Origin of the sequence: Candidatus Accumulibacter cognatus, from assembly GCF_000584975.1 — a bacterium.
GTDB lineage: Bacteria > Pseudomonadota > Gammaproteobacteria > Burkholderiales > Rhodocyclaceae > Accumulibacter > Accumulibacter cognatus.
Genome location: NZ_JDST02000047.1, coordinates 1 through 56,823, shown reverse-complemented (window position 1 = coordinate 56,823; position 56,823 = coordinate 1). Strand labels below are relative to the sequence as shown.

Genomic DNA, 56,823 nt, shown 5'->3' with positions numbered 1-56,823 from the left:
ACCTGATGAATCTGGTTCGTCACGGCCTCGGCTACTCGGCCAAGGGCAAACGCTTTCCGTTGAAGGGAACCTGCCTGGCCATCTATTCGGCGGTGATCAACACGCAGGCGACGCTCGGCGAAGTGCTGCAATCCTCCTTTCCCTGGTGCAGCGAATGGACGTCCGATCTGCAACGGCTGTTCCTCGCCTACGTCGAGAGCAAGCAGGCACAGCAAGTGCTCGACTACGACGATCTGCTGCTCTACTGGGCGCAGATGGTCGGCGAGCCCGAAATCGGCCGGGAAATCGGCGAACGCTTCCGGTACGTGCTGGTCGACGAGTACCAGGATACCAACCGCCTGCAGGCTGCGATCCTGCTGGCCATGAAACCTGCTGGCCACGGTCTCACCGTGGTCGGCGACGACGCGCAGTCGATCTATGCCTTCCGCGGGGCATGCGTGCGCAACATCCTCGACTTCCCCGATCATTTCGATCCCCCGGCAAAGCGGGTGACCTTGCAGCGCAATTACCGTTCGACACAACCGATTCTGGCCGCTGCCAACCAGGTGATCGCCGCTGCCACCGAGCGCTTCACCAAGGAACTGTGGAGCGATCGCGCGTCCTCCGAGAAACCGAAGCTGGTCACGGTGCACGACGACATCGGGCAAGCGCTTTACGTCGTCGAACAGACGCTTGCCCGCCGTGAGGCCGGCATCAAGCTGAAGGCGCAGGCGGTGCTGTTCAGGACCGCGCAGCACAGCGTGCGGCTGGAGCTTGAGCTGACCCGACGCAACATTCCTTTCGTCAAATACGGCGGTCTCAGATTTCTCGAAGCGGCGCATGTCAAGGACGTGCTGGCGATCCTGCGCTGGGGACAGAATCCGCGCGACCGGCTGGCAGGTTTCCGGGCCATGCAACTGGTTCCCGGCATCGGCCCGAAAACCGCCGACCGGGTATTGGCCAGGGTCGGCACGGCGCACCCGGCTGGCGCACTGCTCGGGGAGGCCGCGGTACCGGAAGCGGCCAGAGCCGCCTGGATCGATTTTGCAACGGTCATCGAAGCCAGCGCCAGCAGCCCCTGGCCAGCCGCTTTCGAGCGCATCTGCGGTTGGTACCAGGCGCAGATGGAGCGTCTGCATGAAGACGCGCCGATCCGGCAGGCCGACATCGAACAACTCGCGCGCATTGCCGTCACCTATGCCAACGCCGAACGATTCCTCACCGAACTGACGCTCGACCCGCCCGACGCCAGCAGCGACCAGGCAGGAACGCCACTACTCGACGAGGACTACCTGATCCTGTCGACGATCCACTCGGCGAAGGGACAGGAATGGACCGCCGTCACCGTGCTCAATGCCGTCGACGGCTGCATCCCCTCCGACCTGGCCAGCGGCTCCACAGTCGAAATCGAGGAGGAACGGCGGCTGCTGTATGTGGCCATGACGCGTGCCAGGGAGCACCTCGAACTCATGCTGCCGCAGCGCTTTTATGTTTCCCATCAGCCGGGATTCTGCGACCGTCACGTTTACGCCGGGCGCACGCGTTTCATCGCCAATGCCCTGCTAGCGCATTTCGAACAAATCTCCTGGCCACCACCGCCCGCAGCGCCAACCGCCAATCCGGACGCCAGGCAGCAGGCGATCGACCTTGCGGCGCGCATGCGGGCGATGTGGAAATGAGGCGGGAGTTCCCTCCGTCCGGGCCTGAAGCGGGGTCCGACGATCATCTGCCGCACACCCGGCGAGCCAGGGCGTCGATGCCGGCGGGCGTCAGGTCGTTGGTGTCGAACCTCTGTGGCGAACTGAATCCGGCGTAATTCTGCTTCTGCGAGCGCTGGTAGAGCGGGTCATAGTGCAGTGCCAGCAGTTCGCTGACCAGTGGGCGCCAGCCTCCCTGATGGATGTACGCTCGCCAGCGCAGCAGCGTTTCCGTGCTTTGCAGATGCCGCAAGGCTTGCAGTCGGGCAGTCAGCGAATCAGGAGCGCCCAGGAAATAGTCGTAATCGCGCAACAGGAAATCGACACGCGCGTCGAAAGACGCTTCGATGTGCACACACTCGCCAGCGCGCATGCGCTCGATCAGGGCGGCAGGGAGCTGGAGCAAACCGATCTTGCGGCTCTCCGCCTCGACATACACCGGCCGATCCGGGAACAGGCCTTGCAAGGCGGTGAGCAGGCGGGATTCGAACATCTTTTGCGAGGGCTGCGGGCAGTCCGGCAGGACGCCAAGTACCGAACCCTTGTGACAGGCCAGTTCTTCGAGGTCGAGCACCTGTTCTCCGAGTTGCCCGATGGCCTGCAGGATGCGGCTCTTGCCGCTGCCGGTGGCACCACAGATCACCTTCAGCCGCAATGACCGCGGGGCTTCCGAGAGATTCTCGATGACCAGGCGACGATAGGTCTTGTAGCCGCCTTCGAGTTGCTGCGCATCCCAGCCGACACGCCGCAGGACGTAGGTCATCGAGCCGCTGCGCTGGCCGCCACGCCAGCACAGGACCAAGGGTCGCCAGTGCTTCGGGCGGTCGGAGAAGCGGCTGCGCAGATGCCCGGCAATGTTCTCGGAAACATGCGCGGCGCCCACCTTGCGGGCGGCGAAGGGGGAGACCTGCTTGTAGAGGGTGCCGACTTCGATACGCTGCTGGTCATCGAGAACCGGACAGTTGACCGAGCCGGGAATATGGTCTTCGGCAAACTCGGCAGGCGAACGCACGTCGATGATCTCGTCAAAGGCCGCAAGATCGCCGAGCCGTTGGAGGCTGACCAGGTCAGATTTCATGCAGGGAAGGCCATGGGTTTACGATCGGCTATTTTAACAGTGGGGCGAGGCCTCGCCAGACGTTGTTCAACAGCAGGGGTTGTGCTTCGGCGGTCGGATGCAGGTTGTCGGACTGGAACAGATGGGGTTCGGTTGCCACGCCCTCGAGCAGGAAGTCGACCAGCGCGGTCTTGCGGGTTTTCGCCACCTCGCCGAAAACCAGATGAAATTGCCGGGCGTAGGAACCATAATTGGGCGGGATGCGCTGGCCGACCAGCAGCACCTGCGCGTTCTTCTTCTGGGCGCTGGTGACGATGGCGGTCAGATTGTCGCGCAATTGTTCGACCGGCAGACCACGCAGGCCATCGTTGGCACCCAGGGCAATGATCACCACCTGTGGCGAGTACCTGGCCAGCGCTGCGTCGATGCGGGTACGGCCGCCGCTGGTGGTTTCTCCCGAAATGCTGGCATTGACGACGCTATAATCGAGCCTCTTTTGCTGCAGGCGTTTGGCGAGCAAGACGGGCCAGGCGGCGTCCTGGCGGATGCCGTAGCCCGCCGACAGCGAATCGCCGAAAACGAGAATGGTTTGTACCGCCTGTGCCGCCGGGGCGATCAACAGGAGTCCGGCGAGCAACAGGCTGCGGCAGTTTGGAATACGGGACATGGGTCGAGATGCATCGATGGTCGTTGAGGTGAGAGATCTCGCCAAACGGGTGGATAACGGAGGCGAGCCGTTAACCATTCTGCACGAGATTTCGTTCGCCGTCGCCCCCGGCGAGACGGTGGCGATCGTCGGTGCCTCCGGTTCCGGAAAATCCACCCTGCTGGGCCTGCTGGCCGGCCTCGACCTGCCGAGCAGCGGCTCGGTTGCGCTCGCGGGCGAGGATCTCGGCAGGCTCGACGAAGATGCACGGGCGGTACTGCGCGGTCGCCTGCTGGGCTTCGTCTTTCAGACCTTCCAGTTGCTGCCGTCGCTGAACGCCATCGAAAACGTGATGCTGCCGCTCGAACTCGCCGGCACCGCCAACGCCCGCGCCGAGGCCGAGCACTGGTTGCAGCGGGTCGGGCTGGCGCACCGCCTGCGGCATTATCCGAAACATCTCTCCGGCGGCGAGCAGCAGCGGGTGGCCCTGGCCCGTGCCTTTGCACCGAAGCCCCGGCTGGTGCTCGCCGACGAGCCGACCGGCAATCTCGATGCCGCCACCGGTCATCAGGTCATCGAGTTGATGTTTGCGATCAATGCCGAAAGCGGCACCACGCTGATTCTCGTCACCCATGACGAGGAAATTGCGGCGCGCTGTTGCCGCCGCTTGCGTATGCACGCCGGGCAACTGGAAGAGATTCGCTGAGCAGGATTTCGCGGGCCGCCGCGACACCGCTGCGGACCGCCGCTTCAAGCGTTGCCGGATACTCGGCGCAGACGTAGTCACCCGCCAGCCAGCAGCCGGCGAGATCGGTTCTGGCGCTGAGCCGGCGCAGATTGGGGCGGCAGCGGAAGGTTGCCCGCCGTTCGCGGATCACCTGGAACCAGAGCATTGCCGGCAACCGGCGATCGAGGGTGACGGCGAGTTGGTGATGCAGAAGGGCGGCCAGCGCGGCATTGTCGAGCGCTTCCCAGGCGCCATGGCCGCTGAGAACGAAGGCCATGACGCCGGCGGTGCCGCAAAGCGCACCGCGATCAAAAACCCACTGCCCGACCTGACCGCCAGCACGATCATAGAGCCCGAGCATCGGCAAGGGCAGGCGTACTTGCTGCGGATAGCCCCCATAGACGGTGCCGATCGGCTCGAAGGTATACTCGGCAAGCAGTTGCGCGCTGGCGATCGTTGCCTCGTGCCGGGCAAGCAAGGCCGCCGCGTGCTGCGGGCCGGCTGCTACGATCACGTGGTCGAAGGACTCGCCACGAATGCCGGGCCCGGTGTCAATCGCGTCGACACGGGCCGACAGATGGATTTCACCGCCACGCGCGCGAATGAAGTTCGCCGCGGCGGCCGGGAACAGCCGATCGAGGTCGGCTGCCGGCAGCAAGAGATCGGTTGCGGCACGCCCACTGCCGAGACTGTCGCGCAAGGTATTGACGAAAATCTGCGCCGAGGCCTGTGCCGGCGGGGTATTGAGCGCTGCCAGACAGAGTGGCTCCCAGAGGTGGCGGCGCAGGCTGCCGTGCTGGTGATGGCGATCGAGCAAGGTCGTCACCGTGCAGTCTTCGCCGATCCGGTAGGCCGCGACCTTGAGCCAGCGCATGAAGCGAACGGCGCTGATCTTTTCGCTCAGACGGACACCGCGCGCCGCCAGCAATCCGCACGCCAGATGCCATGGTGCGGGCAGGCGCGGCAGCCGCAGGTGAAAGGGAAGCGGCTGGCTGGCCGGGAAGCTCAGTTCAAGGGGCAGGCGCCTGAGCAGCCGCTCCGGATCGGCGCCGACTTCCTGCATCAGGCGCAGCGTTTCGCGATAGGCGCCGACCAGGATGTGCTGTCCGTTGTCGAGCTGCTGCCCTTGCACCTCGACGCTGCGGGCACGGCCCCCGAGTTGCTTCGCCGCTTCGAAGACCGTCACCCGGACACCGGCTTTTGCCAGTTCGACAGCGGCGGACAGGCCCGCCCAGCCGCCGCCGATGATCGCGGCTCTCATCCACGCACCCAGGTCCGCCAGGCGATCCAGAGCTTGCGCAGCGGCGTCAGCGAAGTGCGCTGCGTCAGGACCTGACAGCCATCCCGTTTGATTTCGTCCAGAAGGGTGCGATAGATCGCCGCCATCACCAGACCCGGACGCTGTGCCCGGCGGTCAGCCGTCGGCAGTTCGTCGATCGCCTGGACGTAATAACGCTCGGCGCGCTCGATCTGGAAGTCCATCAGGCGGCGGAAATTCTCTGAATGGCGAGACTTGAGGATATCGGCGGCGGTCACCCCGAAACGCTGCAGATCCTCGATCGGCAGGTAGATTCGGCCCATGCGCGCATCCTCGCCGACGTCGCGGATGATATTGGTGAGCTGAAAAGCGATGCCGAGATCGTGCGCATACTTCTGTGTCTTGCGATCCTGGTAGCCGAAGATTTCCGCGGCGAGCAGACCGACGACGCCAGCAACGCGATAACAATAGAGCGACAGCGCCTTGAAATCGAGGTAGCGCGACTGTTGCAGGTCCATCTCCATGCCATCGATGATTTCCTGCAATTGTTCCTCGGGCAGATGGAATTCGGCGCTCGCCGCCTGCAGTGCCTGGGTTACCGGATGCTGCGCCTGGCCGGCGCTGAAGCGAGCCAGCTCCTGTCGCCACCAGGCCAGCTTGGTCGCTGCAAGCTGCGGCTCCTGGCATTCATCGACGACATCGTCGACTTCCCGGCAGAAGGCATAGAGCGCCGTGATTGCACGCCGCCGGTTTGGCGGCAGGAAGAGAAAGCTGTAATAGAAGCTTGAGCCACTGCGGGCGGCTTTCTGTTGGCAATATTCGTCGGGGGTCATTCGCAATCTCGGGATCGGCACAGGGCCGCCATTCTCCCATGACTTACATGGCCAACGCGCGTCCGCCGATGCACAGCCAGTCACCGGCGCCGAGCACAGGGCGATGCCGGAAGACGTTGCCGCGGACGCGCTGAATCTTCTCCAGGATGCGTAGCCCCCCCTGTACCGTCACCCGTATCTCCCAGCCCATGCGGCCCGGCAGTTGCTGGACCAGCGATGCGCCCTCGCCCATCAGGCGACGCGTCCGTTCGACCTGGAAATCGAGCAGCGCTGCCCATGCCTCGCTCCAGCGCCCGCCAGCGATGTCTGATTCGGCAATGCCAAAGCGTTCAAGGTCGCCAAGCGGCAGATAGATGCGCTGCTTTTGCCAGTCGATCGCGATGTCCTGCCAGAAATTGACCAGTTGCAGAGCGGAGCAGATGCAGTCCGAACGGTGCAGGTTCGCCTCGTTGTCTTGCCCGACCAGGTGCAGCAGCAGCCGGCCCACCGGATTGGCGGAACGTCGGCAGTAGTCGAGGAGCTCCGGGTAATCCGCATAGCGCTTCTTGACGACATCCTGCGCAAACGCGTCGAGCAGGTCGCGCAGCAACTGCACGGGCAGATGCCACTCCCGGATGATCGTCGCCAACTCCGCGAAATCCTGCCCGGCCGGAGGTTCACCGCGCTCGATGGCGTCGAGTTCCTCCCGATACCCGGCGAGTCCCCGCAGGCGTACCTCGTCGCTGGCATCGCCCTCGTCGGCGAGGTCGTCGGCAGCGCGCGCGAAACGATAGATTGCCTCGACCGGCCGACGCAGGCGTCGCGGCAGCAGCAGCGAGGCAACCGGGAAGTTTTCGTAGTGGTCGACGGGCATCGGGGAGGGAATTGGCCTGGTCCGGCTTGACCGGAATCGCGGAGAGCTGACAGTATAGGATTGTCGCGGTTAGAATATCGACCTCATGCGATAAACAGCCGAGCGGCGGTCGCCGGCGAACGAGTGACCGACTGTGCAGCGCATGTACCCCTTGTCAGGGTTGGCCGTGCCCAGGTGGCGAAATTGGTAGACGCAGCAGGTTTAGGTCCTGCCGCCGCAAGGTGTGGGGGTTCGACTCCCTTCCTGGGCACCAAGAACAAGTACAAGTCCAAGGTAGTCCCAAAAGGCCAGAACTCCAAGCAACAGCAAGGATTCTGGCCTTTTCTTTGTCCACGTAAGCCCCAAGTCATCTATTGCAATCCCACGCTATACAGCACATCGTGTGCGCAGCGAAATCAGCCGAGCCTTCCGCTATGCGATCGCCACAGGCCGAGCCGAACTCGACCCCTGCCCGGACCTAAATGGCGCGATACCGGTTCCCAAGGCTGAGCTGGTGAGCAAGACCAAGAGCGAGCACCTTGTTCCGTTCACGTCTCAGGCTGTGTTGATCCTCCGCGAATTGCACGAACTGAGCGGGAATCGGCGACACGTTTTTCCCGGCCTCGATCCGCAAAATGCCATGAGCGAGGCGGCGATCAACGCGGCCTTGCGCTGGATGGGCTACGACACCAAGACCGAAATCACCGGGCACGGATTTCGCGCGATGGCGCGAACGATCCTGCACGAGGAGTTGCACATCAAGCCCGATGTCATCGGGCATCAGCTTGCACATCAGGCCCCTGATGCCCTGGGCACGGCCTACAACCGGACCAGGTTCCTGAAAGAGCGCCAGACCATGATGCAGCAGTGGGCCGACTACCTGGAGCGGCTGAAGGTGAGCGGTGCAGCCATACCGATCATCAGGGCCGCGTAGGGGGAGACAGCGGGCTATCTGCTATCGCACCTGAAGAAATCGGTAGCCTCATGCGTAGGTCTTGTAGAACGCCTCGGCGGTGAACTTCACGAACTCCTCGGTCTTCTCCTGACTGCGCGCGATGACCTGCCATGGTTCCAAACGAGCGATCTCCGTCTGCAAGTCCCTCGCCGTTTTGGCACTGCAACCAAGAATGTCCTGGACCGATCCCGCCGCTACGCCATCGCACTGGAAAATGTAAGCGAAACTGAGCAACTGCTGGAAGTTGAAGAATTTCTGCTGGTAGTCGTTGGGCGATTGGCTGGCGAAAAACACGACCACCCCTTTTGAACGCCCTTCGCGGATGATGCGCTGAAGGAACATGTTCTTCTGGCTGAGATAGTTGTGCGCTTCGTCGATGACCAGAATGGTCCGAATGGTGCGCCGACCTTCGGTGACCGGGCTGTCGGGCAGCGTTGCCATTTCCTTGTAGAGCCGCTCGATCACCAGATAGGCGACCAATTCCTTGAGCACCGGCATCGCATGCACGTCAATCAACATCGTGCGGTTCGCTACCCGGTCCATGGGCGCGGCCTCGTTGCCATGGCGCCAGAAGAGGTCGAAGTCGGAGAGGTCGCGCAGCACTTCGATCAGGCTGTCGTCTCTCTTGCCGTCTTCTTCATACGCCGCCGCGGCGACTTCAAGGACATCGGGAAAGTCCGGGTAGGGTGAAGCCGATCCAGTACGTTTGGCATAGGCGGCGCGTATCGCTTCGGTCAATGCCCCTTTTTGTACGGGGCCGAGCTTACTGTTGATCGACGCAAAACTCTCGGCCTTCTCGCGCGCCGAGACATTGATGGTCTGCTCGTCGTAGGCCGGCAAGATGAAAGGATTGATGGGCAGGTTCTGCCCGCCTTGTAGCAACCGGAAGGGCTGCACTCGCGCCACTTCGAGAAAGCGGGCGTTGTCCACCACGTCGCCCTTGTAGTCGAAGTAGATGAAGTGGGTCTGGTAATTCGACTGGATGCGGATGTCGGCGAGTATCTTGAGCAGAAATTGCGTCTTGCCGACTCCGGGCATGCCCATGATGGCCAGGTGCGAGTTGGCATGCCTGGTCGTGTTGTTCAGTTCCATGACCAACTCGGTTCGCTGCAACAGCGTCCGACCGATGAAGATGTCCAGGCCACTACCCAAATGCTCGCGGCGTCCGGCGAATTCCACTTCGTCCAGCAGCCGCCGAATCAGCGCCTCGCCACTGCGGCCGGCTTCCTCAAACAATCTCGCCAACCAGGCCGCGCCGCTGTCAATATGGTTCTTGATGACCGAGCGGTTGGAGAAGAACTCGTCCTCGCTGAAGTCGCGCTTGCCGTAGGTCTGTGCGACCAGGGTACGCAGAAATACCTCGTCCTCGCCGACGAAGGTCGGCCGCTTCATCTCGCCGCCGCTGAAACTCGGACTGGGTGCAACGCCTGCGCCGTCCTTGACCAGCGAAAGTGCGAAGGCGATCCGCGCCAGCGTCGCTTTCTCCAGCTTCGTTTCAAAACGCAGCGCACTCAGGACCTCATCGGCCTCGCTTGAGGTGTAAAGGCGGTCAGCCATGGCGGGTCTCCCAGAAATACCCTTGCCGGAACGTCGTCAGCTCTTGCCTCTGATCAAATTCAAGACACGCCGCGCCGCTGAGGCGAGGCTTGAGGGATCGGTAGTAGCTGGTATCGATCTCCGTGTCGGTCGAAAGGATCACCACCTGCTCGCCGGCATTCGGGAAGTAGTGGTTGACGATGTTGTCGCGATGCGTGCTGTCGAGGCGCGATAGGGGGGTGTCGATGATGATCGGCAGCTTGAGTTCGCTGGTCTGCGCCAGCCCCCACAGCAGCGAAATCGCAAACACTTCCTTTTCGCCAGCCGCCATCGACGACTTGCGAATCTCGTGTCCGTTGCGGTCGGTGATCCGGACCTCGTAGGTCTTGTCGTCGATGGTGATGTCCTTGATCAGGCCGCTGCGGCTGGAAAGAAGCCGGTACATCTCGAAGGTCTTCTCCTGCAGCACATGCACCTTGCTCTTGCGCAGGCGGACAATGAACTGGTTCAGCACGCTGGCGATGGCATCGCACTCCTCGATGAAGTCGACCTTTTCCTTCGAGACGTTGTGCTTCTCGTAGAGCTTCTCGATCTCCACCTCGATGGCGGCAATGCGCTTGTCGAGGGTCAGAACATCTTCCTCGACCAATCGCAGTTGTTCGGTCTTCCGCCCGATCTGCGTCGAACAGCTCTCCATCACCGATTGCAATTCGTCGAACAGGTCACGTTCGGTGGGTGACAACGCACCCACCTGGCCAACGACACCTTCCAGTTGCCGGAGCTGCACCTTGAGACTGTCGGCTTCTTCCAGCAATGGCTTGAGCAGGAAGACATCGCTGTTTTCCAGGGCTTCCATACGGTTCAGGACCCGCGCCGCGTCGCGATCGGATAGGTCGAGAACCTTCGTCACCTCCGCATTGTGGTCGCCTTCCTTGAGCATGCGGAAGATGCGCCGTTCCAGCTCGGCCATGCGCTCGGCCGACAATTTCTCCCGGTAGATGGGTTCTGGTTCCTCGACCACGCGCACGATGCGCTTCGCCAGCAAGGCGGCGTTCTCCTTGATCGCCTCACCGCTGGCCGATTCGCGCTCGGCTTCAATCTGCCGCCGGATGCCGCCAAACAGCTTGCCCGCAATGCTGAATGGCAAGGCTTTTTCGCAGAGGTTGCGAATCTCGCTGTCCACCTGCGCCAGCCGGTTGGCCGCGAGCACGCGCTTCTTCTCCTGCTCGCGCATCGCCTCGCGCGATTCTGGCGCGGCGTGGAAGGACGCCTCGAAGCGCTTCCTGGCATCGCCCAGTTGCGCCTTGAAGCCGTCCAGTTCGGCGCGCAAGCCGTCTCGCTCCTGATGTTTGCGCACCCGCTTGCTCTTCTCGCGCTTCAGTTCGCTCTGCTTGAATTCCAGATCTGCGTCGGAAATCTCGACAAAACCTTGCCGTTCCTGCTGCTTGATATAGACGATGTCGCTGGCCAGCCGGTTGATGTACTGGATGCCCAGCGCGGCCTCCAGCGATGATTTCAGGCGGACCTCCGAATGATCGTCGGCGGCAATCTGCTGAATCTTCTCGCCGTCGAAGAAGAAGAACTGCGTGATGCCCGGCGGGATCGCCGCGCGGATGAAGTCCTGCCAGATTTCCTGGTTTTGCACCGACACGCGCTTGCCGTCGCGCACGACCACCAGCCGTTCAGTCAGATCGCGCGCCCGCGGCTCGCTGACCGCGCCGGCCGTCCAGGAGCGCTTGACCACCAGCTCCGAAGCGTCATCCATCTCGATGACGATCTCGAACGCCACGTTGGCATTGCCCTTGGCTTTCTCGCGCCGGTTGATGTTGCGGTAAATGTCGTCGACCTTGCCACCATACAGGCAGAACGTCACTGCCTCCATGATCGAGGTCTTGCCCGCGCCGTTCATGCCGCCGATCAGGAAGATGCTGCGACCATCGTCGCCGATCGGGAAAACGATCTCCGTCGGGAACTGGAAGGACTTGTAATTTTCGAGGGTGAGCTTGCGGAATTTCATCGGGGGCTCTCCATCAGCACCCAAATCCCGTAAGGTGAATCGGCGCGCAGGGTGCCGTCCTGAGTCATTTGATACCTCACCCACTGGGCCTTTTCCAGTCGCTCGATGGTCTTCGCGATCTCGCGCAGTTGCGCCTCACGTTCGACAACGCCGGAGTCGCAGGCGCCGGAATCGAGTTCGTCGATCACCTTTCGGCACAGTTCGACCAGCAGGCCCGGGTCCTTGACGAAACAATCCCTGTCCACACCGTCGTTCATGCCCGGTGTTCCGTTTTGGTGGCCGGCTTGCTCTTCAGAATCTCGCGCAGCGCGTCATACACCCCGGTTCGCCGGTCCTTGAATTCGTAGTCGCGCACGGCATCGAGCAGCTTTCGCACCTTGTCGGCGCTCACGCCATGCTGCTCGCACAAATCCGCCAGCAGCCGGCCGTCGTCGGGCGTCATGTTCATGGTTTCTTTTTGCCTCGTTCGCTGTTCGTCAATTGCCTGGCCATCCGGTCGAAGTCGCTGACGGCCTGCGATTGCTCGGCGATCCGCCGCCGGTGATATTGCTCGTATTCGGCCTCGGCTCGCTGCTGCGCCATCTCGTGCGAGATTTTTCCGGCGTGGGTCAGGATGTCGCGGTCGTTGATGTTCAGGAAACCGTCGAGCTTCCTGATCCAGTCGCGCATGTGCATGGGGATGCGGCGCATCGCCTGGCCTTCGGCGAAGATCAGATATTGTTCGGCCAGGTTGTTCAGGGCGCGCAGTTCGTCTTCCGCCAGATAGTTCTTGGCGATACCGACATCCTGCTTGCGTACCCTGGCGCCGCGCCAGGTAGTCAGGCCCATGTGAGGCTTGTCGGCATCGGCGCGCGCATGCACGATCTCGGCGGCGGTCTGGCCGGCGATCGCCCAGTGCATCTTGTTCTGCACGGTCTTGAAGAAGGTCAGGCTGATCTCCAGCGTCGGGTCGTAGTCGATGCTGGTCGCGTAGATGTCGGTGATCTTCTGGTAGAAACGCCGCTCCGAGGTGCGGATGTCCTGGATGCGGCGGGTCAGCTCTTCGAAGTAGTCGAAGGGCTGCTGCGGGTTCTTCAGCCGTTCGTCGTCGAGCGTAAAACCCTTGACGATGTATTCCTTGAGGCGTTGCGTCGCCCAGATGCGAAAGCGCGTCGCGACATGGCTCTTCACCCGGTAGCCGACCGAGATGATCATGTCGAGGTTGTAGTGATCGAGTTGGCGGCGCACCGCCCGGCTGCCTTCCTGGCGAACCGTTAAGAATTTCTTAATGGTTGTCTCGGGCTGAAGCTCGCCCTCCTCGTATACATTCCGAATGTGCATGCTGATATTCGGCACCGAGGTCTGAAACAGCTCGGCGATGAGGGCTTGTGACAACCAGACGGTTTCATCGGCCAGCCGAACATCGATCTTGACGCGGCGATCCTCGGCCTCATAGACGAGAAATTGGCCCTTGCCGGGTGCGGACGGTTCGGGAATCAGCTCGCTCATGGCTGGATCGCAGCCTCGATGAGTTGTTCGACGCGGGTCTTGGCTTGTTCGAGCAGCCCGTGCGATTCCTGTTGTTTCGCCAGACTTTCGCGCAGCAAATCGCCTATGGCTTTCTGCTTGTCGGCGTCGAGCAGGGGAACGACAAAGCGGTCAATATCGCTTGGATAGAGTTCGGCCTGGGCGCTGCCACGTGCATGCTGCTGCGTCTGAAACTGCCCTACGATGGACTGGAAAACAAGGGCCATATAGGCCGCGTCGATACCCGGTTGCAGCCGAAGAATATTGACGTGGTTGCTGGCCATGGCCGGCGCGTCGCTCAGATAGACATTGGTCCGCCCGATATACGCGCCAGTTGTGTAAATCAGCAGATCGTCTTTCTTTATGTGTGCTTCAGGAGCCGCAGCAAACGATTTTGCGCTGGTTTTCTCCAACCCATCGTAGTCGATGTGCTTCGGCCCAAGGTGCTGGCTATTGACGACGTCGACATCGCCATTTCGCAAATAGATCGGTTGCAGGCCGCGCCGGTTGAGGCTGCGAATGTCTCGTACCCGCGCTGACGAAAATGCTGAGAGGTGCTCGATCAGTTGTTTGAAGCGCGGCCGATAGTACTGTGCATCTGAGCGATGCGAGGCTTCCAAGTCGCTAAATTGTGCGACGTAACCCACCGGGTTCTGGTACGTCAGCTTGTCTAGCCCAAGCTCAGTTTCGAGAGCAGCCTGCGCGTCTTGAAAAAGACGATGGGCACATTGTGCTCGTCCCGTGCCGCCAAGCACCAGTGCCGATACCTCAGCCATTTCGTGATGTTCCGGGACAAAGAGCTTCAGTCTTCGTATGTCTTCTAAATGGAGATGCGGTTGGGCAACGCCTTTCAACTCGCGTCGGATCTGGGAATGGCCGTATTTTGAGTTCAGAAAGGCAGCAACGTAGTGCGGCTCGACTCCGTCGACCCGAAGTAGTGCAACGCCTTCGTAGATATTCCAGTCCCCCTTCTTGATTGACGCCGGTACTACCGCACACGATCCGATTCGACCGGATTTCGACATAAGAATGTCGCCTGCATCGGGTTGGCAATGGCGCAGGCGTAAATGCTCTGCCTCAGAAATGAATTTCTCGATGTCCGGAGAAACAATGAACGGGTCAATATCACTTGACGAGAGAAATGGGACGCCCTGCGGCACATACTTTGGTGTTACGTGCGTACCATCAGTCAGATACCCAAGATGTCGCGTTAATGGGACCGATTTGACTGCCTCCAGTCGCGCAGAAACTTCGAGATAGTGCGGCCGGTAATAGTCGGCTTCTATACGTTGAGCATGCCCTAGTTCGGAAACATCGACAGTGCTCCAGACCGCCATTACTCGCCCCTCCAGAAGCGAAACTTCTGCGCCTGAGCGAAGCGAACGAATGCCTCCGCCACACACAATTGTTCGTCGGGAATCCTGGCCGCATCGGCCAGGTCTTCAGCGCGCAAGTCGTAATTGACCAGATCCTGATCGACGATCAGTTGCCCTTCCTGCGGATGACCATCGGGGAATTCGACGAGGCTGCCTTGCTCATCCAGCAGGTGTTTGTAGTCCCCGGAATTGTCCTTGCCGCCGCGCTCGCTGACCGCCATGAAGATCGGGTAGTCGAGTTGCTTGGCGACTTCGGCGGCGATCCAGCGTTCCTTGAGCGTGCCGATCAGTTCATCATCGGCCAGCAGCAATTGCAGCCGTCCGCGATTGCTGAGCAGTTGCAGCGCCTTCTCGGCGTGCGGAATCTGTTTCTCCAGCCCCTTGATCTCGACCTTGATGACTCGCTGCTGCGCTTTCTGCACTTCCTTCATCTCCTGGACGCTGATTCGATAGCGCTGGCGGACTTCCTGGATCTGGTGGCGGAGCGCGCTCTTTTCGCCGCTCCATTGCGTCGTGCAGGCGTCGATTTCCTGCGACTGCTTGAGCGCGAGCGCTTCGAGATCGCTGTCGAGGTTGATCAGCCGCTGCCTGGCCTTGACGAGCGCGGCCTTGAGGGCGTGCAGCCTTTCTTCGGCGGCGGCGATGCGGTCCTGGTCGGCAGTGTCCACCTCCTCGTAGCCGCCTTCGCCGTTTTCCTCGTCCCCGTTGCCGTTGGCCGCTTCGTCCGCTTCCGGCTCGCCGAAGGTTTCGGCGATCAGGTCGGCCACCGCTTCGGGGATGGTTTCATCGGGCACGTCGACCGCCGCATCATGGGCCGCCAGCAGCGCCTTGATCTGCGCTTCGTAATCCGGGCAGGCGCCGGCGACCTGATCATGGACCTGCGCAATCCGGGCGAGCTGTTCCGGCGTGTATTTCTGGACGAACAGCACCGAGGTCTTGGTGCCGGTATGCGGCTTGAAGGTGTTCGGGTGCAGGCCGACGACCGCCAGCAGCCGCGCCTTCTTGAGAATCCACTCGCGGATGAAGGCCAGCGAGGAATTGTTGAACTTGCCCTGCGGCAGGACGACGGCGGCACGCCCACCGGGCTTGAGCATTTTCAGGATACGTTCGATGAAGAGCACGTCGCGCTCTTCCTTCGGCGCCTTGTCGTCGCCGGCGCGCTTGAGCGCCGGCTTGGCCAACTCATAGTGCGCGAGCATCTTGCGGTCCTTCATCTCGCCGGCGAACGGTGGATTGGCGAGGATCACGTCGAACTTCAGCTCGTCGAAATATTCCCAGGCCTTGTCGTCGTCCTTGAGGGTTTCGCCTTCGGGAATTTTCGTGGCGGTCAGCCTGGCCTGGCGGAGGCCCTGCATCAGCGCCTGGCCGGAAGCGTTTTCGTACCAGGTGCGCGGGTCGAGGCTGCTGACATCAGGCCCGAAGATGTTGGTGTGTCCGTCGCCGGCAATCAGCATCAGGGCACGCGAAGTCTTGGCGGCGCGCTGTTCAAAGTCGATGCCCCACAGGTACCTGGACGCGTACCTGTGCTTGCGCAGCTCGCGCTGGTCATTGTCCCTGGCGGGGTAGCACCAGTCCATGGCGTGCAGCAGAAAACCGCCTGACCCACACGACGGGTCCATGACATATTCGGTACGCCTCGGGTTGAGCATGCGCACGCACATTTCAACGACATGGCGCGGGGTGAAAAACTGCCCCTTTTTCTTCTTGGCCTCGGTTGGCAGCAGGTATTCGAAGGCATCGTCCATGATGCGCAGGTTCGATCCGAGCAGGCGCACGCCCTCGATGGGGCCAACGCACACCTGCAGGTGGCGGTTCGCCAACTCGATGTCCTCGCCTTCCTTGAAGATGCCGGGCCATTCTTCGCAAGCTTTGTGAAACAGGTTGTTGATGCGATCGTAAGTGATCACGGGGTCGATGGCCTTGCGAAACTCGACGACCTTGTTTGCGCGATGCTCCAGCGCCTCCTTCTCGTCCCAGATTTTGGCGAAGATCAGCTTGAAGATTTCGTTGAACTCGTCCTTGCCGCTGTCGGCCAGGACCAGCTCTTCCAGATCCTGAATGATCTTCTTGAAGTTGAAGTCCTTCTTGAGCTGCAGGAGCGTCTTGCTGGCTTCGAGCACATCCTTTGGCGCTTGGCCGCGCTTCGGGATGTCAAACAGCGTGTCGTCGAACTGCGCCGGATAGGGGCGATACAGAATGATACTGTCGGCCCCGTTGGACCATACTGCGACCGGCGCGCCCTTGGCGTTCATGTAGCTCTTGAGCTGCTCGATGCCGTCCTTGCGCTTGGGTTTCTTGCACTCGACGATGATCTTCGGCGTGAGCTTGGTCGCGTCGATATAGACGATGATATCGGCGGCCTTGGTGCCGATCTCGGTGCCGAATTGAACGCCTTTTTCCAGGTCGATTTCGTCAGCATGGTAGCCGTATTGGTGCATCAGCTTGTACACCCAAAGCTGCCTGACGATCTCCTCGGGTGCCGACTTTCCGCCCTCGGCATGGACCTGCACTTCCTCGTTGCCGGTCGAGAACGGGATCAAGCTCTTGAGGTAGTACCTGGTCTTGCCGGCATCCTTGCCAGTCGTGGCGGCCTTCGGGTAGACGAAGAGGATCTCGTGGATGGGCTTGCCGAGGTTCTCGAACTCCGTCAGTTCAAACTGGACGCCGGGTTCCTTGAAGATCCGGTCGATGACTTCCTTGGTGTTCATGCGTCTTTCTTGGTTCTTGGCGATTTTGTCTCGTCGGCTGCGCGAGACTGCTTGCTGTAGATGGGTGCAGGTTGTTCGGCAAGGGCGACGCTGTTCCGCCCGCAATACTCGCGGATCATCACTTCCACCATGTTGGCGATGCTGCGGTGTTCCTGTTCGGCGGCGGCGCGCAGTGCTTCCTTCAGACCGGGTTCGATGCGAAGACTCAAGATGGCTGTCTTGCCGGGAGCCATGGTTTCTCCTTGTGTGGCGCTTGTACTGCGGAAGTACGGTAATGTACCGGAAAGTCCGGCACAATCCAAATTCATGACATGTTCGGTCCCATGGAAGTGAGACATGACCAGCCACTACTCGACCCGCGATTTCTTCCGACAGATGCCGAATCCACGATTAGAGCGCTGCTTCTCGGCAGGCGAGCTGTTGCAGGAGTTTGATTTCGCGGCGATCGAGGAAACGCAGAGCACATCCTCAAGTGCGGGGATTTGCTGGCTGACCCCGCCGACAAGCGCATGTACGACCTGTGCGCGCTCCGCCGGCACGAATTCGCCTTCACGTTGACGCCGGACAGCGGCATCGAATCGGTGGCGGTCAGCCGTTTGCGGGTGTGAATGAAAGTGTTGGACGAGTCCCTACGCCGATAATGGTCAGCAACTTTGCCAAATTGGCGAGGAGTCTGCGGTAGAGTAGCGTTCCCATCCCCGGAGAGAAGCCATGCCCCTCATTTCCTGCGACGAAGCTTTCGATACGAGAGTCTTGGCGGCCCGCCTGGCTGCCCGGCCGAAGAGGTTGGCCAAGCTGCTGGAGAGGCTGGACTGATGGAGAATGCTCAGGGAACCCTATGGCGTACCGACGAAGCCGGGCGGCGCGTGACAGCAATCCTCCGGGAGACGGGCCAAGAGCTTCTGACGGGATGGGCCAGGCAGGTTGCTGATGCGGTGACGGGTGAGTCGCCAACGCAACTTTCACACCAACGGTCATGACTTTTCCAGGCACCCCCGATCATGAAAGTCATGACCGTATCCCTCTCCCCCAACCCCTCCCCCACGCGGGGGAGGGGAGATTCGTGAGTCGCATACGCGACTTTCACATTAAAAGCAACGCGCAAGGGCATCATGAGAGACTTTGGCCATCGACTCAACAGGACAGCCCTCAGATTGGCTCTGAGGCAGGTGTGGGTATTTGTATTGCTAGGAATTTTCAGCGCGATGGGTATGGCAGCCACCATGGACAGGTACTTTGAGACTTCCGATGGATTGCGGCTCCACTACCTGGAGGCAGGTTCAGGTGAACGCACGCTGCTGTTTGTTCCTGGTTGGCTGATGCCTGCGGCCGTTTTCGAAGCGCAACTGGCTGGTTTGTCCAGGGAGTTCCGCGTGATCGCCTTCGACCCTCGCTCGCAGGGGCTTTCCCAGGTGTACCCAGGATCCCATCGCCCCGAGATTCGCCTCCGGGATATGGATGAGCTGCTAGCGGCAGCGGGTGTGGGGGATTTCATCCTGGCGGGCTGGTCACTGGGTGTCCTGGAAACCCTGGATTTCATCGAGCAGCGCCGACCGGCCCGGTTGCGGGGTCTGATCCTGATTGACAACTCGATAGGCGAGGGCAACCCTCCGCCGCCTCGACCCTCCCGACGCCAGGAGAATCTGGCCGATCCGCAGCGACGCGTCCCCTATCTCACCGGTTTCTGCGACTCCATCTTCCGCCAGCCACTGCCGCCGGCCTTACGCCAGGCGGTACTGGCTTCAGCCCTGGGAGTCCCGCCCAAGGCCGCAATGGAATTGCTCGCCCAACCCTATCCGCGTACCTATTGGCGAGATATCGTCAACCGGCAAGAGGTTCCGGTCCTCTACGCGGTGACGCCCCGTCTGCGTGACCAAGCCGCCGCCCTGAGTCGGAAGCGTGGACCTGATCTGGCAGAAATCAAAATCTACGAGGACGCCGGTCACGCGCTTTTCTACGAGGCCGCGGATGATTTCAACACTCTGGTCCGGAACTTCTCTCTCCGGGTCTTCAGTAAACTTGTGCCGTAGCTCCCACGACCCGCCGCCGAACCACCTGGAGACATCGCTGGTTGCTGCCCTTCTGGTAACTAAAGGCAAACGGGAGTTCGCCGCTGGTCTTGCCGACACGATAGGCGGCTGCCAAGGATTGCTGGGATTTCGGATTGAACAGGGGATGCGGCCGCTCGAAATGGCCATACAACGCCACGTCGCCGATCTTGCCCAACTCGCGATAGTCAACGCCGGTTTCATCCTGCACAAGTAGCGGGGTATTAGTCACCAGCGCATCCCGTATGATCGAAAAACTAGCGTTCTGGGGCAAATGGGAGGCAGCCTTGAGAAGAACCGGATGGCGCGCCATGCGTGTCATCCAGACCCGCGACAATTCGTGGGATTCCAGGTAGGAATTGGAAAGATCCATGCGCACATAATCGACCCGCACGGTTTTCCCAGCCCGGGAGAGGGTGAGCCGGACAGCGTTCCAGGCGTCCGTACGCGCGTTCACGAGAGGCTCGAATTCGCCGGTTTCCGGGCTCAGGGCAATCGGAGATACCTCGACGACTGTATATCCCAAGCGGGCGGCAAAGGCCATCAAGATAGGCGTCAGACCTATTCTGACCTGCTTATCGCGGACATCGGCATCCAGATCGTTGGTGCGAAAGAAACCGAGGCGACCGAACTTCCGCCACTCGCCACTGAATTTCCGATAGAAATTCTGGCGTGCGGCTTCCGACAACTGCAACGGGTCTACCGGCGGCTGGGCAGGCTGCATGGCCACCAGCACATAGCGCTCAGCGGCAGGGAATAACTGGGCAACCGTTACCAGGTCCGGGCCAGCGAAGGGATAAAAAACCGTGCCACCCGCCGGTGCAGCGATGTGTTTGGCTGCCCAGTTTGCCGCTGGTTGGCCAGTACTATTGCGGTAAGCAATCCACGACTGGTCCACCGTCTTGCCATAGGCCGCACCGGCTTCCGGAACGTCGTTCGAAGTGGCTTGCCGGGAATCCGGCAGGCCAGCGTAGGCACGGGCCAGCGAATCGGTGGTACGGGCATTGGCAGATCCGCCGGCGCCCAACAAGGCCAGGAAAAGCCCAATCAGAACCAGATGGCGATGGCAGCGCAGCGAACGAGGCATGGGCAGGGATCTCCAGAAACCAGTGAATCAGGCGAATCGGTACTTGCCGAAGCGCAGGAGAGAAAAAGCGAAGACCAGGAGCAGCGCAATGCTCACTTCCGCGGGACGTTGCACCGCACCCAGGATCAGGATGATGCTCATGACGCCAACAAACAAGGGAGCGAACAGATAGCGGGCGACAGCGGGCGTCTGTTCCTTGATCCGGTACATGCCCAGCACGCAGAGTACCGGGAAGACGCCGAGAAGGAACCCCATGATCGTGAGGATCTGCTCGAAGGTGCCGGTAATCACCATCAGAATGGAGAGCCCTGCCTGTAGCCAAAATAACTGGGGAGAAACCTCGGCCGAGGGCGAAGAGGTGGGTTTCTGGGGGGCCAACCAGGAGAGCACTGTCGCCAGCACCCGCGGCCCGATGAAAGCGGATGCGCCGAGGGAGGAAAGCAGAGCGAAAGCGACGATTCCGGAGAACCAGGCTGAGGCCTGTGTGCCGAAGAGCGATTTCACCAGGATCGCCATCACCGGGATGACGCCATCAATTTCGGTGGTCGGCAGGCTGTTGAGCAGCGCCAGGTTGAGGGTCACATAAAGGAGAAGAGTAATGATCGCCCCAATAACCATCGCATTACGCACGGTACGCCCCGGGTTGGGTGCTTCCTCGGCAACGTAAATGGCGGCATTCCAACCGCTGTAGGCAAACATGACCAGCATCATGGCGACGCCCCAGTCTGGGCCGAAACCCGCCATTCTGGATGCCGACTCGACATCGGCCGGCGTGGGGGGAGAGGCCAACATCAATCCATATAGACCGAGGCCGGCCAGAAGAGAAAATTTGATGATGGCCAGCAAGGTCTGGATACGTATGCCTGACGGCCCCACGATACTGTGCAGTGCGGTCACCAAGACGAGCGTGCCGCAGGCTACCAGCTCATGCGACAGCGCAAGCTGAGGAAGTGCGGCATCCAGATAAGCAGCGAGGGCCAGCGAGGTAGCCGCGTTGGAGGCGGCAAAACCGACGACAAAGGACGTCCAGCCGGCAATCTCCCCAAGGACCGGGGAAAAGAATTCCCGCAGGATGATCGCCTCACCGCCGTTCCTGGGCAAAGCCTTGACGATGACCCCATAGCAGAAGGCGCCGAAACAGGCCAGAATACCCCCCATCACCCAGACAAGGATCACCGCCTCCGGCGCCTTGAGCAGAGAAAGTATGATTCCTGTCGTAGTGAGGATTCCCGTACCCAACATGCTGGCCACGACGAGGAAAGTAGCGGAAAGGGTACTGAGAGGGTGTTTGATCGGAAGCATGCCTTCGAAAAGAATCCTGCGATTGTATCTTGGGATGGAACGGGATGGATAGCGATTTGATGATGTGTCCGTTGCTCCTTCCTGCCGAATCAGCGCACGCGCTGTTTAGGGTCAAAACGGACGATTGCCCGCCCGTCGGCCATCTTTCTCGGCGGGGCCTTCCAGGCGTGTCCATAAACCACTTCGACGGTCGCCGGCAGCCGTCCGGCGTTCGCGAGTTGCTGATAGGCGGCGCGTACCTCGGCCCAGGCTGATCGTCCCATCAGACCATGTCGTCGAGCGCGCATCGCACAGCTTGAACCGCTGCGACGCAGATCGTTGAGCAGGTCGTCGAAGCTCGCGTAGGTCATCGTCAGTACCTCGGCATCCATCACCGGATCTGCAAAACCACACTTGACGAGCATGTCGCCGTAGTCGTGCATGTCGATAAAGCGCTGGGTATGGACGTAACCATCGCAAAAGCTGGCGCGCAATTCCTTCAGAGTGTCCGGCCCGAAAGTCGAAAACATCAGGAGCCCCTCGACTGCAAGCAGTCGATGCACTTCACGAAATACGGCCATGGGATCGTCAAGCCAGGGCAGCATCAGGTTCGACCACATGAAACCGATCGACTGTCCTGGCAAGGGCAGGCTGGCGGCATCTGCGACCAGCAGCGGTGGCGGCCTGCCGCGCAGGAAAGGGAGCAACCAGCGCAACCGCGAGCGCTGCGCCTGTCCGGCCTGCAGCATCGCTTCGCAAAGATCGACGCCCAACAGCAATGCCTTGGGATAACGTTCGCGCAGTGCGCTGAGACTGGCGCCGGTGCCGCAACCAAGATCAAGGACTCGCTGCGGTTCGATGCGCACATAGTCGAGGCGTTCGAGCATGCGCCTGCCGACTTCGCGCTGCAACACCGCCACTTCATCGTAGGTGGACGCAGCCCGCGCAAAATTTCGTTGTACCTGGCGCTGCTCGACGAACTGCGCCTGCGTCTTCATCGACGAGCGGGACGACTAGATCGGCCGTAGCCCAAGCTTCTCGAACAACACTTGATCACGATCGGCTTCGGGGTTGCCGGTGGTCAGCAGCTTATCGCCGTAGAAGATCGAATTGGCACCGGCCAGAAAACATAGGGCCTGCAGTTCTTCGGCCATCGCCTGACGGCCGGCCGACAGGCGAACGAAACTGGACGGCATGGTGATGCGCGCGGCGGCAATGGTACGCACGAACTCGAAACCATCGAGCGGCGCCACCTCGGCCAACGGCGTACCTGGAATCGGGACGAGATTGTTGATCGGCACCGACTCCGGCGGCGGATTGAGATTGGCGAGCTGAGCAATCAATGCCGCACGGTTGCGGCGCGACTCGCCCATGCCGATGATTCCGCCGGAACAGACCTTGATTCCGGCTTCGCGCACCTGGCCCAGGGTATCGATACGGTCGGCGTGCTTGTGGGTGGTAATCACCTGTCCATAGAAAGAGGCGTCGGTATCGAGGTTGTGGTTGTAGTAATCGAGGCCAGCTTCCTTGAGTTCGCTGGCCTGCCCGTCCTTGAGCATGCCCAGGGTGACGCAAGTCTGCAGGCCGAGGCCCTTGACCGCACGAATCATCTCGCTGACTTTCGCGAGATCCTTGTCTTTTGGACCTCGCCAGGCAGCGCCCATGCAGAAGCGCGAGGCGCCCTTGTCCTTGGCAGCCTGTGCTGCGGCGACGACTTCGTCGAGAGGCAGCAAGTCTTCGCGCTCGGTTTCGGTCTTGTAGCGTGCGGACTGCGAGCAATAGCCGCAATCCTCGGAACAGCCACCGGTCTTGACGGAGAGCAGCGTCGAGAGCTGAATCTCGTTGGCGTCAAAGTGCTTGCGGTGCACCTGTTGTGCGCGAAAGATCAGATCCATCAGAGGGAGCTGGTATAGCGCCTCGACTTCGGCGACAGTCCAGCGCGCTGTGCGGGCTGCAGCAGCGGTGTGTTCGGGAGTAAGCGCGGCGGCTTGAGGAATTGCGTTCATGGTCTGTAAACCTTGAAGGGTTGGGGTAAATTAAGGCCCGACAATACAAATTCCTTGCGAGCACTTGAGAGATGTCAATCTTAACTCAAAGCGCCGGACTGATTCGCAGATCGTGGGGACACCTGCTGTCGCAGGACTGCCTACTGTGTGGCGCCAACAGCGGCGAAACCCTCCTCTGCCAAGCCTGTGAGACGGATTTGCCGCGACCGTCGTCGCCAGCCTGTCCACGCTGTGCGCTGCCAACCCTACATGGCGAAGTCTGCGGTCGCTGCCTCGTCAGGCCACCGTACTATGATGCCACGTCCGCCGCCTTTCGCTATGCCTTCCCGATTGACAAGCTGGTGCAGTCATTCAAGTATGGCCATCGTCTGGCACTCGCAGGCTACTTCGGCCGCCAGTTGGCCTGGCTGAGCGAGATCGCCGCTGCCGACCTGATCATCCCCTTACCTCTACATCCCCTGCGCCTTCGCGAACGAGGCTTCAACCAGGCGCTCGAACTCGCCCGGCCGGTCGGCAAGGCCTGCCGAATTCCGATCGACGCGCGCAGTTGCAGCCGCATCCGTCATACGGCCATCCAGGCTGACCTGCCCTGGCGAGAAAGAGCAAGGAACGTGCGTGGTGCATTTCACTGCACGTCTGATTACACCAACAAGCGACTCCTCCTGGTCGACGATGTGATGACCACCGGTGCATCTCTGAACGAATTGGCACGTACGCTGAAGTTGCACGGCGCCGCGCAGGTCGCACTGCTGGTCGTCGCCCGCACCATGCCCGTGTAATCGCCAGTCGCTCTGGAACGGATTTCCGATGCGACCTGTCGCCTGCCCGGATGAGGCGCAGAAACAGCGCTCAGATCTACTCAAAGATGCTCGAACTCGGCAATGTCAGCGCCTGGACTGCCCATTGGGGAGGCAAAAGCGATGACGCCACTGCCGTGCAACACCAACTCATCGTGTTTCAGTAACAGTTCCGGCTCACCGTTGATGGTCACAAAAGTGCCGTTGGTACTGGTATCCTTGATTACGAAATGCTCGCCTCGCCGCTCGATCAACGCGTGGTTACGCGAAGCACGACGATCGTGAATCGCAATATCGCAACTCAGATCACGGCCCATCAGCAAGTGGGGCCGGTGCTTGTCGAGCACTTTCACAGAGAGGCGATAACGTATGCAGAGCCGCAACTCCTGCTCCTTGACGGGGGCCTGCGGATGATCGACGATCACTTTGGCAGCATTGCTCGCATGCTCTCGCCAGAGTACTTCGAAGACCTGCCGTTCCGCAGGCTGCCCGGCAATCGACAGGTTCTTCAGGAGGCGAGTCGATGATTGCAGATGCGGCGACAACAGCGCCCATGTTGCGCTGTTGGTCAACACCTGCCCGGCGCTGGCCAGCCCCGCCAGTGATTCGGCAGTGTTCACGCACTCGCCGAGGAATTCACCCATTTCCTCGATTGCTGCACCTTGATGAAAACCTACCTTGATCGCCAGCTGAACTCCGGAAACGGGTGGCAGGTCGGCAACCCGCCGCTGCATGGCAATGGCCGCCTGGCAGGCATCGTTGGCGTTGGCGAAGATGGCGGCGAGATCGTCCCGACCGGCCTTCATGATCTGGCCGTGAAAGCCGTCGATGCCCCGTTGCATGCGTTTCATGCAACGGTCAACGGCGTGCAGGGCTTCGGTACCCCCGAGTTTCTCGAATAGTCTTTGGCTCCCGGCAACCACAACAAACACGACCGATAGCATTCTTTCCTTGCTGCTCATGCATCACACTCCCTGTCTTGCCCTTGTGCATCGGCCTGCCCTATCGATTCTGCAGACCGTTCATCATCGCCGGTGGAATGACTGCTCATCGCCATACCTGTAGCGGAATTGGCTGCAGCAATGAGCAGTCATCGCCAAGAGGCTGCGGGTCGAATACCGAATCACCGCCCGCCATGCTTGTCAGCGCTGCCCCAGGACGCAGATCCTTGAAATCGAACAAGGTCTGGTCGGCCAGATGTGAGGGAACAATCTTCTGGAGCGCAGAAAATACAGACTCAGTGCGTCCGGGGTAGCGCCGGTCCCAATCAGCCATCATTTCGCGAATCTTCTGGCGTTGCAGATTGTCCTGCGAGCCGCAGAGATTACAGGGAATGATCGGGTAGTCCATAGCGCGCGCAAAACGAGCGATGTCCGTTTCGCCGCAGTAGGCCAGCGGCCGGATCACCACATGCGCGCCGTCGTCGGTGACCAACTTGGGCGGCATGGCCTTGAGCTGCCCGGCAAAGAAAAGATTGAGAAAAAGCGTGTGCACGATGTCATCGCGATGGTGACCAAGAGCAATCTTGTTGGCGCCGATTTCCTTGGCTGTACGATAAATGATGCCACGGCGCAGTCGAGAACACAGCGAACAGGTCGTCTTGCCCTCCGGAATCTTGCTCTTGACCACCGAATAGGTATCCCGCTCGACGATCCGGTACTCGACACCAATATTCGCCAGATAGTGCGGCAGCACGTCAGCCGGAAACCCCGGCTGTTTCTGGTCGAGGTTCATGGCAATCAAGCGAAAACTGACCGGCGCACGTTCGCGCAAGGCCATCAGAAGCGACAGCAGCGTGTACGAGTCCTTGCCGCCGGAAATGCAGACCAGAACCGTATCGCCATCCTCGATCATGTGGTAATCGGCAATCGCCTTGCCGGCCTTGCTCTCAAGGCGCTTTCTCAGGCGCAGCAGGTTATTCGACGGTTCCAAAGAGGCCCTTTCCAATCGCATGATGAATTACAGATGCGCGCTGCGACCGCCATCCACATTGATCACCTGGCCGGTCACGTAGGTCGCATCTTCAAGCAGATAGTGTACCGCTCGGGCGATGTCCTGCCGACAGCCGGCACGCTCCAGCAAGGTATGTGCCACGATTGCTGCACGCGTGGTGCTGTCAAAAAAGCCCTCCTCAGGCCACAGGATCGGCCCCGGAGCAACGGCATTCACTCGTACCCGCGGCCCCAGCTCAATGGCCAGGGCACGCGTCAGCCCCAGCAGACCCGCTTTCGCTGCGCAATACAGGGGATAGCCGGCAAGTGGTCTTTCGGCATGGATGTCGGTGATGTTGACGACGGCGCCGCGCGCAGCCAGCAGATGTGGCGCGGCAGCCTGGGTCAGAAACAGGGGGGCCTTGAGATTGCTGCCCACCAAGTCATCCCAGGCCGCCTGGTCAATACTGCCGAAGGGTGTCGGAAAGAAGCTTGAGGCGTTGTTCACCAGGGCATCGAGACGACCGAAACGATCCACGGTGCAGGACACCAGCCATGGCAAGACCTCGAGATCCTGCAGATCGGCCTGCAGACACGCGGCTGAGAAGGGTCTGAGGGCATTCAGTTCGGCAATCAGCGCCTCGGCCGCTGCCGAAGCCTGGCGGTAGTGCACCATGATATTGGCTCCGGTCGCGTGCATTTCGCGCGCGATGGCGCGGCCCACCCGCCTGGCGGCGCCGGTTACCAAGATCGTTTTTCCGCTCATCCCCCACCCATTCCCATGCTATCCCAACGATCAGGAAAGCAACCAAGCCTTGATTTTAACGGATTCTTGCCACCGTCTTCCGAAAAACGCGCCTTTCCATCGGGGTCGCGGTAAACTGTGAAAAAAAAATCGACATTGGGAGATTATTGATGAGCCATCTGGACACTCCACTCGACGCCGACGATCTGATGACGATTAGCGAGCGTATCGCCAAACTCCCTGCCGCCGAAGCCGAATGGGTCAGCCTCCTGCTGCAGGAGTTACTGCGCGCGCGCGCGCGCGAGGCTGAATTGCTGGCCGGGGAAGCAACGCTCCGGCGAGAAACGGAAGCGCATAGCGCCGAGCTGGACGATCACCTGGCACAGCTCGCTCTCGACACCGCCGAATGGTTGAAAACCCTGTGGAATGTCGGCTACATGGGAGCCGGTAACTTTCGTGCCGACCCACGCTCGAACTTTCCGTCGATTGATCTCGAAGACATTCGGAAATCCTCGCTCTTCGCCCGTATTCGCCAGGGCAAGCACGCCCTTCCGTTTGCACCGCCGACCCGGCAGGGCTTGCCCTGGCATGAACTGCTCGAAGGAAGGGCGGAACAAACCCACATGGTTAACGCCGAGGTCATTCGTGATGAAGCGGACCTCCCGATCGGGGCGATCATCGAAGGTTGTGCCGAGTGGCAGGTCATCGACGAAGACGCCGAGCAACAGGAATTCATCGTGCAGTACCAGGGCAAGGGACCGCGGTACCGGCTGCTGCTGATGGACACGACTGCCCGACTGCATCGCGAACCGCCGAGTATGACGCGCAAAATCCACCTGCAAGGACACGGAGGTTTCCACAGCTACACACTCGAATGGCCCGAAGCCGACGACCGCAAACAGTTCGTGCCCTTGCGCGCAGCCACCTGGGCGCGTGCCGAATCGGAAGCGGAGCATTGGCTGGCGACAACGCATCCCGAAATGTACGGCCAGGTCCGCTTCGAAGTGTGCGAACAGTGAAGCATTGACTACCCGGATGGCAGCCTCGCTGCCCGTCCCTACGGCCGAGGCGCTGGCCTGCAGCAGGGAGCTCAGCCGCGACATTACGGCGCGAATCGAAGCCGCGGGGGGCTGGATCGGCTTTGATCACTTCATGAACCTCGCGCTCTACTCGCCGGGCCGGGGCTATTATGCCGGAGGCGCGTACAAGTTTGGCGCCGGCGGAGATTTCCTGACCGCGCCCGAAATCAGCGCAACCTTCGCTCAGACCCTGGCCGTGCAGGTCGCGCAACTGCTCGACCTGACTTCTCCGCACATCGTCGAGGTCGGCGCCGGCAGCGGGCAGTTCGCCGCCGACCTGTTGCTCGAACTTGCGCGGCGCGGTCAGCTCCCCAAGCGCTACGAGATCCTCGAAGTGTCTGGTGAATTGCGCGCCCGCCAGCGCAATACGATTGGTCAGCGTGCGCCGCATCACCTGCACTGCGTACGCTGGCTTGACTATCTGCCCGAGCATGTCGATGGTCTGGTGCTGGCCAACGAAGTGCTCGATGCAATGCCGGTCCATCTCGTGACCTGGGCCACAGAGGCCATTGCCGAGCGCGGTGTCGCGGTCAAAGATGGACAGTTCATCTGGCGCGATCGCCGAGCCGGTGGTCGGCTGCTCGAACATGCACAGGCGCTGGCCGAGGAATGTGCGATAGCCCCCGGCTATCTGAGTGAAATCGCATTGCTGGCGCCAGCCTGGGTGGCGCAATGGGCAACGATCCTGGGACGCGGTGCGCTGCTCCTGATCGACTATGGCTTCCCTCGGCGCGAGTACTACCACCCGCAACGCGATGCCGGCACGCTGATGTGTCACTACCGCCACCACTCACATGGTGAGCCCTTCTACCTGCCGGGCTTGCAGGACATTACCGCGCATATCGACTTTACCGCCATCGTCGAAGCCGGCTGCGAAGCCGGACTGGATTTGCTGGGCTATACCACGCAGTCGAGCTTTCTCTTCAACTGCGGCCTGACCGAAATCCTGGCAAGAACACCGGCGAGCGACCCGATGCGCTACCTGCCGCTCGCCAACGCAGCGCAGAAACTGGTCTCCCCAGCAGAAATGGGAGAGCTTTTCAAGGTGCTCGCTCTCGGCAAAGGCATCAGCGAACCCCTGCTGGGCTTCGTCAACAGCGACCGCAGCGCTTCCCTCTAGGTTCGCTGGCGATGGCCGAGCGAGTCAAGCACAGCGTTCGGCGAACCACCCCCCCGGGCCGGCTGGCATCGGCCATCTCAACCGCTGGCCTTGCCGTGAGCGAGTTCCCAGACTGGGATGGTGACCCGGACAAGCTGCTCGATCTCGCTCTGCCAGGTGATCACCTGACGCCTGAGCTGCTCAAGCTGCGGTTCGAGGAGATCGAAGTGCTGGGCCGAGAGCGTCAGCAAGTGGCCGCGACGCGACAGCGCTTCGGCTTCGATGTCGCGTAGTGCAAGCACCTGCGGCGCGATCTTGAACAGCAGCAGCGATGCAAACAGGTCATCGCGGCAGGGTACAAAGCGGCCGGCCAGGACGTCGAGAGCGTCGAGCGTCGGCGCCGCCTGCGCGAGAATCAGCTCGAGCGCGGGTTTCAACGATCCCGGCGAGTTGCGTTGGAAGATTTTCCATAGACCGGCAGCGCCCATTGCCCGGTTGCACCGCTCGATCAGCTCGCCAGCGTTCCAGCTCACGACCACTGCAGTCAGTCGTTGCAGTTCGATGGTCATCGCTTCGACGCGTCGCAGCAGGGGATTCCCCCAGGCGGCGAGGTTCGCGACTTCGACCGGCAATAACTCACGAATCGCCTGGTCGAGCGCATCGAGCTGCCTGGCGGATATCGCCGGCAAGGCTTCGATGGCCTGGCGTTTCAGCCGTTCCAGGTCGGAGCCTCGACCCTCGTCGAAGAGCAGGGACGCTGGCGCATACGCCGGCTCGGCGGCCGCAGGCAGTGCCCGTTCCGGCAGCAGCAGCGCCTGCACCGGTGCTGGTGTGGACACGGGTAGCGGGGAGGAGAAGGCTGCGCGCTCGGGCAGTCTCAACGGTGCAATACGCGCCTTGGCCTGCGGCGGCGGCTGTGCCGGCGGCAGCTCGAGCGGTCGCACCTGACGCGCGGGTGGCGATCCCTCTGGCTCGGCCGGCCGAGGTGCCGCTTCGGCCGGATTCGATGCAAGCGGCGGACAAACAGGTGCTACGGATGCCGCCGCGGCATCCTGGAACAGCGGCCGGACCCGTGAATCAGGCTTCGAGACCATAACCCCGCACGAAGTCGAGCAGGTCACGCTGATAGCCTGCGCCAACCGCCTGGAACTGCCACTCATTGCCGACCCTGAACAACGAACCGATCTGGACGGCGGTCTGCCCGGCGAACTCCTCGTCGAGATCGTATTCGGCGAGAACTTCGCCAGTCTCGTCGTTGTAGACCTTCAGATAGGCGTTCTGAACCATCCCGAAGTGCTGCCGACGAGTGAGCGCCTCGTGCATCGTGACGATGAAAGAAACCTCAACCGCATCCTCAGGAGCGACGGCGAGGTCGATCTTCAGCGTTTCGTCATCACCTTCGCCAACCCCGGTACGGTTGTCGCCGGTATGCGTGACGAATCCCTCGGGGCTTTGCAGATTGTTGAAAAAGACGAAGTGCCCATCGGACAGACAGACCGGTGCATCGCCGACCGTCTTGAGGACGAAGGCGCAGACGTCGAGGTCACACTGCCCGAGAACCCGTGTGATGTCCCAGCCGATTCCGACCCGGACGACGCGCAGCTTCGGCGCGGCTTTGGTCAGGTTGATCCCCTGCCCCTTCTTCAGATTGATGGCCATGTGGAACTCCTTTGCTCGAAATGAAACGGATAGGCGGATCGCTGCTGCAGGCCTTGCCCAGCGTTCGCCGCGACCTGCGGATCAGAGCTTGCGCAGCCAGTCGCACAGTTCGGTGGTCAGCAGCGCCTCGTAGATGGCCTCGTCGCTGATCTTGAGGTTTGGGAAATGGCAGAAGCCGGCATTGGGCAGGTCGTCGGCCATTTTCTTGATGAAACGGAAATCGGTGTCGGTGCCGATGCCGACCAGTTGCCAGTAAATCTGGTACTGACGTGCCTCGCGCAGGATCTTCTCGGCCTCGGCTTCATCGCTGTTGTCGCCGTCGGTGATGAACAAACATAGCGCCGGGATATGCGTCTCCCTGGGCGCGCGCTGCTCGGTTTTCTTGAACATGCCGAGAAAACCGCTCGAAGTGACGACGCGTTCGCCGCGAAAGTAGGTGTCGAGGACCGCGTTCATCACCGGCGCGTAGTTGGTCCCTCCCCACTTGTTCACGTTCGGGTTGTCGAGGATCGCCTTCTTGACGTAGTTGCCGAAATCGGCGGCTTTCGCGACCGGCGGCGTCGAGTATTTCTGGTTGAAGGTCCATACCTCCATCTCGCCGTTGTCATCGAAGGTGCCGGCGATGGCGAGCAGGCGGTCAACCGTTGCCTGAACGAGACCATCCTGGTACTCGTTGTGCATCGAACCGGAAATATCGATGCAAAGCCCCACCCGGCAGCGTGGCGGCTGTGGTAGCGCACGCTTCTCGAGGACGATTCGGGTCTTCTTCTTGAGGTCGATCAGTGACATGACGAATCCTTTCTAGCGGGTTTTCTGGAAGCGGGTAATCAGTTCTTCGCGCAAGGCACCGAGCTTGGCGTCGGTCTGCGCCCTTGCCGCCGCGGCCTCCTCGTTGATCTTCTGAACGTCCTCGAAAGCGCCGAGCAACTGTTTCTGCACATGTTCGAGGGTCTCCATCTCGACCAGTGCCCGCTGATTGGCACGTGCAATCTCGGTGGTATTCTGGCGCAGCAGGTCGGCGTTGCGGCGCAAGGCTGCGTTGGTCGCGTCGTCGACCGCTGTCACCAGTTCGGCCGACTTCGCCTGCTCCTGCAGCAGAATGTGCAGCGAGAACTGCTTCTTCCAGGCGGGAATCGTCACCGCAACGATATCCTGGAACTTCGCGATCAGCATCCGCGAATTGTTCTGCAACAGCCTGATCTCCGGAGCAGTCTGCATGGCGATCATCTGCGCGCGCTTCAGATCGTCGATCCGCTTTTCGAGCCGCACAGCAAGCTGACGGCGATCGGCGATGGCCTGCGCCTGCATCGGGTCGCTTGTTTCGGGCGTGCCCGTCAGTTCCTCGTGCAGCGCGGCCAGCAGCTCCTGGCCCTGGATGACGGACTCGCCGAGCGCCTTGTACTCTTCCCCGTTGGCAACATACATGTCATCCAGTTCGCGAATCCGCTGTTCGTAGGTGCGTGCCGAGCGTTCGAGTTCGCCGACGAGTGCGTCAAGCTGGCCGGATACCGACTGGAACTGCGACCTGACCTGTTCCTTGGCCGAAATGAAGAACCCCTTGAGCTTGCCGAGCAGCGACTTGTCGAAGAGGAGCTTGGGATCGAGCTGCTGAGCCGTCGCAACGAGCTGGCTCAGAGAGATGCCGAACTGGTCGGCGCCAGTCCCGCGCACCATGCCGAGCAGTTGCTCGGAAATCGCCGCCACCCGCCGGGTGGATTTGTCGCCGAGCGCCGCAAGGTCGGACTCGCTGACGGTCACCCTGGCTGACGGCGCACTCAGGTTTGCCGCCAGCGGCATCACCGCACGCGCTGGTACTGGCACCGGAGGATTGACCGGCAAGGGTTCCGTAGCCGGCAGAAATTCGGCCGTCGGACTGGCCAGCGGGGAGGGCTTGTTGGCGGGGGAAGCATCGGCAAACAGTGGTTTCATGGCAACTCCCGGAAAAGAGGGGTTGATCGGTAGCGTCCGACTGTAATACTTCGACAATTTCGCACATTACTATGAAAGTCGTGAGCGACTCACGCATCTCCCCTCCCCCTCGCAAGGGAGGGGAACGAGCAGAGGGAAACGGTCATGACTTTCATCATCGGGGGGGTGTCTTGCAAAGTCATGACCGTTTGGTGTGCCGCAGTATAAGGCGAGGACCGTGCAGGGAAAAGAGGGCGGGAGGAGACACGCTCAGCGAAAGGGTCAGACCCGTCGCCGCATATGGCCTCCCCGACAACCCACAAGCAGGCTATCCTATCGGATCCCCAACAAAGGCGCGGCGCGCAGGGACGGCAACCCTGGCGTACGACGAGGTCACCAACGCAGCGACAACGAGGAGAAACAATGACCAAACAGATAGTTGTTTGCATGGATGGCACCTGGAACGACCCGATCGAACAAACCAATGTGTATCGCCTGTTCGAGATGCTGCCCGGCAAGGAACAGTTTGTCGAGGAACAAGGACCGATCCGTTCCCATCTCAGCAAGCGCAATGAGGAACTTGCCGCCTTTTATCTGAAAAGTGTCGGCAACGGCGGGCGCACGCAGAGCCTGCTGGGCAGCACGCAGGGAATCGGCCTACACGATTGCATGATCGACGCCTATGTCCTGGTCTCGCAGGTGTACCAGAGCGGCGACAAGATCTGGCTGTTTGGCTTCTCGCGTGGCGCCTGGGCAGCCCGCAGCCTGGGCGCCTTCATCGCCCGCACCGGCCTGATCTGGGCAGCCGATGCCTTCGACGACAACGCCGCCGACATGGCCGAAAACATCTGGCTGGCCTACAAGGAAGGCCGTGGCATGAAACGCGGTGGACGTTTCTGGAAACACCACGACAAGATGCCGATCCGGATGATCGGTGTCTGGGACACTGTTGGCGAATTCGGCGTACCACAGTTCAACGGCCTGCGCATGTTCGACCGCGACGAACTGCGTTTCATGAAGTTCGCCGACCGCGAACTGAGCAGGCAGGTCGAGTACGGTCGCCAGGCCTTGGCGGTGGACGAAGAACGGGCCGACTTCCCGCCGACTCTGTGGAACGAGCGCGAGGGAATCAAGCAGGTCTGGTTCGCCGGTGTGCATGCGGACATCGGTGGCGGCTATGAACACCACGGCCTATCGGACATCGCGCTCGAATGGATGATCAACGAGGTCAACGACCTCGACGCCGGCCTACGGCTGTTGCCTGCGCAACTCAGCGAGCCGCTGGTGCCGAACGCCCTGGATGACCGGCACGACGAGACGCACAACCTGGTCTGGCGGTCACGCCCACATGACGAGCGCAAGATTCCTGACGATGCCGAACTGCACCCCAGCGTGCTGTTGCGGTTGCAGGAGCGCGCCGACTATCGCCCCAAGGCACTGGAGGACGTTTCTGCCAGCAATACCTTCTACCGGACGGACGAGGCGCCTCCCGAGGAACAGTTGCAGCCGGAACGCGAACCCCTCCCCTTCCGCAAACTGCCGATTGACGGCTCGATACGCTTTCCGGCCTACGCGCATAAATGGTGGAATGCCTCGGGGGTCGAAGTCGATGTCGGCGAGAAATACCGCATTGAAGCCAGCGGAGCGTGGATCGACAAAGGGACGCCCGCAGGTGCCGACGGCTACGAATCCACCACCTGGTTCATGGATCTTGCGAAGGGCAGCCGCCGCCTGGAAGAACGCCCGTGGTTCTCGCTGATTGCCGCCATCCATCCACGACCCGATCTGGAAGCGAACAACCCTGACTCGGAAAACGTGCTCACCGGGCTGGTCGAAAGCACCATCAACGGCGTCGCGCGCATCGACGACGAGAGCAACCTGATGGCCACCCCGAATGCTTGCGAAATCGAGATCAGCGAAGCGGGTTTCCTGTACTTCTTCGCCAACGACTCCCCGTTTTCCTATGGCAACAACAGCGGCTTCCTCACCGTCGAAGTCACCCGCCTCCCCTGGTCCCCTGAAGAAGACCAGAAACCCCTGGCGACGCCACAGTCGCTCCCCGGCAGTCTGGACGTCAAGCTGTACTATGCTCCCGGCACCTGCTCGCTAGCCGCGCACATCGCTTTGCGTGAATGCGGCCTCGACTTCGAACTGGTGCGCGTCGATATCCGCCAGCACCAGTTGGCCGACGGCAGCGACTTCAACGCCATCAACCCCAAGGGCTACGTGCCGGTGCTCGAAATCGGCGATGACGTCCGTCTCACCGAAGTTCCGGCCATCGTTCAGTACATTGCCGACCGCATTCCGGAGAGCGGACTGGCGCCACGTCCTTACACTCTCGAACGTTACCAGTTGCAGGAATGGCTGGCCTTCATCAGTGCCGAGCTGCACAAGACTTTCACGCCACTGTTCAAGCCGGATACCCCGGAGGATGACAGGCTCCGCCTCCAGGAAATCATCGCCAGCCGTCTGGGCTACGTCGAGGCCCGCCTTGCGGGCAGGAATTATCTCCTGGGCAACCAATTCACCGTCGCTGACGCCTACCTGTTCACCGTCCTTACCTGGTGCAATCGAATCGGCCTGGACATCGCGTGCTGGCCGACGCTGCTGACTTTCCAGGAACGCGTCCGGCACCGACCAAACGTCCGCGAGGCCCTGGAGGCGGAAGACCACTGAACAGGGAGCCAGTCGAGACGGAAGCACGTCACGATTCTGTTGTCCGACCGCTGCGGGTGCGGCGATATGCCGCATTTTCCGGTAAAGCCTCATCTCCTAGAATCCCGGCGATCACAACCCGGAAAAAAGTTCGCCATGCAGTTCGCCAAGATCCAGGGAAAGCGTTGGTTGCTCCGTTTCGACCGTGGCCAGCGTATCCATGTCCGTGATACCAAGGGTACTGCCTGGCGCATCGTCAGCGGTTCGGTTCGTCTGGACCGCGAGGAACCCAACGGTGAACATAGCTTTGCCAACCTCGCCATCAGAGGTGACGTGATCGGTGCCGAGACACTGCTGTTCGGAAAATACGGCTTTACGGCAACGGCGCTCACCGCCTGCGTTCTCGAATCATGGCCGGAAGGCCATGATTCTCCTGTCAGCGATTCGTTACTGCGTACGCTGGCCAAAGCCGAGCGACGCGCCGCCGAGGTCATCGCCCTGCGCTGTGGTCAGGCCGCTGACCGTGTCCGTCGCCTGGTCATGATCCTCGCACATTCGGCTGTGGAACAACCGACCCACGCGGCAGCCGAATTGCAGGTGACCCTGCCGTCACGGCAGGATATGGCCGACATCACCGCGCTGACCCTGGAAACGGTATCGCGCATGGTCAGCCAGTTGCGCCATGCCGGGGTTCTTGCTCCGCTACACCATGGCCGGCGGCTCTCACAGAGCAACTTTGCTGTACGGCAAACGCTCGGCGATACACCCTGAAACCGCAACTTCTCGCATTTGCAGGCCGGCCGGATCTGCTATATTTCCGACCAGCACGCTGATCCCCCCTTCAACCTTCCCCCCACCCGCCGACGTTGGCCGGCAGCTTCCTCGCCGGAGCTCGACCCAGGCACCCACCAGGAAAACAACCATGGCGATTTCGCTCTATGACACAAGTGTAAGGAGCTACCTGCAAACGCTGGCAGCGGTCAGCGGCTTTCTGGACCGAGGTCTTGCCTATTGCCGGGAGAAGAATCTCGACCCGGAGGAGATTGTCGAGACTCGCCTTTACCCGGACATGCTGCCGTTTCGCTTCCAGGTTCAGTCTGTTGTTCATCATTCCCTGGGTGCGATAGAGGGCATCAAGAACGGCGTCTTTCGGCCGCCAGCCGACCTCCCGGCACATGACTACCCGGCTCTGCAAGCACTGATCGTCGACGCAGGCGACGCGCTCAAGAACCTGACACCCGCGGCGATCAATGCCTATGAAGGTGGTACGGTCATCTTCGAGTTCCGTAATAACAGCTTGCCATTCACGACCGAAGAGTTCCTGCTGTCATTTTCTCTGCCGAATTTCCATTTCCACGCCACGACCGCTTACGACATCCTGCGTTCAAAGGGTGTCCCTTTGGGCAAGCGTGACTATCTGGGGACACTGCGTCTGAAAACCCGCTAGCCGGGCAGACATGATTGCAGGCCTGCCCCTGAGTGGTGGCGGCCGCCCGTCCCAGGGGGCACGCCGCCACGCCGCTGCTGCCCGCATCATCAGCACCCGGGAAGGGGTGTATGATCCGGATACCGACCAGGAGACGCAGGAGACACCAAGCATGCCCAACAAAGCGCTTTTCAGATCTTTCGGACGCTTGACCGTAGCCGCCTTCGTTGTTCTGCTTGCCGGCTGCGCCGGTGGGCCGGTGGGCACCTGGCCCGGCGACGCACAGTCGACGCAGACGGAACAAGCGCTCCCGGTGCGTATCGGCTATGCATGCTGCAACCTCCATTACAGCGGCGACTGGATCAGCGATTCCAATTACACGCAGCTTTCCTTCATCCCGGTCGGCACACCGATCACGGTCAAGAAAATAGACCGTTATCGGTATCGTGCCTATGTGGATGTCGCCGGCAGACCCATGCGCATGGGCCTGGATTACGGCCGGGGCCAGGAAACCACCGAGCAATGGGTCAACAAGGTGGTCGTTCTCGACGATCCGAGAACGCGCTTGGCCACCTTTCCACCGCTAATCCGCGAGGCCATCTGGCTTGGTCGCGTCATGCGGGGAATGACCAGGGAACAGGTGATCATGGCCGCCGGCTACCCGCAGAGCGACGAGACACCCTGGCTCGACGTCCTGTACTGGCGCTACTGGTGGGCGAGCTCCGGGCCCTATTACGTCTATTGGTCGCGCAACAAGGAGGTCACCCGGATTGAAGGCAGCCCGGAGATCCTGAGCCAGGTGACCTATCGAGGCGAATGATTCGCCCCCATGACCGGGCCATGCCGCCGAGTGATGTGATGCAGGCTGGAAAGAGGCTGCTGGCCACAGTGCTGGTACTGGCACTGTTCGGGGGGGCGCTCTGGTATGCCACGCAGGAGCACCAGGGGCAGCAACTGCAGCGGCCGGAGGCACAGGAACGTGGCGCTGTGGACAGCGTGACGGAAATGAGCGGCCTGGTGTCCGTCGACTTGGAGCCCTTTTTTGCGGACGTCCGGGTACAAAAGATCCTGCGCGAGCGCAAGTTGCCAGTCAGGGTGACCCGCGTCGGCAGCCGCGACATGGCTGCCCAGCTCGCTGCTGCGGCGATGCGTGGCGGCGGCCCTGCGGGGGGAGTGGCCGATTTCTACTTCCCGGCCGGCGTGCTGGCGGCGAATCAGATCGCCGACGAGGCCCGGAAGGCGGGCATCAACGCCACTCAGACTGCACCGTTCAACAGCCCGATGGTGGTGGCGAGCTGGCAGCCGATCGCTGCGATCCTGGTGGCCAATGGCATCGCTAGACCCAGCGGCGAGCGCGTTTATGCACTGAACATGGAGCGCCTGGTAGCGGCGATGCTGGCCAGGAAACGCTGGAGCGAACTCAAGGCGGCAGAGGCTTTTGCGGTCAACCGAGGGGTGCTGGTATCCACCACCGATGTGCGCAAGAGCAATTCGGCGGTCATGTATCTGGCACTGGCCAGCCATGCGCTGCTCGGCGAAGTGGTGACCGACCGCGCCAGCGCGAGTGCCGCGGCCGAGAAGTTGGCCGGGCTGTTCAAGCGTCAGGGCTACCAGGAGAACTATGTCAACGGCAACTTCGACGACTACCTGCAGATCGGCATGGGCAAGGCGCCGCTGGCTTTCATCTACGAATATCAGATCGTCGGTCATGCACTGAACCGGAGCAAGGCAATTCAGCCCGACATGGTGCTGATGTACCCCGAACCGACGATCGTCAACAAGTTCGTCCTGCTCGCCACCAGCGCGCGCGCTCGCGCCGTGCAGGCCGAGTTGGCCGGCAACCCCGAATTGCAAAGGATTGCGGTCGAATACGGTTTGCGCGTCGCCGACCCCGCTCTGTTTACGGCCGCCGTCAAACCCTCGGGTCTGGGGGTGCAGGAGCGTATCAGCCAGGTCATCGACCCGCCGGCCTACGAGTTGATGTCGGAGATGGTGGAGGTGCTGACCCGGGAGATGGCGAAATGAAAATCTGCTTGAGGATTGCCTTGCTGGCCGGCTTGCTCGCCATCCTGAGCGCTTGCGGCAAACAGGACTCGCCTGCTCCGGCCTCACCACCCGCCAGCCATGCGGCGCCGGTGTTCGAGGTGCTCGCCACCAGTGACCTCAAGGATGCCCAGGCGCTGGAGAAAATGGCCTTGCAGGCCACCGGCGTGAATCTGAGGTTCCGCTATGGCGGCACGATGGAGAGTACCGAAGCGGTGCTGACCGGGCGTGCCCATGCCGCCGCTGCCTGGTTCGCCAATGCCAAATACCTGCTCAGCGACAGCCAGGGCCAGAGCCGCGTCAAACTGCAGGAAAAAATCATGCTCTCGCCGATTGCGGTGGGAGTCAGCGAATCGGCTGCCCGGGCGCTCGGCTGGGACCGGCCCGAGGTCGCCGCCAAGGTGACCTGGAAGACTATCACCGAGGCCGCTGGCGCGGGCAAGCTGTTCTATGCCCTTTCCAACCCGGCCACTTCGAACCAGGGGTTCATGGCCCTGATGGGCGTCGTGGCGGCGGCGGCCGGCAAGGCCGAAGCGCTGGCGCCGGAGGATGTGAATCGCCAAGCCATCGCCACATTCCTGAAGGGTTACAAACTGAGCGGCGACAACTCCAGCTATTTGTCGGAGAAGTTCATCGAAGGCCAGGGGCCGCGCTTGAACGCTTTCATCAACTACGAAAGCTGGCTTCTGAGTCTCAACGCCAGCGGCAAGCTGCGCGAAAAGCTGCTCTTGGTCTATCCGCGCGAGGGCGTGGCCACGGCCGATTATCCCTTGATGCTGCTCGACGAAGCGCGGCGCGAAGACTATCTCAAGCTGGTCGATTGGCTGAAGGGCAAGGAAGCCCAGACCTGGCTGGCGCAGCAGACCCTGCGCCGGCCGGTCAACAGCGAAGTGGCGGCGTCATTGGCGGGCCGCTTTACCAGCTCCGGCCTGCTCGTGGAACTGCCCTTCTCACCCAACCGGCAATTGGCCGACGGGCTGATCTCGGCCTATCTGAACGAGTTTCGCAAGCCGGTGGCGTCGACCTTCGTGCTCGACGTGAGCGGCAGCATGGGCAGGGAAAAGCGGCTGGAGCGCCTGATCGAGGCGATTCACTATGTGGCGGGCGATGACGCTTCGCTGACCGGGCGCATCGCCCGCCTGAACGAGCGCGAAAAGGTCTGGCTGCTGCCGTTCTCGACCAGGCCAGGCAAGCCCGAGCTGTTCGAGATTCCAGCCGGCAAGCGTGCCGGCAAGGGTCTTGCCGCCAACCCCGAGTCAGCCGCCAAGCTCAAGGTCATGGCCGCAGTGCGTGCCTATGCCGACACCTTGCGGGCTGACGGCGGCACCGCGCTGTACGACAGCGTGTTGGTAGCCCTCCAGATGATGGCCGAACAGAAGAAGCTGCACCCCGATTACCAGTACTCGGTGATCGGTTTCACCGATGGCGAGAACTCCCATGGCCGTGGCTTCCAGGCTTTCCAGGAGGACTATGCCCGATTGTCCGAGGATGCCCGAGCGATTCCGGTGTTCATGATCCTATTCGGTGACGCCCAGGAATCCGAGTTGAAAGCCCTGGTCAAGGTCACCGGCGGGCTCGTTTTTGATGCTCGCCATACGCCGCTCTACAGTGTCTTCAAGGACATTCGGGCCTACCAGTGAGCAGCCGATGGCCAGACTGGAGCTGCCGCGCCCTGCGTGGCCTGAGCAGTATGCCCAACGGGTGCGGGCTTCTCCTGGCCGCGCTACCGCTGTTGTTGAAGGGTGCGGGCCTGCTCGGCCCCGAGGCCTACCTGCTCGCGCTGGGCGGCTATCTGGCAGGTTTTATCGCGGGCGGACTGCTGTTCGGCTTTCCCGTGCTGGGTAAAAGGCCCTGGGAGGCCGAACTGAGCTTTGACGACAATGGCGATGCCCGGCAGGTGATAGACACTGCTTTGCGTGGCATTCGCAGCCTGGTGATGCACAATCCCGATCAGTGTCTCTCGAATATCCTGCAGCAGCGAGTGCTGGGCCTCTGTGATCGACTGGAGGGTCTGCTGATCCAGTGGGAGGGCAGCAAGGGGACGCTGTCGCTGGAAGAAGAGTTTCATGCGCGCCATCTGGCCAGCGCCTATTTGCCACAGGCCTTGAAGACCTATCTGTCGATCCCGAAGGACTTCGCCAGCGAGCGCCTGCTCGAGAATGGCCGCACCGCCCACGACACCCTGGTGTTGGCGCTGGATGACTTGTCCGCCAAGGTCGGGCAGTTGGCCGATGATCTGGCCGGCCAGGACGCGCAGGCTTTTCTGGCGCATTCGCGCTTTCTGGATGAAAAGTTCGGTACGCGCAAACAGGCGCTGCGTTGAAGCGCCGGGATTTTCTGCAACCTACAGGAGGATTGGGCCATGCGCATTGACCGGCAATCCGGCACTGCCGCTGAACCTGCGTTTCAACTGACCCCGCCCGAGGTGATGGCACCGGTGCATCAGGACCAGGCCGTGGAGTTGGTCACCGTCAAACCCGAACGCTTGAGCGAAATCGAACAACAGGTGGAGAGCTTTCTTGGTGTGCTGATGTCGGCAGACCTGCATTCGCAGGACTTCAAGGACAAGCTTGATCAGACGTTTGCGCTGGGTCGACAGGAAGTATCGGTATCGGCCGCGCTGCTGCAAGGCCGCCTGCTCGAAAAGAATTTCGTCAGCGCCAAGGAGACGCCGGCTTTTCAGGCCATCTCCGAGTTGCGCGGCGAACTCGACAAGCTCAACCCTGGCAACCAGGGCAATCTGCTGGAACCCAAGCGGCTCCTGGGCCTGATTCCCTGGGGCAGTAAACTGCAGTCCTATTTCCGACGCTACCAGACGGCAGCGACGCAGATCAAGGTCATCATGGGCCAGCTCTATGCCGCGCGCGACGAAGTGCAGAAAGACCTGCTTGCACTGGAGTCACAGCGCGGCAAGATCTGGGACGGCATGCAGAAAATGGCCGAGGCAATCCGCTTCGCTGAAATGCTGGACACCCGCCTGGCGCAGCAAGTCGAGGGGCTCAGGGTCACCGATCCACTGCGTGCCAAGGCGCTCGAGCAGGAAGTGCAGTTCTACGCCCGCCAGAATCTGCAAGACATGTTGACCCAGCAGGCGGTCAGCATCAATGGCTATCTGGCGCTGGACGTGATCAAGAAAACCGGCCGCGAACTGATCAATGGCTGCACCCGTGTGGCCACCACCGGCATGAGCGCCCTGGCCGTGGCACAAACGGTGGCACGCGCCACCGGCAATCAGGTCGAGGTGATGGACATGCTGCAAGGCGTCAGCGGCACCATCGGTCGCCTGATTCAGCAAACTGGCGAGCAACTCAACGCGCATGTGTCAGGGACCACCCGGTTCGCCGAAAACCCGCTGTTGGGCATTGAAGAGATCAAGCAGATGTTTGCCCAGACCTATCAGGCGATGGACGCGATCGACGACTTCCGCAGCCAGGCGATCACGGTGATGGGCCGCAACAACGAGATTCTGCAAAGCGAACTCGCGCGCAGCCGCGAATACCTCGACCGCGTGCGGCGTGAACGCGCCGGGCAGGCGATCGGGGACACTGCGGCGAACTGAGCAGTACAGGGAAGGAGGTGCCGTCAATGACCGTGTCGACTGTCGCGAAGCCATGGCCAGAAGCTTGAACCGATGCGTTAGAGGCGATCTCCTGACGCACTGGCAAGCGCGTCCCAAGCAATGCCTGGCCTCACGGTTTGCCACCAACCGGCAAGGCGGTCTTGTCCACCACCCGGCGCAACACAAAGCTCGAATGCACACCGGTCACCCCCTGAATACCGGTAATGCGATTGAGCAACAGGTCCTGGTAGGCATCCATGTCCTTGACCACCACCTTGAGCTGGTAATCGGCGGCCTGGCCGGTAATCAGCAGGCATTCCATGACCTCGGGAATTTCCCGGATGGCCGCTTCGAGGTGACTGAAACGCTCGGGCGTATGTTGGTCCATCGAAATGTGGATCAGCGCCATCAGTGACAGCCCGAGTGCCCTGGCATCGAGCAGCGCACGGTAGCCGGTGATCAGACCAGCTTCTTCGAGGGCACGAACGCGACGCAGACAGGGGGATGGCGAAAGGCCGATACGGTCGGCGAGTTCCTGATTGCTGATGCGTCCCTCCTGCTGCAGGACCTGCAGAATCTGTCGGTCAAAGCGATCAAGGACCATAAAGTCTCCTGTGAAGAGGATTCACCGCAGAATCTGCTTTTATTATTATATTATAAGCAATTATCTGCGAAATATGTAGTGTAATGCGCACAAAAACGCAAACACCTGCCGGGCAATCCTGCGTAGCATCTGTCCTGTCAGCAAACACTCAGGAGCCCACGATCATGTTGAACAATCCTTCACTCAAGTACAGCCCTTTCCCGGCAGTCAAACTCACTGATCGTCAATGGCCGGGTCGAACCCTCAGCACGGCACCCATCTGGATGAGCACCGATCTGCGTGACGGTAACCAGGCACTTTTCGAGCCGATGAACACGGAACGCAAGATGCGCCTGTTCCGCACCCTCTGCAAGATCGGTTTCAAGGAAATCGAGGTGGCCTTCCCTTCCGCCTCACAAACCGATTTCGACTTCGTTCGCGAGTTGATCGAAGGCGGCCATGTTCCCGACGATGTCAGCATCGAGGTGCTCACGCAGGCTCGCGAGCACCTGATCCGTCGCAGCATCGAATCGCTCAAAGGAGCGCGGCGGGCAATCGTGCATGTCTACAATGCCACCTCGAAGCCGTTCCGGGAGCATGTCTTTGCGCTGAGCAAGACCGAGGTCGTGAACATGGCAGTCGCCGCCGTACACCTGATCAGGGAACTCACCGACGCACAACCGGAGACCGAATGGGTGCTGGAATACAGCCCGGAAACCTTCACTGCCACCGAGCTCGATTTTGCCCTCGAAATCTGCGACGCGGTGACTGCCGCCTGGAGAGCGACGCCAGAGGACAAGGTGATTCTCAATCTGCCGACAACGGTCGAGGTAACGACACCGAACGTCTACGCCGATCAGATCGAGTGGATGCACCGCCACCTCGCGCGCCGTGACAGTATCATCCTCAGCGTGCATCCGCACAACGACCGCGGCACGGCGGTGGCTGCTGCCGAGTTGGCGATGATGGCCGGCGCCGAGCGCGTCGAGGGTTGCCTTTTTGGCAATGGCGAACGTACCGGCAATGTCGACCTCGTCACCCTGGCGCTCAATCTGTACACGCAAGGCGTGCCGCCAGGTCTCGATTTCTCGGACATCAACGCCGTCGCACGTACCGTCGAGCACTGCAACCGTCTGCCGATCCATCCGCGCCACCCCTACGTCGGCGACCTGGTGTTCACGGCTTTTTCCGGATCGCACCAGGATGCGATCCGGAAAGGTTTTGCCGTTCAGCAGCCCGATGCCGCGTGGAGCATTCCCTATCTACCGATCGACCCGGCCGACGTCGGCCGCAGCTACGATTCGGTCATTCGGGTCAATAGCCAATCCGGAAAAGGCGGCATTGCTTACCTGCTCGAAGCCGAATACGGCATCGTCCTGCCGCGTCGCCTGCAGGTTGAGTTTTCGCGGATAGTACAGGTGCATACCGATAGCCATGGTGGAGAAATGAGCGCCGCCGACATCTGGCAATTGTTCTCCAGAAGCTATCTCGGCGTCGATCATCCCGTGCGCTACATCGAACACCACCTTTTCGAGCATGGTAGCGCCCAGGGCATCCGCCTCAGCGTCGAGATCGACGGCCGGGCGCACTTGCTGGCGGGCGAAGGCAATGGTCCCATCGATGCAGCGGTACAGGCACTGCGTGGCGCCGGTCTGATCTTGCAGGTGCGCAGCTATGAAGAACGCTCGATGAGCGGCAGCGGCAGCGATGCCAGCGCCTGTGCGTTCATGGAACTGACGCGCGCCGGCAGCGCTGGCGAATGTTACGGCGTGGGCATCGATGCGAATATCGTGACCGCGTCAATCCGTGCCTTGGTAAATGGCGTCAATCGACTGGCCGCGAGCGCTTGCGTCGGCAGCAAAACACGGGCCGCATGAATGTTCCGGGCGGGAGCACTCAAACGGCAGCCAGTATGGTCAGTGCGACGAGGACAGGCTGATGGTAAAGGTGGTACCGGCATCTGCCAGGCTGTCGTCCTGGGGGATGCCCCCAGGCCATTGGTCGAAACTGGAGAATTTCAACCCTGTTTTCCTTTGTACCGGGCATGCCAGGCAATGAATTCGCTTTCCTGCATGGGGTGGCCGTAGTGGTAGCCCTGGGTCTCGTTGCAACCCAGAGCCATGACCAGCTCCTCCAGTTTCTGGTTTTCGACACCCTCGGCGATGACCTGCAAACCCAGTTCCCGGCCAAGGACGACGATCATGCGGGCGATGCGGGTACCGTTGTCGTCGCGTTCAAGAGCGCGGACGAAGCTGCGGTCGAGCTTGAGACGGTCGGCCGGCAGCTTGTCGAGATAGGCCAGGGACGAGTAACCGGTACCGAAGTCGTCGATGGCCACCGTCACTCCCATGGCACGCAGGCGTTTGAGCAGGGCAATGACGGGTTCGAGGCCACCGACGGCGACCGATTCAGTGATTTCCAGTTCTAGATCGGCGGGTCTGCTCCGGGTCAAGTGCAGTGCCTCGCTGACCGACTCGATGAAACCCGGTTGGCGTAGCTGTACCGGCGAGATGTTCACCGCCATCCGCAGGTCCGTGCAGCCGACGACGCGAAAACGCTGCAGTGCCTGGAGGGCTGTCTGCAGCAGCCAGCGCCCCATATCGACAATCAGGCCCGATTGCTCGGCAATGGGAATGAAGCTTTCCGGCGGCACCAGAGCACCGTCCTCGCGACGCCAGCGCATCAGGGCTTCGACGCCGATGATGCGGCCAGAACTCAGTTCGATCTGGGGTTGATAGGTAAGGAACAATTGCTGCTGCTCGAAGGACAGGCGAAGATCGCGCAGCAGATGTGCGCGCTCCCGAACTGCGCTGCCGAGTTCCTGGGAGAACAGCACCGTTTGCCCCAGGCCAGCCGTTTTCGCCTGTTTCAGAGCCAGGTAGCTGTCTCTGATGTACTCGATCCCGGAACGTAGACCGCTCTCCAGCAGAGTGATGCCGACGCAGGCGGATACTGGTTGGTGCACTCCCTCGATCACGAAAGGAGTCTGAAAACAGGCCTGGATGGTTTCCCCGTTGACCGAAATTTTCGGACCCATGACCGCGAAGGCATCGCCACCGAGGCGGGCGATGAAGACGTTGGCTGGCAGGTGCTCACCCAGACGCTGGGCGGTCGCCTTGAGCAGGGCATCGCCGTAGTCGTGACCGAGCAAATCATTGGCCACAGCAAACTGGTCGATGTCAACGATGGCCAGGGCACAGCCGCTCTCCTGTTTCGTCATCGTCTGGTCGAGTTCGCAAACCAGTGCCGTACGGTTGGGCAGGCCCAACTGCCGGTCGAAGAAGGCATCACGGCGCAGTTTTGTCACCAGCTCGATATTCTTCGCACAAAGCGCGATGTTTGTGCAAAAGACCTTGAGCAGTTCCTGATCCACCTCACTGATGGGCCTGGCCGAATCGATAAAGGCCGCGAAACCCTCTGCAGGGGTCTTGGCGAAATAGAGCGTGATGTTGTTGGGTTCAATGAGGCTGCGGCGCTCCTTCAGCGCCATCATCAGTTGACCGAGAATGCGTGGGTCGTCGATCTCGCACAGGCGCCGCTGGATGAGCGCACGAAAATGGCCGGCAGCGGCGATGATGTGAAACTCGCGGCGACCATTGACCAAGGGGCTGTCCTGGGCGGCAGCACAGCAGACCAGGCCCTCCGGCTCAACGCCGAGCAAACCGGCAATCTGGGTTATGACGCCGTCGGCAAAGCTTTGCAATCCCTGCTCGGCGATGAACTGGTTACTGGCGGCGACGATCTTTTCCAGACCCCTGCGGGTGGCATCCAGGCGCAGCAATTGGTCGTAGGAACGAATCGCCGTGGTGAGGGTGAGGAACAGCCTGTTCTGGGTCAGTTCGCTCTTGGTCTTGTAGTCGTTGATGTCATAGCGGGTGATCGTTTCGGCTTCCGGTGCCTGGCCCGGCTGGCCGGTACGCAAAATGATGCGACAGTTGGCCAGCTTGAGCTCGTTGCGAATGATATCGACCATGCGTAGGCCGGCATCGTCGCTTTCCATGACCACGTCGAGGAGAACCACCGCAATTTTTTCCGTGACCCGCAGAAGGGCCACAGCCTCGGCTCCCGAACTGGCATGAAACAGCGCCAGAGGACGATCGAGAATGATGATATTGGCAAGAGCGAAGCGGGTTGCCTCATGAACTCCCGGATCGTCGTCCACCACCAGGATTCGCCACGGACAGGCCGCTCCGTCTTTATCGCTCCAAGGTCCGTCGTCTTCGACGAAGACCAGTTCATCATTCACATCATGCATGCCCGCTCCTCCCTGTGGCAAAGGGTCTGGTGTCCGATGTCCAGATACGCTCAACAGGTATGGTTAGCGCGGCATCTATTGTCAGCAAATTTCGGATCCGGCTCAAGAGTTCCGGGGACAGGCATGTTGCCATCGGATCAGTCTCCCGACATTCCAACAGCGCCAGCCCGAGGAATGCCGCCGTATCAATGCCGAAGAACTTTTCTGGAAGCGCTTATAGATTCGACCCGAATCTCTCTTGAATCATGAGGAACGTCTGGCGAAATGCCCGGCAGGCGCATTCGCTTTCCACGATCTCTGCCCTCGACGGCAAAAACCGGCGGCCAGACGTTACAGTGACGGCATGCACTACCGCTAGCCGTCTGCAGAATCCTTCTTCGCTTCAGCGTTTGCCGACCCGTTTGGCCAGTTTGTCGATCAGCTTGCGCAAGGCCCGCTCGTTGACCATGCCCCTGGCTTTCCCGACCTCCAGCCAGCGCCGTTCGCGGTGGCTCTCTTCCCACTCGTCTTCGGGAACGCTTTCGCTGACTTCCATTGGAAATACCGCCACATGGCACACACCGCCCCATTTCTTGTAATCGTAATGGCCAATCGGCTGCTCGTCGAGGCGACCGCGCACGCCGGCCTCCTCCAGTGCTTCCTTGCCGGCTGAATCACGCAAGGACAGCTCGGGTTCCTTGACACCCTTGGGGATCACCCAGCGAGTTCCCTTGCGCGAGGCGATAACCATGATTTCCAGTTGGCCATCGATCCGACGATAGGGGAGCACTGCCGACTGGGTAAAGAAGTAGTCAGGAACCGGACCCTGCGGCTCGTCGTCCATGGCCAGATCGTCCGGCACCTGTCCTGGTCGGGTGACCGAGACCAGAGTGGCGCAGCCTGGCTCGAGCTTCGTCCAGTCTTCGATCATTCCCAATTGGGCGAGTGCCGAAGTCGGCAGCACCTTGCCATCGTCCGGAACCTCGATCTGGCCTTCGTTCAGATAATCTATCAGTTCTTCGAGCCCCGGATTATGTCCGACCACCATCACCCGGTGGGCACTCTTCGGGCAATCGGCCAGCGCCGCCAGCAGATCTTCGACTGGCGCCGCATAGAGACGGTCGTCCCAGCGCACTTTGCTCAACGGCACCCCCATCGCCTTGCAGGCAGCCGTCGTCGTGGCGCGCGCGCGCTCGGCCGTGGAACTGAGCACCGCGTCCGGTACCAGTTTCTGGCGCTTGATCCAGGCCCCCATTTTCTGGCTGCCGAGACGACCTCGTTCGACCAGCGGGCGCTGAAAATCCTCGTGACCGGTGCTCCAGTCCGACTTACCGTGCCGCAATACCAGCAATGTCTTTCCCTTCATGGCGAAACTTTCCCCTCAGTGTTGGTCAACGAGGACAATCCCGGAATCCCGGCGCAGTCTCTCCTCACGACGCTATGATAAACGATGGTTCACGCCGGCGTGCCATCAACAATACGCGCAGAATCGGCATCCCGGCATTTTGGCATCCCATAGCCTGCTGTTGCTAGCGGTGTCTGCGCTGGCGTCTTGCTGGCCAGCGCAGCTGGCAGGTTTGCCCCGCCACCAGACATGCCTGAGCTCCGCAGCAGGCTGACCGAGGAGGATTGCCGCTTTCATGGTTTGCGCCAGGTGATGCGGTAGATGGCTCCGGCGTAATCGTCAGAGACCAGCAGCGAGCCGTCGGGCAGAGTTTGCACGTCGGCCGGGCGGCCCCAGGCCGATTGATTCTGCAGCCAGCCACTGGCGAAGGTCTCGTAGGCGACGGCGCGCCCCTCCTGCACGCGCACCAGACTGATGCGGTAGCCGATCTTGCTCGAACGGTTCCATGAGCCGTGTTCGGCAATGAAGATCTGTTTGCCGTACTCGGCGGGAAACATGCTGCCGGTGTAGAAGCGGATGCCGAGGCTGGCGACATGGGGGCCGAGCTTTTGCGCCGGCAGCTCGAATTCGCTGCATCTGCGTTGCGCGCCGAATTCCGGATCTGCCAGTTCGCCGCCGTGGCAGTAGGGAAAACCAAAATGCATGGCCGGGCGCGGGGCACGGTTGAGTTCGTCCGGCGGCGTGTCGTCGCCCAGCCAGTCGCGGCCGTTGTCGGTGAACCACAGGACACCGTCCTCGGGGCTCCAGTCGAAACCGACACTGTTGCGCACGCCACGGGCAAAGATTTCACGGCCCGATCCGTCGGCATTCATCCGCAGGATGACCGCATAGGGATCGCCGGGGGCGCAGATGTTGCACGGCGCACCGACGGGAACGTAGAGCTTTCCGTCCGGCCCGAAAGCGATGAACTTCCAGCCGTGATGGGTATCCTTCGGCAGTGAATCGGTGACGATGACCGGCGCCGGCGGCTGATTGAGCCGACGGTCGATATCATCGTAGCGCAGGATGCGATTCACCGCCGCGACATATAGCGCACCGTTCTTCCAGGCCAGGCCGGTCGGTAATGGCAGGCCGTCGGCGATGCGCGTGACGGTGCCAGCGCGATAGGCGGCATCGAAGCGCACCGCATGCACCTTGCCGGCGCGCATCGAGCCGACATAGAGGATGCCGCCGTTGGCATCGACACCGCCGAGCGCCATCTGGCGGGCATTGTCGACACGCGCCCAAAGCTCGATGGCAAAACCTGGCGGCAACTTGATGGTTTCCAACGGCAGCGCCGCGGCCACACTGGCCCATGCCAAAAGGGTAAAGGTAAGCAATGTTCTCATGGCGGGAGCAAGTTCTTCATGGCAGGGGTCGGCACGGGCCCCTTACCAGCCGGGCAATCCACCGTGCGGGCCGGCAGGCGACTTCCGTGGGTTCTCGGTCAACTGGCTGGCCTGACCCCTTCAGCGCCGCAGATACGACAGTTCCTTTGGCAGCACCACGTTGTTGCCGAAACCATCCTCACCGTAGCCAACCCTGGCCAGGACGTCCACATCGGCCAGGACGCGCTTGTCGCCGATGAAGGTAACGGTCAGGTCGGTGCGGATGTCGAGTTGTCCCGTGGCCTGCAGGCGTGCGATCTCGGCAACGGTGTTTTCGAGGACACCACCCTCACGGCGACCGATTTCGTCAGAGATCTCCAGCGGCTGGCGGTAGAGAATCACCTTGCCTTCGCCGGACAGCCGATGCACGATGGCCAGCACGGCGGCAGCGATCGCCGAAGGCTCCAGTACACCATCCTGGTCGGGATGAACGCGGGCGATTTCCGCCGCCAGCCAGCGCCGCTTGCGAGCATTGATGGTTTCGTTGGCGCGGAAGAGGTCGAGCGGCGAGCCGGCGTCGAAGAGCTTGCCGTCCAGATCCATCTGCACCTCGCTGCCGTAATGCGCGACGATGCGCGCCACCAGATTCGATGGCCGCACGTGGAAGCCCCGGTAGCTGGGCACCGGAACCTCCAGCCGCCCCGGCTCGGCGTAGCGGCGCAGGATGTGCTGGCTGAGGCGCTGGCCGCCGTCCAGAACATCGCTCGAGAAAGCCATGGCGTAGGCGAAAAGGGTGGCCATGATGGCGTCGGTATCGACCACCGGCCGTTCGCACAGCAGACCATCGCCGGTCTGCGGGCTGACGTGCCGCTCGTAGTAGTGGGCCAGGTCAGTGGCGATCTTGAGAAGATGATAGATGACGCTGGCGTGGCCGCGCAGGATCGACAGCTCCGGGTCCGAGGTCTCGACCCAGGTTCTGGAAACATGGGTATCGTAGAGTGACTGCAGATTGTGGAAACGGAAGCTGAGCTGGCGCAGACGTTCCTCGCTGACCGGATCCGGGAAGCAATGCGCATAGTCCTGCGGCGGCACGCGGGCCGAAGTGCGCAACAGCTCGCTTTCCGCCGCCAGATTGAGGAACTCCGTTGCCAGGTAGGTGACGGTGATGCTCGCGTCGGTGGTGATGCGGTCGTCGCGATTGCGAGCCAGGCGACCAGGCGGCAATTGTTCGGCAAAATCCTCCGGAGTCGGAACGATGTCGGCGATCGCGACACCGAGCAACCGCGCTTCCTCCAGCAGACTGGTGGCCACCGCGCTGACAACGCTGCCCACCAGGCACAGGCGTTCGCCCGTCGCCGCATGGAAATCGGCGTCCACCGCCAGCAGGCGGTAGGTCGGCAGGCGACGCTGCACATGCGCCAGGGTCCGTCCGATGCGTGCGAAGTTGCGCAGCGCCGCGACCAGGGCCCGCAAGCGGCTCCAGCGGCGGTTCTGGGAAGCTCCGTATTCGTCGAGCAGCTCTTCCATCTGGCTCGATTCGAGTAGTAGCCGACCACTCAGCAGCCGCGTCAGAGCGAGCTCGCCGACCCCCCCTGCAGTCAGGCCGCGGACGAGTTCCAGCAGTGGCCGGCAGCGTGCGCGGATCAGCTCGCGAAACTGCTGGTCGTCGATCAGCCGCTCTCCCGTCTCCGCGTCGGGGAAGTCGCGGCCGCTTGAATCGTTCATGATGGTCAACACTCTCTTATGCTTCACCGATGTCAGGGTGGATCCGCAGAGCGCATGCGCGCCAGGATGATGGCGGTTTTTCTGGCCAATCCCGGTGCGTTGCGGTTACGGTCGTAAAAGCGCGGGCTGGGGACCATTCCGGCCAGCCTCGCAGCTTGCTCGGGTGAAAGCTGCGAGGCGGAAACGCCATAGTAATGACGCGCGGCGGCGTCGGCTCCGAAAACACCGTTGCCCCACTCGATGACGTTGAGATAAACCTCGAGGATCCGTTGCTTGCTCCATACGGATTCTAACATCAGCGTGATGACTGCCTCTTCAGCCTTTCGCCACGGGGTCTTGGCGGGTGTCAGAAAGAGGTTCTTCGCGAGTTGCTGCGAGATCGTCGATCCACCGGCGACGACACGTCCCTTTTGTTGATTCCTTTCGATGGCGTGCTGGATGCCTTCCCAGTCGAAGCCCTCATGGTCGACAAACTTGGCGTCCTCGGCCGCGATGATCGCACGTTTGAGATTGATCGAGATGCGCTCGTAGCCGACCCACTGCTTTTTTAGTTGCGCCTGTGGATCCTTGACTTGCGACTCCTCAAGGCGAATGTTCATGAAACGAGTGGTGTCCGGGTTGACCCAGTTCCACCACAGGACCCATCCAAATAGCCAGAACTGGTAGAGCAGCAGCAGCGCGAAGCAGCCGAGAAGCAGCCGCTTGGCCCACAGCAACACGAAACTCATCCGGTTGTGACGACCTTCGTAGCCCCGGCGCGTCGCATGATGCCCCTCCCCATGGCGAAGGCAGGAGGTTTGGGCTTGAAGTGGTCGAGCGGCTTGCCGAATACGTAGTCACCAGTGCTCATCGCTTGCCGGCCTTGGTTTCCAGGCTGTCACGCTGAGTGAAGTTGAAGGTTCGGGTAAACGTCAGAATGTCGGTATCGTGCCGGATGGCGGGTGGGAATTCGGCGAACGGTGCGGCCATGGCAACGATCCGCCGCGCTGCGTCGTCGAGAATACGGTGCCCTGAGGAACGGTTGATCTCGATTCCGGCGACCGTGCCGTCGCTCCTGAGAGTCACCGTCATGACCAAGTTGCCGTACAGTTTGCCCCGCGCTGCTTCCGGGTAATTGAGCGTGCCGACGTGCTCGATCTTTCGCCGCCATTCATCAAGGTATTGTGCATCGCGGTACTCCACTGCGCTGGCGCCGATGAATCTCTTGCGTGGCCGCTTGTTGTAGTCGTCGAGTTCCTTGGCGATCTCGCCTTCGAGACGTGCCATCGCCAAGGCGCTTTGCGCCAGGTCGCGACCGCTGACATTGTGCACCGGATCGGGCTGTGCCTCCTTCTCGGCTTTCGCAGCGACCATGGTCCTGCTCTCCCTTTGCGCCACCAGTCGCTGCTGATGCGCTTCGAGGGCCTGGACGCGCTTTTGCGAGTGTTCGAGGTCGTCACCCACCTGATGTCTGGGGGTAGCCGGCAAGGGTGTCCTGGCTCGGCGATCCTGCTCGGTATTTCCGCCATGGTCGAGATTGGCCTGCGCTTGCACCTGCGCGTCGGCAGGAGCGCGAGCTGAACGGCTATTGACCAGAATGATGTCGAAGGCGCGGTCCTTGATAACGCGCGAGGGATCCGGGTAACTAAAGTGCAGCGACAGCAGCAGACCATGCAGAAGCAGCGAGGCCGCGAGTGCCAGCCCCAGAGCATGTGTTGCCAACCAGCGTACAACCATTTCACGCGATCCGGCGCTCACCTCAATCGACCGCCTCCAGGACCTCCGGAGCCTCCTCTGCGGCATTCTCGATACGGGCTCCTGCCACGGCGACGGTTTCGAGATAGCGACAGCCCAGTGCCAGGGTCAGATAGTCGACCGACTCGATACGCAGTCGGATACGCTGGCCGGGTTTGAGTTCCGGTGCCGAGGGTACTCGCTGTACCAGCGGCAGATGGTCAAGCCTGGCGAGATTCTCGCGGCCGATCGTTGCCCCGATGCGGTCGATTCCTTGTTGGCGCAGCCAGCGCAGGCACCAGTACCGTTCCATGTTGCGCTGAAATTCGGCGTAGGCGCTGTAGGTCAGCTCGAAATCGCGCATTGCGGTGAAGAGGGTGTCGGAACGTGCCGCGAACGGTGGTGTCTCTCCCCGCAGGCTGGCAATCAACTGCCACTGGTTGATCAGGTCGACATAACGACGCAGCGGCGACGACGACCAGGCGTACTGTTTTACCCCGAGGCCCTCGTGCGGCTGCGGCGAAGTGCTCATGCGCACCTTGCCGCCGGTCTGTACGCGATAGATTGCGGGCACGCCCCGTGCTGCCAGCAGCCCGCCCCAGGTGCTGTTGGCAACAATCATCAACTCGGCGACCAATTTGTCGAGCGGGCTGCCACGCTTGCGTGCGGAAATCTCGATTCGGCAGGCCTCGGCATCTCCGAGATCGCCGTCGACCCGGAAGTTGTAGTCAAAATGGCCTTGCACCGCCGAAGGCTTGCCGCGTCGGCCTTCGCAGGCGTTGGCGAGGTGCCAGAGGGTCAGCAGTTGATCATGGAAGGGAAACTCGGGCAGACCATCGGCAATCGTCTGCTCGTTGAACAGCGGTTCGATGTCGTGGTGGCGTAGGTTGGCGACCACAGGAACGATTTCGATGCGCGACTCGTGGGCCGTAATCTCGAACTCGGGGCTGACCGTGAGATACAGCGAAATGGCGGGGCAGTCGCGGCCACTCGAAAGGGTGAAGGAATCCAGTACCGTATCCGGCAGCATGGTGATCTTGCTGCCCGGCAGGTAGACCGTCGACAGCCTGGCGCGCGCGATGTGGTCCAGTGGCGACCCCGGTGCGATACCCAGCGACGGTGCTGCAATGTGGATTCCGACCCGCCAGCCCAGGCCAGGCAGTGTCTGCAGGGAAAACGCGTCGTCGATTTCGGTCGTTGTCGCGTCGTCGATCGAAAAGGCCTGCACATCGGCACGCGGTAGACCGACCGGTAGTGCCGGTGCCGCCGTCACCGGGAAAGCCGTACCGTGCGGGAACTGTTCAAGCAGGAAATGCTTCAGGTGATAGTCGTGTGCCGAGCGGATGCCGCCACACTTTTCGAGCAACTGTACTGCCGACAAACCCGTTTCACTACACGCTGCTTCGAGTGCCTTGGTCTCGTTGCGGTTGCGGTCAGGCTTGTAGAGCAATTGGTTGAGGATGGGCAGAAACTCGGGGGGCAAGGAGAAGGCCTTGAGTTCTCCAACCATGCGCTCGATGGTCAGGGCTTGCTGGCGTTTCCTTTCGAGGCCGGCAAGGGCGGCCTGGAGAATCTCGGTCGGTGCCTTGCGGAAACGACCTTTGCCCTTGCGATGAAAATAGATCGGCGCCGCATGCAGGGCCAGAAGGAGCGCAGTGGCTTCAAGCGCCGTGGCGATGTGACCGAAGTACTCGTTGGCAAAATCAGAAAAAGAAAACTCGCCGTCACCGACACACTCCCATAGAAATTCGGGCTCGATATCGGCAGCCAGTGCTTCCGCCTGATCGAGCAGTCCCGTCGCTGCCGGTTCGCTGTAGCGCAACAGGACGTTTGCCGACTTGATTTTGCTGCGCTTGCCCGAGGCCGTTTCGACCTGCAACGAGGTCTCGTTGTCGGTCACGATGGTGGCTGCCTTGAAAGCCCCCTCTTCTTCGAATAGAACATGCATTGCAGCGATTATAGCCTACAGAATTCAATGATTTGCGGTACAAGATCAGGGAAGCGTGTAAAGCTGTGATCGCCCCCGGCAAGAACCATCTGGCGACAGCCGGCGTAGCGCGCGACAGCCTGACGGTAGTCGAGCACCTCATCTCCGGTTTCGATCAGCAATAGATAGCGCGCAGCCGTTACGATCGGCGTGTCGAGCGCGCGCAGTTGGTCGACGTGCGCCAACGTAAACTCGAAGGTCTCGCCGGTATGGAAGTTGCGATGCGTGCCGACCATCCCGTCGAGCAGCATCGGTGCCATGACTGCCGGGTTGATCAGGACTGCGCGCAAGTCGTGCTTTTCGGCCAGCCAGCTGGCATAGAAGCCCCCCAGCGAACTGCCGACGAGCGTCGTTGGACCGTCGTTGCCGGCCAACAGCGCCTCGACCCTGGCAATCGCCGTCAGCGGCACCGGCGACAACTGAGGGCACTGGAAACGGTCACCAAAACCGATCTCAGCCAAGCGTTCACCGAGCAACCTGGCCTTCCAGGACGCTGGCGACGAGCAGAAGCCATGCAGATAAAGAATGTTTGGAGTCGTCACTTCAGTAGGTCCAGGAAACCCAGTTGTAATGCCAGGTGAGCAGCACGACGATGCCGAATACAATGCGGTACCAGGCGAAAATCGAAAAATCGTGCGTACTGATGTAGCGAAGCAGCCCGCGCACTGCCCAGAACGCCGAGATGAAGGCGGCCAGAAAACCGACGACCCACATTCCCAGGTCGTCGAAGGAGAGTAGTGCGCGTTCCCTGTAGAGCTGGTAGAGGGTGGCGATGATCAGCGTCGGAATCGCCAGGAAAAACGAAAACTCGGTAGCTGCACGGCGCGACAGGCCGAAGAACAGGCCACCGATGATCGTCGCTCCTGATCGCGAGGTGCCGGGGATCAATGCCAATGCCTGTGCGCAGCCGAGCTTGAAAGCGTCGGTCAGCGACAGATCATCGACCGATTCGACGCGAATGCGATGTTCGCGCCGCTCGGCCCAGAGAATGAGGAAACCGCCCGCAATGAAGGCTAGCGCCACCACCGGCGCGTTGAACAGATGCGCCTTGATCGTCTTACCGAACAGCAGGCCGATGATCGCCAGCGGCAGGAAGGCCACCAGAAGATTGAGTGCAAAACGCTGCGCGGCACGTTCGCTGGCCAGTCCGAGCAGGACCTGCGAGAGCTTCGCGCGATACTCCCAGCACACCGCCAGGATCGCGCCGGACTGGATGACGATCTCGAATAGCTTGCCGCGCTCATCGTTGAAGTCGAGCAGGTCGCCAGCGAGGATCAGGTGGCCGGTCGATGATACCGGCAGGAACTCGGTGAGGCCTTCGACAAGACCGAGAATCAGCGCTTTCAGCAGGAGCAACAGGTCCACAGAGGGCTTTCGACAAAAAGCGGCATTCTAGCACCTAGCAGCCTGTCGGCCTTT

At 61.2% G+C, this 56,823-nt stretch carries 49 protein-coding genes, 1 tRNA gene and 1 pseudogene (1 of these 51 only partly in view); 17 read left to right on the top strand and 34 right to left on the bottom strand.

Annotated features, from left to right (window positions below):
• Positions 1–1,658: the 3' portion of an ATP-dependent helicase gene (locus AW06_RS09500; RefSeq protein ID WP_273704561.1), read on the top strand. Its footprint begins 454 nt before the window's first position; 1,658 of the gene's 2,112 nt are visible here — the last part of the coding sequence; its start codon lies beyond the left edge, outside the window; its stop codon occupies positions 1,656–1,658.
• Positions 1,659–1,701: 43 nt separating this feature from the next.
• Here AW06_RS09500 and mnmH read toward each other — a convergent pair whose 3' ends face one another.
• Together mnmH and AW06_RS09490 are read right to left on the bottom strand one after the other, a co-directional pair.
• Positions 1,702–2,754, bottom strand: a complete 1,053-nt coding sequence (gene mnmH, locus AW06_RS09495) for a tRNA 2-selenouridine(34) synthase MnmH (RefSeq protein ID WP_034949102.1) — start codon at positions 2,752–2,754, stop codon at positions 1,702–1,704.
• Between the two features lie 28 nt (positions 2,755–2,782).
• On the bottom strand, positions 2,783–3,400 hold the full coding sequence (locus AW06_RS09490; protein ID WP_034949100.1) for an arylesterase: 618 nt from the start codon (positions 3,398–3,400) through the stop codon (positions 2,783–2,785).
• Between AW06_RS09490 and AW06_RS09485 the strand changes: the two genes are divergently transcribed.
• Positions 3,399–4,085 (top strand): ATP-binding cassette domain-containing protein, encoded by a 687-nt coding sequence (locus AW06_RS09485; protein ID WP_034949098.1) that lies wholly within the window; start codon positions 3,399–3,401, stop codon positions 4,083–4,085. The two genes, AW06_RS09490 and AW06_RS09485, sit on opposite strands and share 2 nt — an antisense overlap.
• On the opposite strand, the gene hpnE is transcribed toward AW06_RS09485, so the two are convergent.
• Genes hpnE through hpnC form a run of 3 tightly spaced genes read right to left on the bottom strand, consistent with a single transcriptional unit; the run spans position 4,006 to position 7,050 of the window.
• Positions 4,006–5,367, bottom strand: a complete 1,362-nt coding sequence (gene hpnE / locus AW06_RS09480) for a hydroxysqualene dehydroxylase HpnE (protein WP_034949096.1) — start codon at positions 5,365–5,367, stop codon at positions 4,006–4,008. The genes AW06_RS09485 and hpnE overlap by 80 nt on opposite strands.
• Positions 5,364–6,197 carry a presqualene diphosphate synthase HpnD gene (hpnD, locus tag AW06_RS09475; RefSeq protein WP_034949094.1) on the bottom strand — a complete coding sequence of 278 codons (834 nt, stop codon included), beginning with the start codon at positions 6,195–6,197 and terminating at the stop codon, positions 5,364–5,366. The genes hpnE and hpnD overlap by 4 nt, the downstream gene beginning before the upstream one ends.
• Before the next feature lie 43 nt (positions 6,198–6,240).
• Positions 6,241–7,050 (bottom strand): squalene synthase HpnC, encoded by an 810-nt coding sequence (gene hpnC / locus AW06_RS09470; protein ID WP_034949092.1) that lies wholly within the window; start codon positions 7,048–7,050, stop codon positions 6,241–6,243.
• Positions 7,051–7,218: 168 nt separating this feature from the next.
• Between hpnC and AW06_RS09465 the strand changes: the two genes are divergently transcribed.
• Both AW06_RS09465 and AW06_RS09460 read left to right on the top strand, forming a co-directional pair.
• A tRNA-Leu gene (locus AW06_RS09465) sits at positions 7,219–7,303 on the top strand.
• A gap of 111 nt (positions 7,304–7,414) precedes the next feature.
• Positions 7,415–7,963: pseudogene (locus tag AW06_RS09460) on the top strand (tyrosine-type recombinase/integrase); the annotation flags it as partial.
• 48 nt (positions 7,964–8,011) lie between these two features.
• On the opposite strand, the gene AW06_RS09455 reads toward AW06_RS09460, so the two are convergent.
• From AW06_RS09455 to AW06_RS09420, 8 genes are read right to left on the bottom strand one after another with little or no spacing between them, the layout of a single operon-like run.
• Positions 8,012–9,541, bottom strand: a complete 1,530-nt coding sequence (locus AW06_RS09455) for a DndE family protein (RefSeq protein WP_034949090.1) — start codon at positions 9,539–9,541, stop codon at positions 8,012–8,014.
• Positions 9,534–11,537 carry a DNA sulfur modification protein DndD gene (gene dndD, locus AW06_RS09450; RefSeq protein WP_034949089.1) on the bottom strand — a complete coding sequence of 668 codons (2,004 nt, stop codon included), beginning with the start codon at positions 11,535–11,537 and terminating at the stop codon, positions 9,534–9,536. The genes AW06_RS09455 and dndD overlap by 8 nt, the downstream gene beginning before the upstream one ends.
• Positions 11,534–11,794 (bottom strand): hypothetical protein, encoded by a 261-nt coding sequence (locus AW06_RS09445; protein WP_034949088.1) that lies wholly within the window; start codon positions 11,792–11,794, stop codon positions 11,534–11,536. Before AW06_RS09445 ends, dndD begins: the two co-directional genes overlap by 4 nt.
• Positions 11,791–11,985 carry a DNA modification system-associated small protein gene (locus AW06_RS09440; protein ID WP_034949086.1) on the bottom strand — a complete coding sequence of 65 codons (195 nt, stop codon included), beginning with the start codon at positions 11,983–11,985 and terminating at the stop codon, positions 11,791–11,793. The genes AW06_RS09445 and AW06_RS09440 overlap by 4 nt, the downstream gene beginning before the upstream one ends.
• A complete protein-coding gene (locus tag AW06_RS09435; protein WP_273704560.1) occupies positions 11,982–13,025 on the bottom strand; it encodes a virulence RhuM family protein in 1,044 nt (347 codons plus the stop codon). Before AW06_RS09435 ends, AW06_RS09440 begins: the two co-directional genes overlap by 4 nt.
• On the bottom strand, positions 13,022–14,380 hold the full coding sequence (locus AW06_RS09430) for a hypothetical protein (protein ID WP_273704559.1): 1,359 nt from the start codon (positions 14,378–14,380) through the stop codon (positions 13,022–13,024). The genes AW06_RS09435 and AW06_RS09430 overlap by 4 nt, the downstream gene beginning before the upstream one ends.
• A complete protein-coding gene (locus AW06_RS09425; RefSeq protein WP_034949082.1) occupies positions 14,380–17,127 on the bottom strand; it encodes an N-6 DNA methylase in 2,748 nt (915 codons plus the stop codon). Before AW06_RS09425 ends, AW06_RS09430 begins: the two co-directional genes overlap by 1 nt.
• Positions 17,124–17,360 carry a hypothetical protein gene (locus tag AW06_RS09420; protein ID WP_034949080.1) on the bottom strand — a complete coding sequence of 79 codons (237 nt, stop codon included), beginning with the start codon at positions 17,358–17,360 and terminating at the stop codon, positions 17,124–17,126. The genes AW06_RS09425 and AW06_RS09420 overlap by 4 nt, the downstream gene beginning before the upstream one ends.
• Positions 17,361–18,350: 990 nt before the next feature.
• Between AW06_RS09420 and AW06_RS20310 the strand changes: the two genes are divergently transcribed.
• A complete protein-coding gene (locus AW06_RS20310; RefSeq protein ID WP_171047211.1) occupies positions 18,351–19,157 on the top strand; it encodes an alpha/beta hydrolase in 807 nt (268 codons plus the stop codon).
• Here AW06_RS20310 and AW06_RS09410 read toward each other — a convergent pair.
• The 4 genes from AW06_RS09410 to bioB form a co-directional block, all read right to left on the bottom strand.
• The gene (locus AW06_RS09410) at positions 19,138–20,262 is read right to left on the bottom strand and encodes a hypothetical protein (protein WP_034949078.1); all 1,125 of its coding nucleotides are present in this window, start codon (positions 20,260–20,262) and stop codon (positions 19,138–19,140) included. The genes AW06_RS20310 and AW06_RS09410 overlap by 20 nt on opposite strands.
• 27 nt (positions 20,263–20,289) lie before the next feature.
• Entirely contained in the window at positions 20,290–21,564 is a 1,275-nt protein-coding gene (locus tag AW06_RS09405) for an amino acid permease (RefSeq protein WP_034949076.1), read from the bottom strand.
• An 89-nt stretch (positions 21,565–21,653) separates the two neighbouring features.
• Positions 21,654–22,541, bottom strand: a complete 888-nt coding sequence (bioC, locus tag AW06_RS09400) for a malonyl-ACP O-methyltransferase BioC (protein WP_034949074.1) — start codon at positions 22,539–22,541, stop codon at positions 21,654–21,656.
• Positions 22,542–22,556: 15 nt separating this feature from the next.
• On the bottom strand, positions 22,557–23,549 hold the full coding sequence (gene bioB / locus AW06_RS09395; protein ID WP_034949072.1) for a biotin synthase BioB: 993 nt from the start codon (positions 23,547–23,549) through the stop codon (positions 22,557–22,559).
• A 71-nt stretch (positions 23,550–23,620) separates the two neighbouring features.
• Here bioB and AW06_RS09390 point away from each other — a divergent pair, with 71 nt between their 5' ends.
• On the top strand, positions 23,621–24,328 hold the full coding sequence (locus AW06_RS09390; RefSeq protein WP_046535182.1) for a ComF family protein: 708 nt from the start codon (positions 23,621–23,623) through the stop codon (positions 24,326–24,328).
• Positions 24,329–24,408: 80 nt separating this feature from the next.
• On the opposite strand, the gene AW06_RS09385 is transcribed toward AW06_RS09390, so the two are convergent.
• The 3 genes from AW06_RS09385 to AW06_RS09375 all read right to left on the bottom strand — a co-directional run bounded on the left by AW06_RS09385 (position 24,409) and on the right by AW06_RS09375 (position 27,043).
• Positions 24,409–25,308: an adenylate/guanylate cyclase domain-containing protein gene (locus AW06_RS09385; protein WP_138677377.1), complete on the bottom strand. Its 900-nt coding sequence runs from the start codon at positions 25,306–25,308 to the stop codon at positions 24,409–24,411.
• Between the two features lie 85 nt (positions 25,309–25,393).
• A complete protein-coding gene (ttcA, locus tag AW06_RS09380; RefSeq protein WP_273704558.1) occupies positions 25,394–26,278 on the bottom strand; it encodes a tRNA 2-thiocytidine(32) synthetase TtcA in 885 nt (294 codons plus the stop codon).
• A 27-nt stretch (positions 26,279–26,305) separates the two neighbouring features.
• Positions 26,306–27,043 (bottom strand): pteridine reductase, encoded by a 738-nt coding sequence (locus tag AW06_RS09375; RefSeq protein WP_034949068.1) that lies wholly within the window; start codon positions 27,041–27,043, stop codon positions 26,306–26,308.
• Positions 27,044–27,192: 149 nt separating this feature from the next.
• Here AW06_RS09375 and AW06_RS09370 point away from each other — a divergent pair, with 149 nt between their 5' ends.
• Both AW06_RS09370 and AW06_RS09365 read left to right on the top strand, forming a co-directional pair.
• Positions 27,193–28,041, top strand: coding sequence for a hypothetical protein (locus AW06_RS09370; protein WP_034949066.1), 849 nt, complete (start codon positions 27,193–27,195; stop codon positions 28,039–28,041).
• Positions 28,042–28,057: 16 nt separating this feature from the next.
• Entirely contained in the window at positions 28,058–29,221 is a 1,164-nt protein-coding gene (locus tag AW06_RS09365; RefSeq protein ID WP_034949064.1) for an SAM-dependent methyltransferase, read from the top strand.
• A 77-nt stretch (positions 29,222–29,298) separates the two neighbouring features.
• Here AW06_RS09365 and AW06_RS09360 read toward each other — a convergent pair whose 3' ends face one another.
• From AW06_RS09360 to AW06_RS09345, 4 genes are all read right to left on the bottom strand, one after another.
• On the bottom strand, positions 29,299–30,144 hold the full coding sequence (locus AW06_RS09360) for a hypothetical protein (protein ID WP_138677379.1): 846 nt from the start codon (positions 30,142–30,144) through the stop codon (positions 29,299–29,301).
• 133 nt (positions 30,145–30,277) lie between these two features.
• Positions 30,278–30,859, bottom strand: coding sequence for a TerD family protein (locus tag AW06_RS09355; protein WP_034949059.1), 582 nt, complete (start codon positions 30,857–30,859; stop codon positions 30,278–30,280).
• An 81-nt stretch (positions 30,860–30,940) separates the two neighbouring features.
• Positions 30,941–31,648, bottom strand: coding sequence for a VWA domain-containing protein (locus AW06_RS09350; RefSeq protein ID WP_138677380.1), 708 nt, complete (start codon positions 31,646–31,648; stop codon positions 30,941–30,943).
• Between the two features lie 12 nt (positions 31,649–31,660).
• Positions 31,661–32,788, bottom strand: a complete 1,128-nt coding sequence (locus AW06_RS09345; protein ID WP_138677381.1) for a toxic anion resistance protein — start codon at positions 32,786–32,788, stop codon at positions 31,661–31,663.
• 402 nt (positions 32,789–33,190) lie between these two features.
• On the opposite strand from AW06_RS09345, the gene gstA reads away from it, so the two are divergent.
• The 8 genes from gstA to AW06_RS09305 all read left to right on the top strand — a co-directional run bounded on the left by gstA (position 33,191) and on the right by AW06_RS09305 (position 42,450).
• On the top strand, positions 33,191–35,443 hold the full coding sequence (gene gstA / locus AW06_RS21475; protein WP_324545241.1) for a glutathione transferase GstA: 2,253 nt from the start codon (positions 33,191–33,193) through the stop codon (positions 35,441–35,443).
• Between the two features lie 135 nt (positions 35,444–35,578).
• Positions 35,579–36,193 carry a Crp/Fnr family transcriptional regulator gene (locus AW06_RS09335; RefSeq protein ID WP_138677383.1) on the top strand — a complete coding sequence of 205 codons (615 nt, stop codon included), beginning with the start codon at positions 35,579–35,581 and terminating at the stop codon, positions 36,191–36,193.
• Positions 36,194–36,344: 151 nt separating this feature from the next.
• Positions 36,345–36,869, top strand: a complete 525-nt coding sequence (locus tag AW06_RS09330) for a DUF1993 domain-containing protein (protein ID WP_034949057.1) — start codon at positions 36,345–36,347, stop codon at positions 36,867–36,869.
• A gap of 10 nt (positions 36,870–36,879) precedes the next feature.
• A complete protein-coding gene (locus tag AW06_RS20300; protein WP_138677385.1) occupies positions 36,880–37,668 on the top strand; it encodes a hypothetical protein in 789 nt (262 codons plus the stop codon).
• Between the two features lie 38 nt (positions 37,669–37,706).
• Positions 37,707–38,873: a hypothetical protein gene (locus AW06_RS09320; RefSeq protein WP_171047213.1), complete on the top strand. Its 1,167-nt coding sequence runs from the start codon at positions 37,707–37,709 to the stop codon at positions 38,871–38,873.
• A complete protein-coding gene (locus tag AW06_RS09315; RefSeq protein WP_034949056.1) occupies positions 38,870–40,531 on the top strand; it encodes a vWA domain-containing protein in 1,662 nt (553 codons plus the stop codon). Before AW06_RS09320 ends, AW06_RS09315 begins: the two co-directional genes overlap by 4 nt.
• A 50-nt stretch (positions 40,532–40,581) precedes the next feature.
• A complete protein-coding gene (locus AW06_RS20295) occupies positions 40,582–41,214 on the top strand; it encodes a hypothetical protein (protein WP_273704557.1) in 633 nt (210 codons plus the stop codon).
• Between the two features lie 39 nt (positions 41,215–41,253).
• Positions 41,254–42,450: a toxic anion resistance protein gene (locus tag AW06_RS09305; protein ID WP_273704556.1), complete on the top strand. Its 1,197-nt coding sequence runs from the start codon at positions 41,254–41,256 to the stop codon at positions 42,448–42,450.
• 130 nt (positions 42,451–42,580) lie between these two features.
• Here AW06_RS09305 and AW06_RS09300 read toward each other — a convergent pair whose 3' ends face one another.
• Entirely contained in the window at positions 42,581–43,054 is a 474-nt protein-coding gene (locus tag AW06_RS09300) for an Lrp/AsnC family transcriptional regulator (RefSeq protein WP_034949055.1), read from the bottom strand.
• Between the two features lie 164 nt (positions 43,055–43,218).
• Between AW06_RS09300 and leuA the strand changes: the two genes are divergently transcribed.
• A complete protein-coding gene (leuA, locus tag AW06_RS09295; protein WP_273704555.1) occupies positions 43,219–44,910 on the top strand; it encodes a 2-isopropylmalate synthase in 1,692 nt (563 codons plus the stop codon).
• A 140-nt stretch (positions 44,911–45,050) separates the two neighbouring features.
• Here the strand turns inward: leuA and AW06_RS09290 are convergent, their stop codons facing one another.
• The 9 genes from AW06_RS09290 to AW06_RS09245 all read right to left on the bottom strand — a co-directional run bounded on the left by AW06_RS09290 (position 45,051) and on the right by AW06_RS09245 (position 56,769).
• Positions 45,051–47,288, bottom strand: coding sequence for an EAL domain-containing protein (locus AW06_RS09290; RefSeq protein ID WP_034949053.1), 2,238 nt, complete (start codon positions 47,286–47,288; stop codon positions 45,051–45,053).
• Positions 47,289–47,670: 382 nt separating this feature from the next.
• A complete protein-coding gene (locus AW06_RS20290) occupies positions 47,671–48,633 on the bottom strand; it encodes a histidine phosphatase family protein (protein WP_138677389.1) in 963 nt (320 codons plus the stop codon).
• Positions 48,634–48,905: 272 nt separating this feature from the next.
• Complete coding sequence (locus AW06_RS09275) at positions 48,906–50,000, bottom strand: PQQ-dependent sugar dehydrogenase (RefSeq protein ID WP_034949051.1); 1,095 nt, start codon at positions 49,998–50,000, stop codon at positions 48,906–48,908.
• Between the two features lie 120 nt (positions 50,001–50,120).
• The gene (locus AW06_RS09270; RefSeq protein ID WP_138677390.1) at positions 50,121–51,704 is read right to left on the bottom strand and encodes a hypothetical protein; all 1,584 of its coding nucleotides are present in this window, start codon (positions 51,702–51,704) and stop codon (positions 50,121–50,123) included.
• 32 nt (positions 51,705–51,736) lie between these two features.
• Complete coding sequence (gene mtgA / locus AW06_RS09265; RefSeq protein WP_034949046.1) at positions 51,737–52,432, bottom strand: monofunctional biosynthetic peptidoglycan transglycosylase; 696 nt, start codon at positions 52,430–52,432, stop codon at positions 51,737–51,739.
• Positions 52,433–52,550: 118 nt separating this feature from the next.
• Complete coding sequence (locus AW06_RS09260) at positions 52,551–53,420, bottom strand: TonB family protein (protein ID WP_034949118.1); 870 nt, start codon at positions 53,418–53,420, stop codon at positions 52,551–52,553.
• A 22-nt stretch (positions 53,421–53,442) separates the two neighbouring features.
• Positions 53,443–55,365 (bottom strand): RNB domain-containing ribonuclease, encoded by a 1,923-nt coding sequence (locus AW06_RS09255; protein ID WP_034949045.1) that lies wholly within the window; start codon positions 55,363–55,365, stop codon positions 53,443–53,445.
• Between the two features lie 8 nt (positions 55,366–55,373).
• Positions 55,374–55,946, bottom strand: coding sequence for a YqiA/YcfP family alpha/beta fold hydrolase (locus AW06_RS09250; protein ID WP_273704554.1), 573 nt, complete (start codon positions 55,944–55,946; stop codon positions 55,374–55,376).
• 1 nt (position 55,947) lies between these two features.
• Positions 55,948–56,769, bottom strand: a complete 822-nt coding sequence (locus AW06_RS09245; protein WP_034949043.1) for an undecaprenyl-diphosphate phosphatase — start codon at positions 56,767–56,769, stop codon at positions 55,948–55,950.
• Positions 56,770–56,823: the final 54 nt, after the last annotated feature.

Excerpts from the sequence above, each read along its gene's own strand:
- mnmH (WP_034949102.1), bottom strand. The coding sequence starts at position 2,754 with ATGAAATCTGACCTGGTCAGCCTCCAACGGCTCGGCGATCTTGCGGCC.
- AW06_RS09485 (WP_034949098.1), top strand. The coding sequence starts at position 3,399 with ATGGGTCGAGATGCATCGATGGTCGTTGAGGTGAGAGATCTCGCCAAA.
- AW06_RS09490 (WP_034949100.1), bottom strand. The coding sequence starts at position 3,400 with ATGTCCCGTATTCCAAACTGCCGCAGCCTGTTGCTCGCCGGACTCCTG.
- hpnE (WP_034949096.1), bottom strand. The coding sequence starts at position 5,367 with ATGAGAGCCGCGATCATCGGCGGCGGCTGGGCGGGCCTGTCCGCCGCT.
- hpnD (WP_034949094.1), bottom strand. The coding sequence starts at position 6,197 with ATGACCCCCGACGAATATTGCCAACAGAAAGCCGCCCGCAGTGGCTCA.
- hpnC (WP_034949092.1), bottom strand. The coding sequence starts at position 7,050 with ATGCCCGTCGACCACTACGAAAACTTCCCGGTTGCCTCGCTGCTGCTG.
- AW06_RS09455 (WP_034949090.1), bottom strand. The coding sequence starts at position 9,541 with ATGGCTGACCGCCTTTACACCTCAAGCGAGGCCGATGAGGTCCTGAGT.
- dndD (WP_034949089.1), bottom strand. The coding sequence starts at position 11,537 with ATGAAATTCCGCAAGCTCACCCTCGAAAATTACAAGTCCTTCCAGTTC.
- AW06_RS09445 (WP_034949088.1), bottom strand. The coding sequence starts at position 11,794 with ATGAACGACGGTGTGGACAGGGATTGTTTCGTCAAGGACCCGGGCCTG.
- AW06_RS09440 (WP_034949086.1), bottom strand. The coding sequence starts at position 11,985 with ATGAACATGACGCCCGACGACGGCCGGCTGCTGGCGGATTTGTGCGAG.
- AW06_RS09435 (WP_273704560.1), bottom strand. The coding sequence starts at position 13,025 with ATGAGCGAGCTGATTCCCGAACCGTCCGCACCCGGCAAGGGCCAATTT.
- AW06_RS09430 (WP_273704559.1), bottom strand. The coding sequence starts at position 14,380 with ATGGCGGTCTGGAGCACTGTCGATGTTTCCGAACTAGGGCATGCTCAA.
- AW06_RS09425 (WP_034949082.1), bottom strand. The coding sequence starts at position 17,127 with ATGAACACCAAGGAAGTCATCGACCGGATCTTCAAGGAACCCGGCGTC.
- AW06_RS09420 (WP_034949080.1), bottom strand. The coding sequence starts at position 17,360 with ATGGCTCCCGGCAAGACAGCCATCTTGAGTCTTCGCATCGAACCCGGT.
- AW06_RS20310 (WP_171047211.1), top strand. The coding sequence starts at position 18,351 with ATGGACAGGTACTTTGAGACTTCCGATGGATTGCGGCTCCACTACCTG.
- AW06_RS09410 (WP_034949078.1), bottom strand. The coding sequence starts at position 20,262 with ATGCCTCGTTCGCTGCGCTGCCATCGCCATCTGGTTCTGATTGGGCTT.
- AW06_RS09405 (WP_034949076.1), bottom strand. The coding sequence starts at position 21,564 with ATGCTTCCGATCAAACACCCTCTCAGTACCCTTTCCGCTACTTTCCTC.
- bioC (WP_034949074.1), bottom strand. The coding sequence starts at position 22,541 with ATGAAGACGCAGGCGCAGTTCGTCGAGCAGCGCCAGGTACAACGAAAT.
- bioB (WP_034949072.1), bottom strand. The coding sequence starts at position 23,549 with ATGAACGCAATTCCTCAAGCCGCCGCGCTTACTCCCGAACACACCGCT.
- AW06_RS09390 (WP_046535182.1), top strand. The coding sequence starts at position 23,621 with ATGTCAATCTTAACTCAAAGCGCCGGACTGATTCGCAGATCGTGGGGA.
- AW06_RS09385 (WP_138677377.1), bottom strand. The coding sequence starts at position 25,308 with ATGAGCAGCAAGGAAAGAATGCTATCGGTCGTGTTTGTTGTGGTTGCC.
- AW06_RS09375 (WP_034949068.1), bottom strand. The coding sequence starts at position 27,043 with ATGAGCGGAAAAACGATCTTGGTAACCGGCGCCGCCAGGCGGGTGGGC.
- AW06_RS09370 (WP_034949066.1), top strand. The coding sequence starts at position 27,193 with ATGAGCCATCTGGACACTCCACTCGACGCCGACGATCTGATGACGATT.
- AW06_RS09365 (WP_034949064.1), top strand. The coding sequence starts at position 28,058 with ATGGCAGCCTCGCTGCCCGTCCCTACGGCCGAGGCGCTGGCCTGCAGC.
- AW06_RS09355 (WP_034949059.1), bottom strand. The coding sequence starts at position 30,859 with ATGGCCATCAATCTGAAGAAGGGGCAGGGGATCAACCTGACCAAAGCC.
- AW06_RS09350 (WP_138677380.1), bottom strand. The coding sequence starts at position 31,648 with ATGTCACTGATCGACCTCAAGAAGAAGACCCGAATCGTCCTCGAGAAG.
- AW06_RS09345 (WP_138677381.1), bottom strand. The coding sequence starts at position 32,788 with ATGAAACCACTGTTTGCCGATGCTTCCCCCGCCAACAAGCCCTCCCCG.
- gstA (WP_324545241.1), top strand. The coding sequence starts at position 33,191 with ATGACCAAACAGATAGTTGTTTGCATGGATGGCACCTGGAACGACCCG.
- AW06_RS09335 (WP_138677383.1), top strand. The coding sequence starts at position 35,579 with ATGCAGTTCGCCAAGATCCAGGGAAAGCGTTGGTTGCTCCGTTTCGAC.
- AW06_RS09330 (WP_034949057.1), top strand. The coding sequence starts at position 36,345 with ATGGCGATTTCGCTCTATGACACAAGTGTAAGGAGCTACCTGCAAACG.
- AW06_RS20300 (WP_138677385.1), top strand. The coding sequence starts at position 36,880 with ATGATTGCAGGCCTGCCCCTGAGTGGTGGCGGCCGCCCGTCCCAGGGG.
- AW06_RS09320 (WP_171047213.1), top strand. The coding sequence starts at position 37,707 with ATGCAGGCTGGAAAGAGGCTGCTGGCCACAGTGCTGGTACTGGCACTG.
- AW06_RS09315 (WP_034949056.1), top strand. The coding sequence starts at position 38,870 with ATGAAAATCTGCTTGAGGATTGCCTTGCTGGCCGGCTTGCTCGCCATC.
- AW06_RS20295 (WP_273704557.1), top strand. The coding sequence starts at position 40,582 with ATGCCCAACGGGTGCGGGCTTCTCCTGGCCGCGCTACCGCTGTTGTTG.
- AW06_RS09305 (WP_273704556.1), top strand. The coding sequence starts at position 41,254 with ATGCGCATTGACCGGCAATCCGGCACTGCCGCTGAACCTGCGTTTCAA.
- AW06_RS09300 (WP_034949055.1), bottom strand. The coding sequence starts at position 43,054 with ATGGTCCTTGATCGCTTTGACCGACAGATTCTGCAGGTCCTGCAGCAG.
- leuA (WP_273704555.1), top strand. The coding sequence starts at position 43,219 with ATGTTGAACAATCCTTCACTCAAGTACAGCCCTTTCCCGGCAGTCAAA.
- AW06_RS09290 (WP_034949053.1), bottom strand. The coding sequence starts at position 47,288 with ATGCATGATGTGAATGATGAACTGGTCTTCGTCGAAGACGACGGACCT.
- AW06_RS20290 (WP_138677389.1), bottom strand. The coding sequence starts at position 48,633 with ATGAAGGGAAAGACATTGCTGGTATTGCGGCACGGTAAGTCGGACTGG.
- AW06_RS09275 (WP_034949051.1), bottom strand. The coding sequence starts at position 50,000 with ATGAGAACATTGCTTACCTTTACCCTTTTGGCATGGGCCAGTGTGGCC.
- AW06_RS09270 (WP_138677390.1), bottom strand. The coding sequence starts at position 51,704 with ATGAACGATTCAAGCGGCCGCGACTTCCCCGACGCGGAGACGGGAGAG.
- mtgA (WP_034949046.1), bottom strand. The coding sequence starts at position 52,432 with ATGAGTTTCGTGTTGCTGTGGGCCAAGCGGCTGCTTCTCGGCTGCTTC.
- AW06_RS09260 (WP_034949118.1), bottom strand. The coding sequence starts at position 53,420 with ATGGTTGTACGCTGGTTGGCAACACATGCTCTGGGGCTGGCACTCGCG.
- AW06_RS09255 (WP_034949045.1), bottom strand. The coding sequence starts at position 55,365 with ATGCATGTTCTATTCGAAGAAGAGGGGGCTTTCAAGGCAGCCACCATC.